The sequence below is a fragment of the Allobosea sp. P4_C6 genome (assembly GCF_056402015.1).
Genome location: NZ_JBFUIF010000009.1, coordinates 110,166 through 165,176, shown reverse-complemented (window position 1 = coordinate 165,176; position 55,011 = coordinate 110,166). Strand labels below are relative to the sequence as shown.

The following is a 55,011-nucleotide window of genomic DNA, read 5'->3' as shown; positions in this document are numbered from 1 at the left end:
GTGCTGGCGCTGGCCTTCTCCGCCACGCTCAACGCGGAGATTCCCGAGACGAAGTTCGGCGTGTTCCGGATGTGATGAGGGCGCGCGCTGCCTCCGTCATGCTCGGGTCAAGCCCGAGCATGACGGCAAGTCCTACCGCAGCTCGATCCTCGTGACCTCGTAGACGGCGCGCGCGCCGCGCTTGTCGCCGGCCGCGACGAGGCGCCAGCCGCCATCCAGCGGCTTGCCATCGACTTCGGCGACGAGGATGAGGGGCATGTTGCCGAAGTCGGGATGGATTTCCCCGACCGAGAAGGCGATCTGGTAGCCGTCCTTCGCGCTCGCGATGAACGTCTTCCTGAGCTGGTCACCGGGCTTGAGGCCGTCGAGGGCCTGGTGCGCCTGCAGGACATCCCACAACAGGACGCCCTTGTAGTGGCGCGTCGCCGGCCCCTTCGAGGTTTCGAAGGTCACGTCGCGCTCGGCGACGGGCAGGCCAGACAGGGATTGCGACGAGAGCCGGATCGTATCGGCTCCGATACCGACGATCTCGATCGCGGGCTCCTGCGCGCGCAGGATCGGGGCCGTCGCCAGCATGACGATCAGAACCAGCAGGGAGCGCAGCAAGGCGATGATCTCCCTTGGATGTCCGACGATAGCATGTCGTCGTTTCTCCGGTGGCTTGGATGATGCGCGTACTTCGTCTGCCCGGGTTGAAGCAGGGGCGGTTCAAAGCGCGGGGGCCTGAGACCTGACCGGGCTCCGAAGTTGTCTGTTTTCGGCCTAGGCGGATGGGGCAGAGGACAGTTTCGCGGCAGCCGCCGTTCGCACGGCCTCGGTCAGACGGTCGAGCAACCGAGCGGCCAATCTGGTGCGCTGCCAGTAGAGCGTGACGGCGATCCGCGTGTGCGGCGGCAGCTCGACCAGTCGGCCGGCCTCCAGATGTGGCGCGGCGAGCGACAGGGGCGCCATCGACCAGCCCAGCCCGGCGAGGGTCATGTCCAGCATGCCTTGAGTCGACGGCGTCCAATGGGTTGGGGGCGAGATGGATGTTCCCCACGCGGCCTGAGCCCATCGCGCCTGAAGCTCGTCGCGGCGGTCGAACCGCAGCATCGGCACCCTTTGAATGCTTGCGGCATCGACGCCGGCGCGAAAGCAGCGGTTCATGAAGTCGGGATTGGCCACGGCCAGATACTCGATGGCGCCGAGGGGATAGATCCTGCACCCGACGACGGTGGCAGGGTCAGCGGTGACGGCGGCGAGGACCTCTCCGCTGCGGAGACGCTGCGCGGTGTGGGCTTCATCTTCGAGGACGAGATCGAGCATCGCGCCCGTTTCGGCTGCGAACTGTGCCGCTGCCTGCGGAAACCAGGTGCTGACGCTATCGGCGTTCACGGCAACCCTCACCGAGGAGGGGCCGGGCTCCTGACCCGCCAGTCCTGGCAGATTATCGACGACTTCGCTTTCAAGCAGGCGGACCTGCTCGACATGGGCACAGAGCTTGGCGCCGGCTTCGGTAGGGCGGCATGGCGCGCCTCTGGTGAGCAGGATCGCCCCGAGCCGTTCCTCGATCCCCTTCACGCGCTGGGACACTGCCGAGGGCGTGACGCCCAAGCTCGCCGCCGCCTTCTCGAAACTGCCCTCGCGGGCGACCGCGGCCACCGCCGCCAAAGATAGATAATCCAACATTAGCCCGCCTAATTCAGGGTAAGCAGGTTTAGTTAGACTACATCTGCGGCGCCCGTCATCAAGGCCCCATGACCAGCACCCTTCTTCCTGCCTTCGCCAAGGGCTTTGCGCTTTCCGCCGGCCTCATCGTCGCCATCGGCGCGCAGAATATGTTCGTCCTCCGGCAGGGCCTCAAACGCGAGCATGTCTGGCCAGTCGTCCTGTTTTGCGCTGCGGCGGATGCGGCGCTCATCATTGCCGGGGTCAGCGGCCTGGGTGGCATGCTCGCTCTCGTCCCGGGGCTGTCGCTCCTTCTCGGCCTGGGTGGTGCGGCCTTCCTCAGCTGGTACGGCGCTCTCGCCTTGCGGCGGGCCGCCAATCCGTCGGCGCTCATCTTGGACCATCAGGCCAGCATGACGCTCGGGGCGGCGCTGGCAGGAACCGCCGCCTTCACCTTCCTCAACCCTCACGTCTACATCGACACGGTGATGCTCATGGGGGCGGTCGGGGCGAGCCTTCCGCCTGTGGAACGGCCTCTCTTCATGGCGGGGGCGGCGAGCGCGAGCTTTGCCTGGTTCGCCTCGCTCGGCTTTGGCGCTCGGTTCCTTGCTCCGATTTTTACGCGCCCGGTGGCCTGGCGCATCCTCGACCTCGGCATCGGCCTCATGATGCTGGCGCTTGCCGTGAGCCTTCTCCGCGGCGCGCTGATCGATTGATCGCCACGCTTCAGGGTGCGACGTAAAAGGATCGGCTGCTTGATCGCCCATCGCGAACGGAGATTTTCATGACTGCTGGTTCGGTTTTCAGCGGGTTGTCCGCATTTCCGCTGACCCCCGCCGATGCGGATGGAGTGGTCGATACCGAAGCCTTTGCCGCAATGCTCGAGCGGCTCGTCGCCGCCGGGGTCGATTCCATCGCCGTGCTCGGGAGTACCGGCACCTATGCCTATCTGGAACGCACCGAGCGGGCGCGTGCGCTGCGCGCCGCCGTGGAAACGATTGCCGGTCGCGTTCCGCTGATCGCGGGTATCGGATCCCTGCGAACCTCGTGGTCGACCGAGCTTGCCAGAGATGCCGAGCGGGCCGGGGCCGATGCGCTGCTTCTGGCACCGGTCTCATACACGCCGCTGACCGAGGCAGAAGTGTTCGCGCACTTCCAAGCCGTCGCGAGTTCATCCGGCCTGCCGCTGTGCATCTACAACAATCCCAGCACGACCCATTTCACGTTCTCGGCGGAACTGATCGCTCGGCTCTCGCTGATACGGAACATCGCGGCAGTCAAAATGCCGCTGCCCGGCAGTGGCGACTTTGCAGGCGAGATCGGCCGATTGCGCCCGGCCTGCCGTGGAGGATTCACGGTCGGCTATAGCGGCGACTGGGGAGCGGCTGCGGCGCTTCTCGCGGGCGCCGACGCCTGGTACAGCGTCGTCGCCGGTCTCTTGCCGGCGGCTGCACTGCGCCTGACGCGCGCGGCGAGGGCCGGCGATCGCGACGCGGCGCTGGCTGCCGATGCCGCCTTGGAACCTCTGTGGTCGCTGTTCCGGGCGCATGGAAGCCTGCGCGTGATGTATCTGATCGCAACGCGCCTTGGCCTACGGCCGGGCTTGCCGCCGCTGCCCATCCAGCCGCTCGATGCCTCCGTCGAACACGCCGTCGCCGAAGCACTGGAGGCCGTCAGGCAGTAAGCGCCCTTGCAGAAGCCCCGAGGGTTCTCACGCCAGCGTGAACGCCTCGTGCACCGCGCTCTGGACGCCGCCGCCCATGATCGGACCGCCACCTGCGACGTGGATCGCGTCACCGACGAGCGCGGCGCCGAGGCCGTGGCGGGGTGTGACCATCGGCGCATATTGCTCCCAGCCATCGGCCGCCGGGTCGTAGGCCTCCATCTGGCCGAAGACGCGGTTGGTGCCTTCCCCGCCCATCACGAAGACCTTGCCGCGATAGAGCACGGCGCCGTGGCCGGAGCGGCCCGTCGGAGCCGGCGCGCGCATCGTCCACTTGTCCGCTGCCGGGTCGTAGGAATGGTGCAGGTTCGAGTTGGTGTGGAAGGAATCGACCCGGCCGCCGATGACGTGGATCAGCGGGCCGATAGCGAGCGTGCCGGTGTGGTCGCGCGCGGTCGGGAGGGGTGAGCGTTCGCTCCAGCGATCGGTCTTGGGGTCGTAGACCAGATGCCAGTCGACCGAGCGCTTGCTCTCGGTGGTCTCGCCGATCGCGCCGCCGATGACATGCAGCACGCCCCCTAGCCCGACCACGGCGGTCGAGCCGGCCGGGCGGGGCAGGGCGGCGATCTCGGCCCAGCGATCGGCCTTGGGATCATAGACGAAGCAGCGCGGATGCGGCTTGCGGTTCTGCTCGAGGAAGCCGCCGATGGCGTAGAGCCTGCCGTCGAGGAAGGCGACGCCGACATGGTTGGCGCCCTGAGGCAGCGGCGCGCCATCATCCCATTTGTCGGCCTTGGGATCGTAGACATGGTGATAGGCCCGGTCGGTGCGCTGCTCGCCATAGCCTCCGACGACATGCATCCTGTCTTCGAAAGCCGTCGCCCAGGCCATCTCCGAGCGCGGCAGCGGCAAGGGCGCCTTGGCGGTCCAGCGGCCGGGCGTGGCGGCCTTCGGCGCGGGTGAGTCGAAGACGTTCTGGGTCGTCGCAAGCTCAGGCTTGCCGATCCGCCCCGGTTGGCTAAGCCGCTCATATTGCGGGCCGTGATGCTCGTGCCCCGGCTGCTGGGCGAGCGCCGGGCCGGCGAGCGTGGCGGCGCCGGCAGCGAGCAGGTGGCGGCGGTTCAGGCTGGTCATCGCGTCGTCCTCCCGACTACAACGATAAGGCAGAGGCGACGGGCGGCAAGCGCATGAATTGTCGATGGTTGCGCTGTTTCCCCGCGCGGTCTCGCCCGCTATGGTCGGTTGCCATCTCAAACGATTTAGGCTGCAGGAAACACGGGGAAACGCATGTCTGGGCATAACAAGGTCGCGATCATCACCGGTGCCGGTTCGGGCGTGGGCCGGTCGGTCGCCATCGCCTTCCTGAAGGACGGCTACCGCACCGTGCTGGCCGGACGCCGGGCCGATGCGCTGGAGGAGACGATCGCTCTCTCCGGCGCCGACAAGGGCCGGGCTCTCGCGGTCTCGACGGATGTCACCGACAAGGCCTCGGTCGAGGCGCTGTTCGCGAAGACGAAGGAAGCCTTCGGCCGGGTCGACGTTCTCTTCAACAATGCCGGCGTCAACGCGCCGGGCGGCGTGCTGCTGGAGGATCTCTCGCTGGAGGACTGGCAGAAGGTCGTCGACACCAACCTGACCGGTCCGTTCCTCTGCACCCAGGCGGCCTTCAAGGCGATGAAGACGCAGGAGCCGCGCGGCGGGCGCATCATCAACAACGGCTCGATCTCGGCGCAGGCGCCGCGGCCGAACTCCGCCGCCTACACCGCGACCAAGCACGCCATCTCCGGCCTGACCAAGACCGCCTCGCTGGACGGGCGCAAATACGACATCGCCGTCGGCCAGGTCGATATCGGCAACGCGCTCACCGACATGGCCAAGAAGATGACGACCGGCGTGCCGCAGGCTGATGGTTCGGTGAAGGTCGAGCCGGTGATGGATGTCGACCACGTCGCGAGCACGGTGCTGCACATGGCCGGGCTGCCGCTGGAGGCCAACATCCTCTTCGTCACGGTGATGGCGACCAAGGCCCCGCTCGTCGGGCGCGGGTGAGGCTACCCCTCTTCCGTCATGCCCGGGCTTGACCCGGGCATCTCGTCCAGATGGATGATGAGATTCTCGGGTCTCCGCTGCGCTGCGCCCGAGAATGACGGGAGGTTGCATGGCCGCGATTGACAACGGTTCTGATGCCGCCTCGGGCCCGGCCACCCACCCCGACGTCGCCCGCGCCTATACGCTGACGATCTGGGGCATCGCGCTGGGCATCCTCATCCAGGCGGCGGCGACCGTCGTCTGGGCGCTCGCCATCGGCAATGCCCAGCTCTTCAAGGACGGAGTCGACTGGGTCTACGACGTCGCGCTCTACGGCATCGCCGCCATCGTCTTCGGCCGCGATGCGCGGGCCGAGCGGCTGGCGGCGGTCGCGATCGGCGCGGTGATGGCCGTCGCCGGCCTGCATTCACTCTACGATCTCTGGGACAAGATCGTCCGGCCGCGGCCGATCGAAGTGTGGACGCTCGGTTTCGCGGCCGCGAGCGCCATCGTCATAGCGCTCATCGTCATCGGCGTGCTCTGGCGCTTCCGCCGCGAGGACAATCCGGTGATCAAGGCGACCTGGCTGTCGAGCCGCAATGACGCGATCTCGACGACCGGCTTCGCGCTGGTCGGGCTCGCCGCGCGTGTCGCGCCGGTGCGCTGGCCGGAATACCTGTTCGACCTCATCGTCGCCGGGATCTGCTTCCAGGCGACATGGGCGATCTGGCGCTCGCTGCGGCGGGGCGCGGATTCGGAAGCGGCCCAGCCGGGTTTGCGCAACAAGGCGCAGACAGACGCGGCGGGCGGGCTATAAAGGCGGCAACCCTTTCGAGGACGCCGCCGCCATGACGATCGCCGCCAAGCTGCCTTCTATCCTGATCGCCAATCGCGGCGAGATCGCCTGCCGCGTGATCCGTACCGCCAAGCGGCTCGGGCTGCGCACCATAGCGGTCTATTCGGATGCCGACGCGGAGGCGCTCTTCGTGCAGATGGCCGACGAGGCCTACCATATCGGGCCCGCCCCGGCCCGCGAGAGCTATCTCGATGCCGGCAAGATCCTGGCCGTCGCCAAGGAGGCGGGCGCGGCCTGCATCCATCCGGGCTACGGCTTCCTCTCCGAGAATGCCGACTTCGCCGATGCCTGCGCCAAGGCCGGGATCGTCTTCGTCGGCCCGCCCGCCTCGGCGATTCGGGCGATGGGTTTGAAGGATGCCGCCAAGGCGCTGGTCGAGAAGGCTGATGTGCCGGTGGTGCCGGGTTATCACGGCGCCGAGCAGGGCGTCGGTTTCCTGAGCCGGGAGGCCGAGCGCATCGGCTATCCCGTGCTGATCAAGGCGGTCGCCGGCGGCGGCGGCAAGGGCATGAAGAAGGTCGAGCGGCCCGAGGAGTTCGCGGACGCCCTAACCAGCGCCCAGCGCGAGGGGCAGAATGCCTTCGGTGACGCCCGCGTCCTCGTCGAGAAATACGTGCTCTCGCCCCGCCATGTCGAAATCCAGGTCTTCGGCGACAGCCACGGCAATGTCGTCCATCTCTACGAGCGCGACTGCTCGCTGCAGCGGCGCCACCAGAAGGTTATCGAGGAGGCGCCGGCACCGGGCATGAGCGCGGAAGTCCGCGCCGCCATGGGCAAGGCCGCGACCGAGGCAGCGAAGGCGGTCGGCTATGTCGGGGCCGGCACGGTCGAGTTCATCGCCGATGGGCGCGATGGTCTCAGGGCCGATCGTTTCTACTTCATGGAGATGAATACGCGGCTCCAGGTCGAGCATCCGGTGACGGAGGCGATCACCGGTCTCGATCTCGTCGAATTGCAGTTGAAGGTCGCGGCTGGCGAGCCGCTCGGATTCACGCAGGCCGAGGTGAAGGCAAACGGCCATGCGGTCGAGGCGCGGCTCTATGCCGAGGACCCGGAGAAGGGCTTCCTGCCTTCGACCGGCAAGCTCTGGGCGCTGCAATTCCCGGAGGGCGAGGGCATCCGCATCGATACCGGCGTCGAGGCCGGCGACACGGTGACGCCGTTCTACGACCCGATGATCGCCAAGGTGATCGCCCATGGCGCGACGCGCGACGAGGCGCTCGACCGGCTGGGCGCGGCGCTGGGCGAGACCATCGTCGCCGGCCCCCGCACCAATCTTGCCTTCCTGAAGAAATTGACCGAGGCGGAGGGCTTCCGAAAGGGGCCGTTCGACACCGGTTTCATCGATCGCAACATCAGCGCGCTCGGCGCCGAGCCGCAGCCGCTCGACGCAGCAGCCGTGGCGGCGGCGGCCCTGCAGCTCGAAGAGGAGCGGCAGGCGGCCGGGATGATCGCGGCTGCGGGCCGGGCGGAAGGCGAAGCGCGCTCACCCTGGCTCGATCCCGACGCGTTCTCGCTGATGCCGCGCCAGCCGCTCGGCCTGCCGCTCACGGTCGATGGCGAGCGCATCGAGGCGCGGATCGAATGGCATGGCGAGGATGCGCGCGTCAGCCTGCCCGGCCACGAGATCGGCGAGGGCGAGCATGAGATCGCTCTGGCCGAGGGTGAGGGCGGCATCTGGTTCGCGCTGCATCGCGGCCGGCAGACCGCCGTGTCGCTGTTCGACCCCTTCGCGGTCGATCTCGATGCGGCCGCGGGCTCCGGCGGGGTGATCAAGGCGCCGATGCACGGCAAGCTCGTCGCGGTCTTCGTCGCGCCGGGCGAGACGGTGCTGAAGGGCCAGAGGCTCGCCATCGTCGAGGCGATGAAGATGGAGCATGTGCTGACCGCCCCGCGTGACGGCACGGTGAGCGAGGTTGTGGGCGAGCCGGGAGCGCAGGTCGCCGAAGGGGCGAAGGTCGTGGTGCTCGGCGAATAGGTGAATCGGTGGAATCGCTTGCGGGCGATGGTTGAGGTTTTGATTCAGGGCTCTGCCGTCATGCTCGGGCTTGACCCGAGCATCTCGGAAACAGGCACATTCTTGTCCTGAGATTCTCGGATCTCCGCTTCGCTTCGTCCGAGAATGACGAGGGTTGAGGAAGCGGAAGCCTCATTCGCCCAGCGCTGCCGCCGCATTCTCCAGAATCATCAGGTTGACCTCCGCCAGCGGGTCGTTATCGCCCAGGAACCAGGCGGCCGACAGGCCGCACCAGGCGATGATCCAGCGCAGCAGGCGGAGGCGCTCCAGCCCCGATTTTGCCAGCACGATCGCCAGTCGCCGCTCGAAGGTGCCCGGCACGATCGCGGCGGGCGGTTCGGGGTCGGCGAGGTCGGGGTCGCAGAACAGGATGGTAGATTCGAAGGCGCGATCGCCGATGACGCCTTTCGGGTCGATGGCGAGCCAGCCGCGCTCCTCGAAATCGAGCACGTTGTCGTGGTGGCAATCGGCATGGAGCGGCAGGATCTCCCGCTGCGCCACCAGCAATTCGCTCGCTACCGCTGCCGAGCGCGCCAGCAATCCGCCGTGCTCCGCCGCCATCGGGAAGAGATCCTTGAACCAGGTCTCGAGCGGGATCAGCCCGGCCGGTGCCGGGCCGCGCGGCTTCTGCAAGGCGGTGATGGCGTCGCAGAGAATCGCGGTCGCCTCGTCGTCGGCGCCGTTTCGGGCCATCGCGGCGAGCGACCGGCGGCCCGTGGCGCGCTCGATCAGCATCGCGCCGCCCTCGTCGCCCTGCGCCAGCAGGCGTGCGGCACCGTCGCCGCCCCAATAGTCCAGCAGGCGATAGCCGAGGCGCTCGTCCTCGACCTCGGGCAGCTTGAGCATGGCGGGGGCGCCATCTTGCCTGACCGGCAGCAGGCGGCTGGCATGCGTCCCGATGGGCTGGCCGTCGGGAACCAGATGCCAGCGCGACAGCCAGGGCTCGAAGTCGGCCCGGGAAAGACCGCTCATCCGCGGCCGATGAGGGGGAACTGCTCGGCCTCGTAGATCTGGCCGGAGACGGGCGCGCTGTCGTCCGAGAGCCAGAAGGCCGTGTGGGCGGCGATCTCCTCCGGCTGCATGATACGCCCTGTCGGGGCGTGGCGGAGCGGCACATGGTTCTGCCAGCCCGGCGGCTGGCCCTCGCGCTGCTGCGTCGCGTCTTCGTTGGCGGTCCAGGTCCAGCCGACATTGAGCTGGTTGGCGCGGATGCGCTCGGGGCCCAACGTATTGGCGAGGTTGCGCGTCATCGTCATCAGCGCGCCCTTCGACATCGAATAGACGGTGAGGTTGGAGAGCCCGCAATAGGCGTTGATCGAGCCGACGGTGACGATGGCGCCGCCCGACTTCTGGGCGCGGAAGGCGCGGATCGCGGCCTCGGCGCAGAGCAGCGGCGCGCGGGTGTTGATCGCGAACATATGGTCGAAGAAGGCGGCGGTGGTCTCAGCCAGGATGCCGCGCGGATAGATCCCGGCATTGTTGACGAGGCCGTCGATGTGGCCGAAGGCGGAAACCGTGGCGTCGACGATGGCCTGTGCCGTCGCGGGATCGGCGAGATCGCCGGTTGTCCCCTGGGTGGAGGAGCCGAGGCGGGCGACGGCGGCATCGACCTCTGTGGGATCACGGCCATGGATCAGCACTTTCGCACCCTCGGCGATCAGCCGCTCGGCCATCGCATGGCCGATGCCGGTCGAGGAGCCGGTGACGAGAATGACCTTGCCTGCTAGTCCGCGCATGGGGAGCGTCCGTGTCTCAATCGGGAGGTCGGGATGACTGTGAAGCGCATCGTGGCCAACATGGCAACCGGGGAACCGGGGCTGGCACGCGCATTCTACGGCGGCATTTTTGACATGCACCCCGTCATGAACCACGGCTGGATCCAAACTCTCGCCGCGGATGGCGAGCGGGCCGGGCCGCAACTCAGCTTCGCCAGCGAGGGCGGCTCGGGCGCGCCGGTGCCCGATCTGTCGATCGAGGTCGACGATCTCGACGCCGTGCTGCGCAAGGCCGAGGCGGCGGGCCTCGCGATAGAATACGGGCCGGTTGACGAGCCCTGGGCCGTGCGGCGCTTCTTCCTGCGCGACCCGTTCGGGCGGCTTGTCAACGTGCTGGCGCACCGCGCCTGAACCAGCTCTGTGGAGAAACCTTCGAAAGGCTGGCCGACCGGTCTGGCCGAGCCTATTTTACCCGCCATGTCGCTTCATATTCTCAAGCTCTGCGTCGGCGCGGAATCGATCGTCGATCTCGAGGAATGGATCGAGGAGCGCATGGCGCTGGAGCGTCGCCTTGGACGGCCGCAAGAGCAGACGCATACCACGCGCATGGTGCCGAAGAGGATCGAGGAGATTCTCGATGGCGGCTCGCTTTACTGGGTGATCAAGGGGCAGGTTTCGGCCCGCCAGCGCCTCACCGATATCCGCCCCTTCACCGATACGGACGGCATCGGCCGCTGCCATCTGGTGATGGAGCCGGTGGTGATCCCGGTCGAGCCGCGTCCGTTCCGCCCCTTCCAGGGCTGGCGCTATCTGCAGGCGAAGGACGCGCCGCGCGATCTGGCCGAGCATGGCGGCGATGTCGGCGAGATGCCGGAGGCGTTGAGGCGGGAGCTGGCGGGGCTCGGGCTGCTGTAGTTGCAGGCATGGTCGGGATTGACCCGACCATCTTGGAAACCAGCGTCTTTCGTCGGCACCGGGTCTTTACTTCGCTTCGCCCGAGAATGACGCCAACTCACACCGCGATATTGTCGATCAGCCGTGTGCTGCCGATGCGGGCCGCGAGGATCAGGCGCACCGGGCCATCGGCCAGCGAGGTGAGCGGTGCCAGCGTCTCGGCGTGGCGCGCTTCCAGATAGTCGAGCTCGAATCCGGCAGTGATGATCGCGTTCTGCGCTTCGGCGACAGCCTTGAACAGGTCGTCGCGGTTGCGGATGCGCGCGGCGAGGTCCTGCATCACGCGGTGAAGCGCAGGCGCCAGCGCCCGGTGCTCGGCCGAGAGGTAGCGATTGCGCGAGGACATGGCGAGGCCGTCCGCCTCGCGGATCGTCGCGAGCGGAACGACGGTGATGCCGAGGTCGAGATCACCAGCCATGCGGGTGACGACCTTGAGCTGCTGGTAGTCCTTCTCGCCGAAGATCGCGAAATCGGCGCGCGATTGCGTGAAGAGCTTGCAGCAGACCGTGGCCACGCCCTCGAAATGCGTCGGGCGGAAGCGATCCTCCAAACCGACGGCAGCCGGGCCGAGCAGCAGCACGCGGGTGGCAAAGCCGGCCGGATACATCTCCTCGACCGAGGGGAAGAACACCGCATCCGCACCGGCCGCGACGAGCTTGGCGCAGTCGTCGTCGAAGGTGCGCGGATATTTCTTGAAGTCCTCATGCGGCGCGAACTGCGTCGGGTTGACGAAGATCGAGACGATGACGCGCCGCGCATGGCGCTGGCCCTCAGTGACCAGGGCGATGTGGCCCTCGTGCAGTGCGCCCATGGTTGGCACCAGCGCGACCTTCTCGCCGGCCGCATGCCAGCCGGCGACGGCCTCGCGCATCGCGGCGACCGTCTCGAAAATCGTGATCCCAGCCATGGCCTTCTCTTTCTCGTCTGCGTCGATCTTCTCGGCCTGCATCGTGAGGGGCCGCATGGCAGCGTCTCGTCGGGTGCTTCAGGAGGTTCGGAAACCATCTGAAACAGCCTTCGAGACGCGGACTTCGTCCGCTCCTCAGGATGAGGGCTGAGAGGAACAGGCCAACCCCTGTCCGGGACGGGTAGCAAATGCGGCGGCGATGGCCAATATCAGGAGGATGAGAACGATTCAGCCGGATCGAAGGGATTGATGAGCGACAGGAACGAGCGTGCCGTCGGCAAGGCTGCTGCGACCGCGCCAGGCGAACATTCGCAGCCGGGCGAGATCGACCGTTTTCTCGGCGCGGCGAAGCGGCTGGCGCCGTTGGCGACGGGGCAGGCGGGTCGGCTCGTCTTCGCCCTCGACGCCACGATGAGCCGCCAACCGAGCTGGGACCTCGCCTGCTCGCTACAGGCGCGCATGTTCGAAGTGACCGGGCAGAGTGGCGGTCTCGCGGTGCAACTCGTCTATTTCCGGGGCATCGGCGAGTGCCGGGCTTCCGGCTGGGTCGGCGAGCCCGAGCGGCTGACCGGGCTGATGCGCAGGATCGCCTGCGAAGGCGGGCAGACGCAGATCGCGCGCGTCCTGCGCCATGTCCGCGACGAAGCGAAGAGCGTGCCGCTACGCGCCTTCGTCTTCGTCGGCGACGCGATGGAGGAAGATGTCGATGCCCTCGCGGCTCTGGCCGGCGAGCTTGGCCTGCGCGGCATCCGCGGCTTCGTCTTTCAGGAAGGGCAGGAGCCGGCGGCAAGCGCGGCCTTCGCGACGATCGCGCGACTGACGGGCGGGGCGCATGCGCGCTTCGACGTCGACGCGCCGGCCTCGCTGCTCGAGCTTCTGCGCGGAGCGGCCGCCTATGCCACCGGGGGGCGCGAGGCGATGCTGCGGCTAGCCGGGTCGAGCCCCGCGGTGAAGGGGCTGATCGCGGCGATGGATGGAGGCCGGCGGTGAGCCTGCTCTACGGCGTTGCCGTCCTGATCCTGATCTGGTGGCTGGTGAAGCTGTTCGCCGGCGCCAACCCCAAGGTCGTGGCGCGGCTGGCGAAGACGGTCGGAGGCGTGGCCTCGCTCGGCGTCGCCGGGCTCCTGATGGTGCGCGGCCGGCTGGACATGGCGATCTTTCTCGGTGGTGTCGGCGCCTGGCTGCTCGGCTGGAGCGCGACGGGACCGGGGGGCATCCGCTTCCCCTGGGCCGATCGGAGCGGCCCGACGGCGGGTACGACCTCGCAAGTGCAGTCCGCGCTGCTGGATATGGAGCTCGACCACGACAGCGGCGCGATGACGGGCCGGGTCAAGGCCGGCGCCTATGCCGGCCGCGACCTCGACGGCCTGGGCATGGCCGATATCAGCGCGCTGCTGCGTGAATGCCTGGCGCGCGACCCGGATGGAGCGCGCCTGCTAGAGGCATATCTCGACCGCCGGTCGCCCGGCTGGCGTGAAGACACTCAGCGTGACGGCGACACGGGGCAGGGCGGCGCGCCGGGCACGGGCGCGATGACGCAGCAGGAGGCCTACGAGATCCTGGGGCTTCAGCCGGGGGCGGGCGAGGAGGCGATCCGCGAAGCCCACCGGGCTCTGATGAAGCGCATCCACCCGGACGCCGGGGGCACCAGCGGTCTTGCCGCTCGCGTCAACCAGGCCAAGGACGTCCTTGTGAAGCAGCGATAGCGAGGGGTTCGGGAAGTGCGTCTGCGACATGGCGGGAACTCCTTTCCCTGACCGATCAGCTGCGGGTTGCGAAGCAGGAGAAGCCGCCGCGCTTCAGCTGCGTGCAGGCGTTCTGCGCGTCCTTCGAGTCGTCGAAGCCGGCGAAGCGGGCACGGAAGAGCGTGGAGCCGCCCTTCTCGACCTTCTCGGTGAAGGGCGAGGCGCTGGCGAGCGAGCCGGTGGCCTTGGCCCGGGCACGGGCCAGGATTTCCTTCGCCTTGCCCTCGTCATCGGTGGCGCCGAGCTGGATCACCCATTTGCCGGAGGAGACGACGGCGGCCTGGTGGGACATTGCAGGGGCGGGCTCGGGAGCCTGCGCCTTGGCCGGGGCGGCCTCTGCCTTGCGGGCGACGCTGCTGGCGGGCATCTCGACCTTGGCCTCGGCAACCTTGACCGGCTCGGCGACGGGTTCCGGCGCCCTGGCGATCGAGGAGGTGACGTCGACATTCGCCGGCGGACGCAGGACCTTGGCATCGGCCGGCTGGGCGCCGATCGACCAGCGCATGGCTGATGGCGTCGTGGTCGCGGCGACCGGCCGCATGCCGGAGAGCTGGACCGGCTGGCCGGCGGTAGCGACCGGACGCGGCGGGGCGATCGGAGTCGTCGTCGGCATCGGCGCATAGGCGCGGGCGGCGGCCGGCAGGGGCTGCTGCTCCTCGACCTGCTGGCGCGGACGCGGCACCGGGACCGGCATCGGCTCGGCGACGGCGGCCTGCTGAACCGCTACGGCGCGTGGACGCTCTTCCATGCGCGGGCGCTCTTCCGGCTCGGGCGCCTCGGCGACCATCACGGAGGAACGGCCGCTGGTCGTGGCGCGCGGCAGGCTGGCCAGCACGAGATCGGTCATGATCTTGTCGCGGGAGGCGCCGGAGCGGCCGCCGAGCACGACCGAGACGATGTGGCGGCCTTCCGCCTTCGCCGATGTCATCAGGTTGAAGCCGGAGGCGCGGGTATAGCCGGTCTTGATGCCGTCGACGCCCTCGACCTTGCCGAGCAGGCGGTTATGGCCGCGGATGGTGCGGCTGCCGTACTGGAAGGCGCGCATCGAAAACAGCGGATAGTATTTCGGGAAGCGCTCCTGGAGGGCGCGGGCGAGGATGGTGAGATCGCGCGCCGTGGTCAGGTTGGGCGGGGAATGCGGCAGGCCGTGCGGGTTGTAGAACCGCGTCGAGCCCATTCCGAGCGCGCGTGCCCTGCGCGTCATCTGATCGGCGAAGGCCTCCTCGGAGCCGGCGATGTTCTCGGCGACGACGACGGAGGAGTCGTTGGCGGAGAGCGTGATCATGCTCTTGATCGCGTCCTCGACCGAGATGGTCGAACCGGCGCGCAGGCCGAGCTTGGTCGGCGGCTGCGAGGCCGCATAGGACGAGACCTTGAGCTCGGAATCCATCGAGAAGCGGCCGCGCTCCATCTGCTCGAACAGCATGTAGAGCGTCATGACCTTGGTGAGCGAGGCCGGGATGCGGGCGGCATCCTCGTTGACCGCGTGCAAGGTCCTGCCGCTCCTGGCGTCGACCACCATCGCGGCATAGGGCGGCGTGTAGCCGCCGCCTCCTGCGTGATGACGGCGCTTGCGCGCCTCGGCAGGAGAGGTCGCGATCGTCGCCGCCACAGCGGCGATGCCGATCAGCCCGACGACGGCCCGCAGACGCGGCCGCTGAAACCCAACGCAACCCAGAACCATGAACTCGCCTCGAACTCGTACTGTTTGGTTCTGCCCCGCTGCCGGCTCCATCGTGGCGCGCAGGACACAGTAGAAGGAGGTTAGGTGGATGCGGTTACGGAGCCGTTAAAACTTGAACGGTTGCGATCGGAACGATCTGCGTTTGGTGCATTGCAGCGTTCTCTTGACATTCATGTTGCAATGCACAATATACGGGCAGTCCCCGGTGATGATCTCTTCATACGACCTTGGGGCGATACATCCGGCCGTATGGCCCATTCACCTAATGTGGCACCTCAGGTGCTCAGGAGACGACCCATGATCCAGCAGTTCGACACCATCCAGAAGGCTTCCAAAGAGAACGTCGATGCCGCTCTGAAGGCTTTCGGCGCCACCTCCAAGGGCGTGCAGACGATCGCCGTCGAGGCAACCGACTACGCCAAGAAGTCCTTCGAGGCTGGCACCGCCGCGCTCGAGAAGCTCGCCGGCGTGAAGACCTTCGACAAGGCGCTCGAGATCCAGGCCGACTATGTCAAGACCTCGTTCGAGGGCGCCGTCGCCCAGCTCACCAAGATGGGCGAGCTCTACACCGCTCTGGCCAAGGACGCCTACAAGCCGTTCGAGGGCATCGTCTCGAAGGCTGTCCCGGCCGTGAAGGCGTGATGCCTGCCGGCCGCCGAAAGGCGGCCGAGACCGAGTGAGTTCAGTTGCGTTTGAAAACCCCGGCCCCCAAGGCCGGGGTTTTTCATTGGCTGGAGTGGCTCCTCGTGTCCAAATGTCCGCCACTGCAGGTTTCGGATATTCCCGCGCGGCGCGGCCTGGTTGCGCGTAGACGGTATCCCATGCACTGATTGGGCTTCGTCGGGAGGCCAGCATGGTAATTCGATCGCAGATTTCCGCTTTAGCGCTATGCATTTTCATGGTCGGCGCGGCCCACGCCCAGACGCCAACCTCCAAGGCCGAAGGCATCCCGGTGACGCCGGACAATTTCGTGCGCGCCGAGACGGATATGTACTTCGGCAATTTCGTGAAGGATGGGGCCCTCGGGAAATTCATTCATACGCGTGAACCGGCGTCGATCGACAACCAGACCGTGATCCGGATGAACCGCGACACGCTCTATTCGTTTGCTGCTTTCGATCTCGATGCCGGTCCCGTCACCGTCACGCTTCCGGATGCAGGCAAGCGTTTTCGCTCGGTGCAGGTCGTCGATCAGGATCAATTCACCCCGCGCGTGATCTACAAGTCCGGCACCTATACCTTCACGCGAAAGGAAATCGGCACGCGCTACATGGCGCTGCTGATGCGCACGCTGGTTGATCCGGCCGATCCGGAGGACGTGAAGAAGGTCCACGTCCTGCAAGACGGGGTGCGCGTGACTCAAAACGGGCCGGGCAAGTTCGAGGTGCCGAATTGGGATCAGGCAAGCCAGAAGAAGGTGCGCGAAGCGCTGCTGGTGCTGGCGTCCACGATGAAAGACTTCAAGGGCTCGTTCGGTCCGAAGGGAGCGGTCGATCCGGTCCATCGGCTGATTGGCGCGGCAGCCGGCTGGGGCGGAAATCCGGACAAGGATGCGACTTATGTCGGCCTGACGCCTGAGAAGAACGACGGCAAGACGATCTACAAGCTGAATGTGAAGGACGTGCCCGTCGACGCGTTCTGGTCGATCAGCGTCTACAATGCGCAGGGTTATTTCGAGAAGAACCCGCAGAACGCCTACACGATCAACAATATCACCGCGAAGCGAGAGCTCGATGGCTCGGTCAATGTCCAGTTCGGCGGCTGCGACGGCAAGATCGTCAATTGCTTGCCCATCACGAACGGCTGGAACTACCTTGTTCGGCTTTACCGCCCGCGCGCAGAAATCCTGAGCGGCAAGTGGACGTTTCCGGAGGCCAAACCAGCCAACTAAGCCTTCCGGCTTTGGGGTGATCTACGGGGCCGCGACGGGTCGAAAGCCGGCCAAAGGGCAAGCCGCCGGCTTTCTGCTTCATCAGACTGCGCATGGCCGTTTTCTCTTTTGAACCGATTGAAAACGCGGCTCGATGAGCGCATTTCTATGAGGACGCGCTTTTTTCGCGCCCAGAGGTTTCCGGTCCCGCCATGCTCGACAAATCAGTGCCGCCCCGCACGCTCAAGCTCAACGCCGCCGACAATGTCGTCGTCGCGGTCGATCCGGTCGATCTCGGTGTGAGTGCCGCCGGTGTCGAGGCGCTGAAGCGTATTCCGCGCGGGCACAAGATGGCGATCAGCCCGATCGCCAAGGACGAGCCGATCCGCAAGTTCGGCCAGATCATCGGCTTCGCCACCGTCGATATCCCGCCGGGCGAATGGGTCCACGAGCACAATACCGGCTTCCATGCCTTCGATCGCGACTACGCCTTCAGCGCCGAGGCCAAGCCCGAATTCGTCCTGCCGGTCGAGCAGCAGGCGACCTTCGAGGGCTTCCGCCGTGCGGGCGGCAAGGCCGGTACGCGCAACTATGTCGGCATCCTGACCTCGGTGAACTGCTCGGCCTCCGCCGCGCGCTTCATGGCCGAGGAGGTGAAGCGCTCCGGCCTGCTCGACGATTATCCGAATGTCGACGGCGTCATCGCGCTCACCCACGGCACCGGCTGCGGCATCGACTACAATGGCGAGAGCTTCGAGGTGCTGAAGCGCACCACCTGGGGCTATGCCTGCAATCCGAACATGGCGGCGGTGCTGGTCGTCGGCCTCGGCTGCGAGGGCTTCCAGATCAGCCGCATGAAGGAAGCCTATGGCATCAGCGAGAGCGACGTCTTCCGCACGCTGACGATCCAGGAGACCGGCGGGACGAAGAAAGCGGTTGCCGCCGGTATCGACGCGCTCAAGGTCATGCTGCCGATCGCCAACCAGGCGAAGCGCGAGACGGTGCCGGCCTCGGAACTGATGCTCGCCCTGCAATGCGGCGGCTCGGACGGCTATTCCGGCATCACAGCCAACCCGGCGCTCGGTGCGGCCGTCGACATCCTGGTCGAGCATGGCGGCACGGCGATTCTCTCCGAGACGCCAGAGATTTATGGCGCCGAGCATTTGCTGACCCGCCGCGCCGCGACACGCGAGGTCGGCGAGAAGCTCGTCGGCATCATCAAGTGGTGGGAGGATTATACCGCCCGCGCCCGGATGGACATGAACAACAACCCCTCGCCGGGCAACAAGGCGGGCGGGCTGACCACCATCCTGGAAAAGTCGCTGGGCGCAGCCGCCAAGGGCGGCACCAAGACGCTGGCGGCCGTCTACCACTATGCCGAGCCGGTGAAGGACAAGGGCTTCGTCTATATGGACACGCCTGGCTACGACCCGGTCGCGGCGACCGGACAGGTGGCGGGCGGCGCCAATATCCTCGCCTTCACCACCGGGCGCGGCTCAGCCTATGGCTGCAAGCCGACGCCCTCGATGAAACTTGCGACCAATACGCCGATCTACGAGCGGATGATCGACGACATGGACATCAATTGCGGCGACGTGCTCGACGGCGTTTCGCTGGAGCAGAAGGGCCGCGAGATCTTCGAGAAGCTGCTCAAGGTCGCCTCCGGCGAGAAGACCAAATCCGAGCAGCTCGGCTATGGCGACGCCGAATTCGTGCCCTGGCAGATCGGCGCGACGATGTGACATCGGGCTTGGTCGATCCCGGGCCCATTGAACCCGACCGAAGTCTGGCGCGACCTATGCACAGGGGCCGGAACCGCTGCGAAGCGGGCCGGCCCTCTCATTGTCGGTTGGGGTTACCATGAAGACCATTCTGCTCGTCACCATCCCGCGTATCCTGCTCGGGCTGCTTTTCCTCGTCAGCGCCATCGACGGCTTCTGGTGGCTGGCGACCGGGACCAATTTCATCCACCCGCCGACCAGCGAGCGCGGGCTCGCTTTCGAGGCGGCCTTGCAGAATTCGGGCTTCATCTGGCCGATGATCAAGGTGGTGAACCTCATCGGTGGCCTTAGCCTGCTGTTCAACGTGGTGCCGGCCTTCGGCCTGGCGCTGATCGCGCCGATCATGACGGTGATCGTGTTCTTCCACCTCGTGCTGAATCCGCAGGGCCTGCCGGTCGCGGCCATTCTCGTCGTGCTGGGGCTGCTGCTGGTCTGGGCCTATCGGGATCGCTACGCGGCGCTGTTCCGATAAGCTTGCGCGTCATTCTCGGGCGAAGCGGAGCTTCGATCCGAGAATCTCGTTCAGGAAGAGGCTCGGGAACCTCTGCTTACATGAGATGCCCGGGTCAGGCCCGGGCATGACGGCTTCCTGTTAAAGCGAAAACCCCTTCAGCCGCTCGCCGAGCAAGCCGATCCGCTCGGCGGCGACATTGGCGATGGCGATGCGCAGATGGTTCTCCTGCCCGGGGCCGAAATAGGGACCGGGCAGGGCGAGCACGCCGCGCTGCTGGACCAGCCGGCGGACGACATCGGCGGCCGGCGCGCCCGCGAAGGGATGCGCGACATAGGCGAAATAGGCGCCGGCCGAGAGCACCCGCCAGTCATTCAACGGTGCCATCGCCGCACGGAAGAGCGCGGCGCGGTCGTTGATCTCGGCGCGATTGCGCTCGCGCCATTCGCGGATGCCGTCGATGCCCCAGGTCACAGCTGCCTGACCGGCGCGGACCGGGCTGATCTGGACGCAGTCGAGCACCTTGCCGATCTGCGCGATGACCGGCTCGCCGGCGGTGATGGCGCCGAGCCTCCAGCCCGGAACGGCATAGGCCTTGGAGAAGCTGTAGAGGCCGATCACGGAATCCCGCCAGTTGCTTGCGGCAAAGACTTCGTGTGGCCCGGCAACCGTTGCCGGCAGGAAATCACGATAGGTCTCATCGAGCACGAGCCAGATGCCACGCCGGGCGCAGAGCGCGGCAAAGGCCGCGATGGTTTCGGGCGGATAGACCGCCCCGGTCGGGTTGTTGGGCGTGACCAGCACGATCGCGCGGGTGCGGGCGTCGATCAGCGCCTCGGCCGTCGCGACATCCGGCACGAAGCCGGCCTCCGGCGCGCAGGGCAGGGGCCGGGCCTCGACGCCGAGCATGGTCAGCGTCATCTCGTGGTTGAAGTACCAAGGCGTCGGCAGCAGGACGTTGTCGCCGGCACGGCCGAGCGCCATCATCGTCACGACATAGGCTTGGTTGCAGCCCGAGGTGATGGCGACCTCGCCGGGCGTGAAAGAAGCGCCGTAAACCCGCGATATCTCGGCCGCATAGGCCTCGCGCAGGCTGGCGTCGCCGGTGATGCCGCCATAGCGCGTGGCGGCGGGGTCGGCGGCGGCTTCCGCGAGCTTGTCGAGCAGCTCCTGCGGCGGTGGCGAACCGGGCACCGCCTGCGAAAGATCGATCAGCGGGCCGAAGCGGCCGTCATAGGCTCGCGCCCAGCCCTGCGCCTCCGGGATCGGCGGCGTGCCGGTGTCGATGAGGTCGGGGTTGAGCGGGGCGTGGGTGGTCGTCGACATGGTTCGTCTGCTTTGCGGCGCGCATCGGTTTCCGTCAATCGCCTTGGAAGCGTCGCAGGTCCGGTCCATATCTGGAAGGCTTCCAGTTCAACCACGGGGCCGGCCCATGCAGGACGAGACCGAGGACGCGATCGCCGAGCTCCATGCGATGCTCCAGCGAGCCGACAGCATCGTCAGCTTCACCGGCGCGGGCATCTCGACGGAATCGGGCGTGCCGGATTTCCGTACGCCCGGCTCGCCCTGGATGGTCAACAAGCCGATCCCCTTCGAGGCCTTCGTAAAGAGCCCGGAGGCGCGGATCGAAGCCTGGCGCCGCAAGTTCGCGATGGACGACCATTATCGCGATGCGCGACCGAACATCGGTCACCAGGCGCTCGCGCGGCTGGTGACGGAGGGGCGTTCGCCCGCGATCGTCACCCAGAACATCGACGGGCTGCACCAGGCCTCGGGCGTGCCGGACGAGCAGGTGGTCGAACTGCACGGCAACGGCACCTACGCGACCTGTCTGAACTGCGGCTGGCGACACGAGCTCGACGCGATCCGCCCAGTCTTCGAGGCGACAGGAGAGCCGCCGAACTGCATCATGTGCGCCGCGCCGGTGAAGTCGGCGACGATCTCCTTCGGCCAGGCGATGCCGCAGGAGGCGATGATGCGTGCGCAGGCGCTGGCGCTGGAGTGCGACCTGTTCCTGGTCGTCGGTTCCTCGCTCGTCGTCTACCCGGCGGCGACGCTGCCGGTGATCGCCAGGCGGCAGGGGGCGAAGCTCGTCATCCTCAACCGCGAGCCGACCGAACTGGACGAGATCGCCGATCTGGTGGTGCGGGCCGAGATCGGGGCGGTGCTGGGGCGGTTGGCGGGATAGGTTTTTCTAGTGGTGCCATTGCCAACCATGCCGACTGATCTCAGCTACCCGCAGCAGACAGAGAGCCATTTTAGCCCACATCAGTCTTACGCGCTTCGAAGGTCTGACCGTCCCGATATCATTCAACGGTCTGCACGCCCGGTGCCTCAAGTGCGGCCCTAATGGCGCCTGCCGGCTCACCGCGCGCGATGAGTGCGGCTGCACGCTGCCCGTGACGCGCGAGGGCGTGCCGGCTCTTGTCCGTGGCAGAAAGCAGGACATGCTGCGGCTCGAATCCGGCCGCCTGCAACCGGCGCACATAGGTCAATTGGCTCGCATAGGGCACGATCCGATCCTCCCGATCCGTCAAGACGAAAATCAGCGGTTTGGGATCGGTGCGGATGCGGCTGAGATAGTCGATGGGATCATGAAGTGCCTGGATATTGGCGCTTTGAACCGTACGCCGCTTATCCCACTGCTCAGTGACCTCACGCACGGACAACAATGCCGATGACAGGACCACAGCCGACACATCGCGACGCCGGTTGAGCAGGGATGCGGCAATGTGGCCGCCGCCCGATTGGCCGGCCAGAATGAACGCCGAGACGCGATGGCGGCGTTTGATCGCATCGAGCGCGCGTTCCGTCAGCATCACCTCGCGCAGCTCGCGGCGCTGGTTGTGATCGCCCGATGAACCGTACATTCCGGGACGCGCCAGGAAAATTGCCGGCTGACCCGCCTGCTCCGACCAACGCGCCATGTCGCGCTTGATCGCGTCGGGAGAGCGCCGTTCATAGCCCGGCGACACAAAGCGAACGCCTGCTTTGGTCTTCAGCATGACGTCGCCGCTGAAATATACCAGAACCTTGGGATTATCGACCTCATTCAGGCCTTGCGCATACGAGCGCAAGCAGTCGCCCTTGCCGTCGACCTCGATCCAAAGACCGCCGGGGACGACTGCGCAATGGACGGGCGAACTAAAGGATCCGTGCAATGCCTCGTAAGGATCGAAGCGCTCGCTTGCGTGCGGTACTGCGAGCTCTCTCGGCGCAGTCGGGGCGATTGCCGACAACTCCATCCTTTGGGCCAAAGCCGCATGCGCCGGCCAGGTAGTCATAATAGCAATGACCAACCAGCGAAGCAGCCGTTGCATGATTCCAGCCTCACCTTCCAAGCGGCAGCGCGTTGCCGGCACTGTAAAGCATAGCGGGCGCGCAAATTGGATCGAGTGCCGCCAGCATGATCGCAGAAGYGCCGTTACCAAATCGCCCCCTTCCCGCGATGGTGATCGAACCGCGCCCCATCCGAAGCGCTGTCCTTGCCTTCTCGTCACTCCCGCGACGCCACAGCCAGCCTCACCGCCAGCGCCCCGAACACCGCGCCCATCAGCTTCTGCGGCAGGCGCGCGAGATGTGGGCGGGAGGCGAGCGCGCGGCCAAGCCGGCTCGCGGTCAGAATGACGAGGCCGTTGGTGACTAGGCCCATCGCGTTGAGGATCGTCGCGAGGACCATGACCTGTAGCGCGATGGAGCCGGCTTCCGGCTTCAGGAACTGCGGCAGCAGCGCCAGCATGAAGAGCGCCATCTTGGGGTTGAGCAGGTTGGTCCAGAGCCCCTGCAGGAATATCCTTCGCAAGGAGACAGCCGGCACACGGCCCGGCGCGAAGAGCAGCGCCTGCGAGCGCAGGGTCGTCCAGGCAAGATAGGCGAGATAGGCTGCACCCAGCCAGCGCAGCACGTCATAGGCCGTCGGTACGAGGATGAAGAGCTGCGACAGGCCGAACGCCGCGGCGAAGGCCTGCAGATAGCTGCCGACCGCAATGCCGGCATAGGTGAGGAAGCCGGCCGCCCGCCCCTGGCCGAGACTGCGCGACGCGATGAGCAGCATGTCCGGCCCCGGCGTTGCCGTGAGCACCGCCGCCGCAGCGGTGAAGAGCGCGAGCGTGGACAGGTCGAGCATGGGGCCTCGGCGGGATGTATCGGGCGCTGGCGGCAGGCTAGCACGCAGCCGGCGATTCGATCAGCGTTGCACGCGCAGCGGGCCGATGCGTTGATGTGGACGACCTGATGCGGGCTGTAGCCCGAAACCACAGCGGTGTTATCTTGATGGCGCGAATCAAGCGTTGCGCATGGGGGTGAGCGGTACATGTCCGACGAATTCGGTGAGAGCGGGCGGCCACCGATGGGTCCCATCCAATCACTCAATCGTGTCGTAAGGCTCGATGGGCCGAGCAGCCAAGCGGCGGAAATCGCCGTCGAGGTCGCCGGCTACGTCAAATGGTTCGACGTCTCAAAGGGCTACGGCTTCGTGGTTCCCGAGGCTGGCGGCACGGATATCCTGCTGCATGTCACGATCCTGAAGCGCGATGGATTCAACACCATAGCCGAGGGTGCTCGCATCGTGCTCGAAGTGATCGATAAGGCGCGGGGCCGCCAGGCCGTGCGCGTGCTCTCGATCGACACCTCGGCCGGGCGGCATCCTTCCGAAATGCCGATGGCCCGCACCAATGTCGCGGTGACGCCGACGAGCGGGCTCGAGCGCATGGTGGTGAAGTGGTTCAACCGGCTGCGCGGCTTCGGCTTCGTCTCGAAGGGTGAAGGCGCGCCGGACATCTTCGTCCATATGGAGACGCTGCGGCGCTACGGTCTCGTCGAGCTGATCCCGGGGCAGGCCGTGCTGGTGCGCTACGGGCCCGGCCCCAAGGGACTGATGGCAGCCGAGATCCGGTTGGAGCAGGGCGGCCCCGCTGCTTCGCATTGACGAACGGCTAAGCATAATCTCGCGATCGGACGTTTCGCCGGCCTGCTGGCGCCGATTTTTCGGCGATTAGGCGAAGTGGCGCCGTAGCTTTTACGGTTCCTCAATTGGCACGGCTATGATGGGGCCTCTTCGGAGGCCCTCATCATTTTCCTCGTCAGCGATCACGATGGCCGGCGCCAGTCGCTGCAGCGCACGCTCTCCCTCTGGGGATCGTGCCGGCCATGCGATCTGAGCGAACTCGCGGGCACGGGCTCTCAACCGGGCCGCCTGCTCGTCGCTGATCTCGATCTGTCGAGGCGGGAAACCATCGAAGCGGCGCGTCTTGCGCTTACACCCTATAGGCAGGCAGGAACGCCCTGCCTCTTCCTGTTGAGGGATATGTCGCCGCGCTGCCAGACGCAGGCGAATGCGCTTGGCGCGACGGCGATCCTGCCGGCCGAAACTCCGCGCGCCGTCCTGCTCGACAAGGTCGATGCGATGCTGGGTCCGGGCGCGGCGAACGCGCCCGCCGGGCTGCACCGCCGTTTCATCGCCGCCTCCGCTGCTCTCGGCGACCTGCTCGATTCCGCTGCGAGCGGCGGTCATTTGCCGGCCTCGGCGATCGACGACAGCGTCGAGGCCCTCAACCGGGCGGCCGAAGGCGGCGATCTCGACGCCTGGCTCGATCTCGTATGGCAGCATGACGATGCAACCTACCAGCATTGCCTGCTGGTCTCAGGCCTGGCTGCCGCCTTCGCACATCGCCTTGGCTTCGGCGAGGCCGACCGAAGGCTGATCACGGGCGCGGCGGTGCTGCACGATATCGGAAAGGCTCGGATCCCGCTGGATATCCTGCGCAAGCCGGGCAAGCTGAGCGCTGAAGAACACGAGATCATCCGGCAGCACCCGCGCATCGGGCACGAGATGCTGACGGCGCAGGGGGGATTTGCCCCGATGGTGCTGGCTGCGGTGCTCTCGCACCACGAATATCTCGACGGCACCGGCTATCCGCAGGGGCTGCGAGCGGATCAGATTCCCGACCCGGTGCGGATCATCACGATCTGCGACATCTATGCCGCCCTGATCGAGCGGCGACCCTACAGGGCTCCCAAACCTCCTGAAGAGGCCTATGCCATTCTGGTCGGGATGGCGGAGAAGCTCGATCTCGATCTGGTGCGGGTTTTCGGAGAGGTGATCGTGGCGGCCTCCGCAGCCCGGCTGGGCCGGCAGGCCGAAGCCACGACGGCTTCAGGCCGTCGAACCGGGACCGCCGCCTAGACGGCGAAGGAGGTTCCGCAGCCGCAGGAGCTCGTCGCGTTCGGGTTGGTGATGCGGAAGGACTGGCCGATCAGGTCGTCGACGAAGTCGATGGTGCAACCTTCGAGCAGATCGAGGGAAGTCTCGTCGATCAGCACAGTCGCGCCGTCGCGCTCGATGACGAGATCGTCCGGGGCCTGCTCGCGATCGACGTCGAAGATATACTGGAAGCCGGAGCAGCCGCCGCCGGCGACGCTGACGCGCAGCATCGAGCCCGGTGGCTCCTTGGCCATCACCGAGAGAATCCGCTTGGCGGCGTTCGCGGTCACCGCGATGCCGCGCGGTTTGACCGCAAGATCGGTCGACATGATCAGGCTCCTGGGGCAGATGCTCCTTGCACCCTGCTTGCCCGCAAAGGTAATGGCCCCGGAGCGCCTCTACAAGCACGGGGGCGCGACGGGGCAGCCATGCCGCATCCACAGAGCCCGCCTTCCGGCTTTTCTCCTGCGCCCGGCGCCGAACCCGGCGAGCGCTGGCGCGCGCCCTATGCCTGCCGCTCCACCACGAGCCGCGGGCGCCTCGTCGCCGAGCCGGCTTCCGCGACGCGCGGCGAGTTCCAGCGCGACCGCGACCGCATCATCCACTCGACCGCCTTCCGGCGGCTGAAGCACAAGACGCAGGTCTTCGTCTCGCATGAGGGCGACCATTACCGCACGCGCCTGACCCATACGATCGAGGTGGCGCAGATCGCCCGTGCGCTCGCCCGCGCGCTCGGCCTCGACGAGGATCTGGCCGAGGCGCTGGCGCTGGCGCACGACCTCGGCCACACGCCCTTCGGCCATACCGGCGAGGATGCGCTGGAAGAGTGCATGGCCGGCTTCGGCGGGTTCGACCATAACGCGCAGACGCTGCGGATCGTGACGCGGCTGGAGCGGCGCTATGCCGATTTCGACGGGCTCAACCTGAGCTGGGAGACGCTGGAAGGGCTGGTCAAGCATAACGGTCCGCTGCTCGATGCCCATGGGCAGCCGACCGCGCGCTATGCGAAGGCCGGCATCCCGGTCGCGATTGTCGAGTATCAGCAGCGCCAGGATCTCTGGCTCGACAGCTATGCCTCGGCGGAGGCGCAGGCGGCCGCGCTGGCCGATGACATCGCCTATAACGCGCACGACATCGATGACGGCCTGCGGGCCGGGCTGTTCGGCCATGCCGAACTGCGGGCCGTGCCGTTCCTGGCGGATCTGCTGGACGAGATCGAGCGGCTGCATCCGGGGCTGGAGCGGGCGCGTGCCACCAACGAACTGGTCCGGAGGGTCATCACGCGCTTTGTCGAAGACGTGATCGGTGAATCGCAAAAGCGCCTGACGGTGCTGGCGCCTGTGGATGCCGACGCGATACGGCGGGCTGACGGGCCGGTCGTCGCCTTCTCGCCGGCGATCGAAGCCGCCGACCGCGACATCAAGGGCTTCCTCTATCCCAATATGTACCGCCACCCGCGCATCGCGCCGATCCGCACGCAGGCCGCGCAGGTGGTGCGGGACCTGTTCGCGCGCTTCAGCGCCGACCCTGACGCGATGCCGGCGGAATGGGCGGCAGGCTGCGACCCCCTCGACGAGCACCGTCGCGCGCGGCGGATCGCCGACTATATCGCCGGCATGACCGACTGGTACGCGCTGGACGAGCACCGGCGCCTGTTTGACGCCACCCCCTCGCTGCGATAGGGCCGGGCGGCTTTCCTTCCGCAACCGTGGCCGCAATGAACCTGTTCGAGATCTATTCCGCCCGTCTTCACGCCGCGCTTTCGGCTCTGGCCGAACGAGGCGCGATCCCGGCCGGCCTCAATCTCGCACGCGTCGTGGTCGAGCCGACCAAGGACACGGCCCATGGTGACCTCGCCACCAATGCGGCGATGGTGCTGGCCAAGGATGCCGGCACGAACCCGCGCGCACTGGCGACGCTGCTGGTCGAGGAGCTTGCGAAGGACCCGGAGATCACCAAGGCCGAGATCGCCGGCCCCGGTTTTATCAACCTGACGCTGCAGCCTGCGGTGTTCACGGCGGTGCTCAAGACAGCGATCGAAGCGGGGCTGGATTACGGCCGCGGCACGCCGAAGCCCGAGCCCAGGGTCAATGTCGAGTACGTCTCGGCCAACCCGACCGGGCCGATGCATGTCGGCCATGGCCGCGGCGCGGTGTTCGGCGATGCGTTGGCGAGCCTGCTCGCCTTCGCCGGGCATGACGTCACCCGCGAATACTACATCAACGATGCCGGCGCGCAGGTCGACGTGCTCGCCCGCTCCGCCTTCCTGCGCTACCGCGAGGCTCTGGGCGAGGATATCGGCGCCATTCCGGAAGGGCTGTATCCGGGCGATTATCTGAAGTCGGTCGGCGAGGCGCTGGCCAAGGCGCATGGCCCGGCGCTGAAGGACAAGCCGGAGGCCGAGTGGCTGACGCTGGTCCGCAAGGCCGCCATCGACGGAATGATGGCGATGATCCGCGACGATCTCGCGGCGCTCGGTGTCGTCCACGAGATCTTCTTCTCGGAGCGCTCCCTGCAGAAGATCGACGGCAACAAGGATGCGGTCGCCGAGACGATCGAGGACCTGCGCTCGCGCGACCTCGTGTATGAGGGCCGCCTGCCGCCGCCGAAGGGCCAGAAGGACGAGGATTGGGAAGATCGCGAGCAGACGCTGTTCCGCGCCACCGCGTTCGGCGACGATGTCGACCGGCCGCTGCTGAAGTCCGACGGCAGCTACACCTATTTCGCCAACGACATCGCCTATCACCGCTCCAAGTTCGTCCGCGGCTTCCCCGAGATGATCGACGTCTGGGGCGCCGACCATGGCGGCTACGTCAAGCGCATGCAGGCGGCTGTGAAGGCAGTGACCAACGGGCAGGGTGCGCTCGACGTCAAGCTCTGCCAGCTCGTGCGGCTGCTGCGCAATGGCGAGCAGGTGCGCATGTCCAAGCGCTCCGGCGATTTCGTGACGCTGCGCGAAGTCATCGACGAGGTCGGTCGCGATGCGGTGCGCTTCATGATGATCTTCCGCAAGAACGACGCGACCTTGGACTTCGATCTTGCGAAGGTGGTCGAGCAGTCGAAGGACAACCCGGTCTTCTACGTCCAGTATGCGCATGCGCGCTGCGCCTCGATCTTCCGGCAGGCGCGCGAGGTCTATCCCGATCTCGACGTTACGCCGGAGGCCCTGGCGCAGGCCGACCTCTCGATCCTGACCGACGAGGCCGAGGTCGGCATCGTCAAGTCGCTCGCGGCCTATCCGCGAATCATCGAAGCCGCTGCGGCGGCACATGAGCCGCACCGCGTGGCATTCTTCGTGCACGAACTGGCGAGCGCTTTCCACTCCTTGTGGAACAAGGGCAAAGACTCGCCGCAATTACGGTTCGTTAATCAAACTGATCGAAAGTCGACCTTGGCAAGATTGGCGTTTGTGCATGCAGTGCGCAGCGTCCTTGCTTCCGGTCTGGCTGTCGCCGGAGTTGCGGCGCCGGAAGAGATGCGCTGACGGACGCTTTCCGGCGGCGCGCACAAGGTCAGGTTGACCGCGCGGGTTATCGCTTTCTCCGTAGGGGAGGCGGCTTGTGCTGGAATGGATCGTACCATGAGTGAGCCCGCTAGGAATCGTTTCGCGCTCGATCTCGAAGATCTTGAGCGCCAGCTTCGTGGAGCCGGGCAGGCGCCGCGTCCCGGCCAGTCGCCCGATCCGCTGGCGGAGCTGACCCGCATCGTCGGCCAGGACGATCCGCTGAAGGACATCTTCGCCGAGCGCCGCGCGCAAGCACCGCGTCCGGCGATGCGTCACGAGCCGAGCTTCGAGGTCGTGCCGCAGGCGCCGGCCCCGGACGTCCCCGAGCCGGCAGCTCCGCCGGCCGAACTGCGCGGCGCGCTCGACGAGTTCGAGGCTTTGCTGCGCCGCACGGAGCCGAAGCGCCCCGAGGCCGCTCCAGCGGTGCAGCAGCAAGCCTACATCGCGCCGCAGTACGATGATTACGATCAGCCCGAGCCCGTGCCTTATGCGCGGCCGGTGCCGATGCAGGGCGCTGCTCCGGTCCGCGACCTCGACGAGGAGGCCCGGGCGCATGCGATGCCGGCCGCCTATGACGATGAGCCTGTCCATCATCAGTATGCGCAGGCCCAGTACGGCGCCCCGGTCCATGAATATGCCGAGGACGACCTGCCGGACCTGGAGCCGCGCCGCTCGCGCAAGGGGCTCTGGGCTGCTGCGGCCGTCATCGCCGTCGGCCTCATCGGTGTCGGCGCGACCTTCGCGTTGCGCGGCGGCGGTTCCGCGGCCAACAACGGCCAGCCGCCGGTGATCGCGGCCGATCGCGGCCCGGTCAAGGTCGAGCCGGCCAATCCCGGCGGAGCCGAGATCCCCAACCAGAACAAGCAGATCTACGAGCGCAGTGCCGAGGCCCCGCAGGGCCAGAGCAAGATGGTCAACAACGAGGAGCAGCCGGTCGACGTCCAGCAGGCTGCCCGCTCGATGCCGCCCCGCGTCGTCATGCCGGGGCCCGGCTCCGCCCTGGCGGCTGCCCCGACTGCACCCGATCGCAGCATCACGCCGGCCGAGCCCGGCCTGACCCCGATGCCGCCGGTTCCGGGGCTCGGCGAGCCGCGCAGGGTCCGCACGGTCGCGATCCGCCCCGACGGCACGCCGGCCGGGAACCCCGTGGCGGTCGACCAACCGATCGCGACCGGCTCGGCGCCGACCCGTTCGATCGGCAACGCGCCTTCGAGCACGCTGCCCGCGGCACAGCGCCCGACCACGGCGGCAGCACCCGCCGCTCCGGCCGCCCCCAAGGTCCAGGAGCGCGCGACGACACCGCCGGCCGCGACGACGCCGGCCGCTCCGCTGCGGCTCGCCAGCGCGGCTCCGGCACCTGCCGCTGCCCCGCCGGCTCCGGCGACGGCGACCGTCCGGGCCGGCACGGGCGACTTCGTGGTCCAACTCGGCGCGCCGGGCAGCGAGTCCGAAGCGCGTGCGACCTTTGCTGCGCTCCAGCGCAAATATCCGCAGCAGCTGGGCGGGCAGGCGCCGATCGTTCGCAAGACCGATCTGGCTGGCGGCAAGACCGTCTATCGCCTGCGCGTCGGCCCTTATTCCCGCGAGGATGCCTCCTCGATGTGCACGGCGCTGCAGGCTGCCGGCGGACAGTGCTTCATCGCGAAGAACTGACGCCGCGCGAAACGACTTGGAAAAAGGGCGGCGGCATCCGGCAGGGTGCCGCCGTTCTGCTTTGAATCCGACGCATGGCACGATGCGGGGCCGTGCTTGTTTCGCCGGCCGGCCCATGCGAGTAGCCTCCCAACAACAGAAGCCGCTCCGCTCGTCGGGCGCTCGTCTTTAAAGCTGGAGGTTACCCATGGATCGCCGTCGTTTCGTCAAGGTCGCGGGCGCCGGCGTGGCCGGCAGCGCGGCCATCGCCGCTCCCGCTATCGCCCAGTCACAGCCCAAGGTCTCCTGGCGCCTGACCTCGAGCTATCCGAAGAGCCTCGACACGCTTTACGGCATCTCGACCCATGTCGCGAAGCGCGTGGCCGAAGCCACCGACAACAATTTCCAGATCCAGGTTTTCGCGCCGGGCGAGATCGTGCCAGCGCTGCAGGCGCTCGATGCCGTGCAGAACGGCACCGTAGAGTGCAGCCACACGCTCGCGAGCTTCTATATCGGCAAGGACCCGGCCTTCGCTTTCGAGACCTCGCTGCCCTTCGGCTTCAACGCCCGCCAGCAGAACGCCTGGCTCTATCAGGGCGGCGGCCTCGAACTCTGCCGCGCCTTCATGAAGGGCTACAACGTCTACACCATCCCGTCGGGCAACACCGGCGCGCAGATGGGCGGCTGGTTCCGCAAGGAGATCAAGTCGCTGGAGGATTTGAAGGGCCTGAAGTTCCGCATCGCCGGCCTCGGCGGGCGGATCATGGCGCGCCTCGGCGTCGTGCCGCAGACCATCGGCGGCGCCGACATCTACCCGGCGCTTGAGCGCGGCACGCTCGATGCCGTCGAGTTCTCCGGCCCCTATGACGACGAGAAGCTCGGCTTCGTGAAGGTCGCGAAGTATTACTACTATCCGGGCTTCTGGGAGGGGAACGCCAATGTCAGCTTCCTCGCCAACCAGGACAAGTGGAACGAGCTGCCCGCATCCTACAGGGCGATCGTCGAAGCGGCCTGCGCCGAGGCCAACGCGCTCTGCCTCGCGAAATACGACCATCACAATCCCGATGCGCTGATTCGCCTGGCCGGCACCGGCGCCGAGCTGCGGCCCTTCCCGCAGGAGGTGATGGCGGCGGCGTTCAAGGAAGCCTATGCGATGTATGGCGAGCTCGCGGCCAGCAACCCGAACTTCAAGACCTTCTACGATTCCTTCCTGCCGTACTGGAAGAAGGAGCAGCTCTGGTTCCGCATCGCCGAGCTGCCGTTCGACGCGTTCAACGCGCAGAACTACCAGCAGGTGAAGTGAGGGCGCGCTTCCGTCCCATCACATGTCGTCCCGGGCGACCGCAGGTCGACCCGGGTTTCATGCCTGAACTTTCGTCGGGAGCGCTCCGGCATGGATCCCGGATCGGCGCCGCCGAAGGCGGCTTGTCCGGGATGACGGGGATGATGCGAAGGCCGTGCTCGACCGCGCCATTGCCTTGCGACGCATCGACGTTATCCGAAAACCGCATTCCCCTTTTCGGGCCGATGCCCTAACCCGGTGCCATGACCTCGCGCGCCTTCATCGCCGGCTGTCTCGGCACGAGCCTCACCCCGGATGAGCGGGCCTTCTTCCGCGACGCCCGGCCCTGGGGCTTCATCCTGTTCAGGCGCAACACGCAGACGCCCGAGCAAGTCGCGGCGCTGACGGCGGAAATGCGCGAGACCGTGGGCTGGCACGCCCCGATCCTGATCGACCAGGAGGGCGGGCGCGTGCAGCGCATGGCACCGCCGAACTGGCCGAAATACCCGCCGGCGCGCGCCTTCCTCGCCATCAACGACCCCATCCGCCAGCGTGAGATCGTCCGGCTCTCGGCGCGCCTGATGGCGCACGACCTGAAAAGCGTCGGCATCGATGTCGACTGCCTGCCGGTGCTCGACGTGCCGGTCGCCGGCAGCCACGATGTGATCGGCGACCGCGCCTATGCCCATGACCCCGACCAGGTCGCTCGGCTAGGCCGGGCGGCTGCGGAGGGGCTGATCGCCGGCGGCGTGCTGCCGGTCGTCAAGCACATGCCCGGCCATGGCCGGGCGCGGGCCGACAGCCACCACGACCTGCCGGTCGTCGATGCGACGCTCGACGAACTCAGGGCGCATGATTTCCGCCCGTTCCGGCACCTCGCCGACATGCCGCTCGCGATGACGGCGCATGTGGTGTTCACGGCGCTCGACCCGAAGCATGCGGCCACGGTTTCGCGGACAATCGTGCGCGAGATCATGCGCGGCGAGATCGGCTTCGACGGGCTGATCATGACCGACGACATCTCGATGAAGGCGCTTTCAGGCTCGTTCGAGGCCAAGGCCCGAGCCGCCATCCGCGCCGGCGTCGACGTGGTCCTGCACTGCCACGGCATCATGGACGAGATGGTCGCGATCGCGGGCGCCGTCCCGGAGATGACCGGGGCACGGGCGCGCCGCGCCGCAGCCGCGCTCGGGCGCATCCGGCACGAGCCGGAGCCGGTCGACCTGGCGGCCGCGCGTGCGGAGCTGGTCAGCGCCCTTGCGCTGGACGCCTGAACGGCGGAACCTGCATCCTCGGGGATGACAGGCGGGGCAGGGCCTCAGATGACGGCCGAATTGCCATTCGAGGAGGATAACGGCCGGCGCGCGGGCGAGCCCTCGCTCGTCGTCGATGTCGATGGCTATGAAGGGCCGCTCGATCTGCTGCTCGATCTCGCACGGCGCCAGAAGGTCGACCTCCATCGCATCTCGATCCTGGCGCTAGCGGAGCAGTACCTCGCCTTCGTCGAGGAGGCGCGGGCGCTGAGGCTCGAACTCGCGGCCGACTATCTCGTGATGGCGGCCTGGCTCGCCTATCTGAAGTCGCGTCTGCTGCTGCCGGAGCCGCCGAAGGGCGAGGAACCGAGCGCGGCGGACCTCGCGACCGCGCTGGCGCTGCGCCTGCGCCGGCTGGAGGCGATCCGCGCCGCCGCCCGCAAGCTCGCCGCGCGCGAGCGGCTGGGGCAGGACGTGTTCGCCCGCGGCGCGCCCGAGGACATCGTTGCGGGCGCGCGGCCGGTTTGGGAGGCCGAGCTCTACGATCTGCTCGCGGCCTATGCACAGCAGCGTCAGAAGCGGGTGCAGGGGCATATCTCGGTCGGCCATCGCGTCGTCTGGTCGCTGGTCGAGGCGCGTGAGGCGCTGCAGCGCCTGATCGGCGAGGCCGGGGACTGGACCGAGCTCGACGGCTATCTGACGCATTACATGGCGGCGCAGGGCCTGCCGGTGCGGGAGATGCGGGCGACGGTGCGCGCCTCGGCCCTGTCGGCGATGCTCGAAATGGTCAGGGAAAGGGTGCTCGACCTGCGGCAGGACGAGGCCTTCGCGCCGATCCAGGTGCGCCGCCGCTCGGAGCGGCCGGCGATCCTGCCTTTCGCCGGCCGGGATGCGTCATGACGCGTGCGACGGCCGAGACCATCGAGGAGGAGGATGGCGGCGGGGCGGAGGCTTTCGCCCAGGCGCTGCGCATCGTCGAGGCGCTGCTCTTCGCCTCGGCATTGCCATTGTCGGCGGAAGTGCTGGCCCGATCGGTCCCGGCCGGCATCGTGGTCGAGCAGGTGATGGCCCGGCTCGCGGAGGCCTATGCCACGCGCGGCGTCAATCTGCGGCAGGTCGCGGGCGGCTGGGCCTTCCGTACGGCGCCGGACCTCGGCTACCTGCTCGCGGCCGAGGCCGAGCCGCCACGCAGACTCTCCCGCGCCGCGCTCGAGGTGCTCTCGATCATCGCCTATCATCAGCCGGTGACACGCGCCGAGATCGAGGAGATACGGGGCGTGGCCACCGCCAAGGGCACGCTCGACATCCTGCTGGAAGCCGGCTGGGTGCGTCTGCGCGGGCGCCGCCGTTCGCCGGGGCGCCCGGTCACCTACGGCACGACGCCGGGCTTCCTCGACCATTTCGGGCTGGATCGCATCGACGATCTGCCGGGGCTTGAGGAGTTGAAGGGCACGGGCTTCATCGAGGGCCAGCTGACGCGGGACCTCACCGTGCCCGTGCCGGACGATGATCCTGGCTTGCGCGACGACGAGGACCCGCTCGGCGATCTGTTCAGCCCGCTTGACGATGGCGAGGGCGGACCGCAACAGGACGGTTGAGCAAGCGCGGAGAGCTTTCCGCATTGGCCGTCATCCCGGACAGCGGCGAAGCCCCGCCGATTCGGGGTTACCGCAGGACTCCGGAGCTCAGCGATGGATCCCGGATCTCCGCTTCGCTGTGTCCGGGATGACGGCGCGGTTTGTGAAAGGTGGGACAGGGATTGGCGCGCAGCGACATCAAAGCGGGATGGCTCGGCTGGGGCCGGCGCGGAACGGCCGGTGCGGCGATTCCGATGGCACTCGGCTTCGAGGGCGTGACGCAGCGCTTCGGCGCGGTGACGGCGCTCTCCGATGTCTCGCTTGCCGTCAAACCCGGTGAGATCGTCGCGCTGCTCGGCCAGTCGGGCTGCGGCAAGACGACGCTGCTGAGGCTTGCAGCCGGTGTCGAACGGCCGAGCGCGGGAAGGGTGCTGCTGGAGGGGCGGGACGTTTCGGCGCCCGCGAATTTCGTCGAGCCGGAGCATCGCGGCGTCGGCTTCGTCTTTCAGGACTATGCGCTGTTCCCGCATCTGACAGTGGGCGAGAATGTCCGCTTCGGCCTCCGCGGCCAGGGCACTGCGGCGGCGGAGGCCACGGCCCTGAGGGCGCTCGAGCGCGTCGGACTCGCCGATTTCTACGGGGCCTATCCGCATATGCTGTCCGGCGGCGAGCAGCAGCGCGTGGCGCTGGCGCGCGCCATCGCGCCGCGGCCGGGCGTGCTGCTGATGGACGAGCCCTTCTCCAATCTCGACCGGCGCCTGCGCGACGTGGTGCGCGACGAGACCGCGGCGCTGCTGGAGGAAACCGGCGCCACCTCGATCATCGTGACGCATGATCCCGAGGATGCGATGCGCATTGCCGACCGGATCGTGCTGATGCGGGCCGGGCGCATCGTCCAGGTCGGCACGGGCGAGGAGCTCTACCGGAGGCCCGGCAGCCTCTTTGCCGCCCGATTTTTCTGCGATTTTACCGAAATCGAGGGCCGCGTTTCCGGCGGGGCGGTCGATACGGCGTTCGGCCGCTTTGCGGCGCCCGGGCTGGCTGATGGCGAGGAGGCGATCGTCTGCATCCGGCCGCACCGGGTCCGGATCGTGCCGAAGGGCTATTATCTGCCGGGCCGGCTGGTGGCGCGGCGCTTCCTCGGCGAGGTCGATCACCTGCTGGTTGCGATCGAAGGCTTCGACCGGGCACTTTCGGTGCGCGCGCCGCTGTCGGACGAGATCGAGGTGGGCGACGAGGTCGGGGTCGAGATTCCGTCGGACGAAGTCCTTGTGTTTCCCGCGGCGGATCAATAGGTTCCGCCGCCGAGCAATCGACCGGGTCAGGACTTGGTTGGGGACGGCCCCCGGTCGGAGCAATTTCGGAGGAGTTCGCCATGGGTGGCGTGAGCATTTGGCATTGGATCGTCGTCGGCGTCATCGTGATGCTGCTCTTCGGGCGCGGCAAGGTGTCCGAGCTGATGGGCGATGTCGCCAAGGGCATCAAATCGTTCAAGAAGGGCATGGCGGAGGATGACGAGCCGGCGCCGAGCGCGACCAATGTCGATCCCAAGGTGATCGACCACACGCAGGCCAGCAACGCGGCCGCGCAGACTCAGGCGAAGGCCGAGAACAAGGCCTGATGCCGCTGCGCTGCAACGGCGTAGCCTGAGAGGACGAGCCGTCGATGTTCGACATCGCCTGGAGCGAAATGGTGCTGATCGGCGCAGTCGCGCTCGTCGTGATCGGCCCCAAGGATCTGCCCAAAGCCCTGCGCACGGTCGGCCAGACGATCGGCCGGGTCCGGCGCATGGCGTCGGAGTTCCAGGGGCAGTTCAACGAGGCGATGCGCGAGGCCGAGCTCGCCGATCTGAAGAAGCAGGTCGAGGATGTCGGCGGATCTGTGTCGAGCGCGCTGAACAACGACTTCAAGCCGATCGATCCGATCAAGGATTTCGAGGCTTCGAAAACCGATGCCGCGAAGCCGGACGATGCCGCCCTGAAGGAGGCCGAGGCCAAGCTCGCTTCGCTGCCCCCGCCGGGTCCGCTGCCGCCGGTCGAGATTGCCCCGGAAACGCAGAAGCCGAAGCGGGCGCGCAAGGCCAAGGTGGAGGCTGCGCCTGTCGCTGAGGAGCTACCCGCGCCTGCTCCCGTGGTCGAGCCCGCTCCTGCCCAGCCGGTTGCCGCCAAGCCGATTGTCGCCAAGCCTGCCCGCACCCGTTCCGCCAAGGCCTCCGCGCCGGTCGAAAGCTCCGTCGCTGCCGAGCCGGTCAAGGTGGCCAAGCCGGCGCGCAAGCCCAAGGCCGCGAGCGCTGTTGTGGCGCCGGCTGAGCCTGTCGTCGAGGCCGCCAAGCCTGCCCGCAAGCGCAAGACCGCCAAGGGCGAGGAGACTTCTGCATGAGCGTCGCCAATCCTCGCGATGGCGAAGACGAGATCGAGGCCTCGCGCGCACCGCTCATCGAGCATTTGATCGAGCTGCGCTCGCGGCTGATCAAGTCGCTGATTGCTTTCCTGATCATGTTCTTCATCTGCTTCGGCTTCTCGACGCAGATCTACAACATCCTCGTGCTGCCCTATGTCTGGGCCGCCGGCAGCGCCGCCAACGCGCAGCTGATCTATACCGGCCCGCTCGAGCTGCTCTTCACGCACATCAAGGTCGCGGCCTTCGGTGCCGGTTTCTTCGCCTTCCCGGTGATCGCGACGCAGGTCTACAAATTCGTGGCGCCCGGCCTCTACAAGAACGAGAAATCGGCCTTCGCGCCCTATCTCGTGGCGACGCCGGTGTTCTTCACGCTCGGTGCGGCGCTGGTGTTCTTCTTCGCCATGCCGGTGCTGATGAAGTTCTCGCTCGGCATGCAGCAGGCCGCGACCGAGACGCAGGCCGGCATCGCCCTCCTGCCGAAGGTCAGCGAATATCTTTCGCTGATCATGACGCTGATCTTCGCCTTCGGCGTCGCCTTCCAGCTGCCGGTGATCCTGACGCTGCTGGGGCAGGCGGGCATCATCGATTCGCAGTTCCTCAAGGACAAGCGGCGCTACGCCATCGTCTTCGTCTTCGTCGTGGCGGCGGTGCTGACCCCGCCGGACGTGATCTCGCAGCTCATGCTGGCCGTGCCGATGCTGCTGCTCTACGAGCTTTCGATCTTCTCGGTGCGCCGGGTGGAGAAGAAGAGCGCGGCGGTGAAGGCCGAAGACGAGGCAGCGGAATAGGGCGCTCTTGTCATGCTCGCCCTCGTGGCGAGCATCCATGTCTTGAGCGCTGCTCGTCAGCGACGAATACGTGGATGGTCGGGACAAGCCCGACCATGACGGGAGAACCGTACGCAACGCCGACGAGAGTGGTTCCCTCGCGCGTCGTCCCGGTCTAGAGCATCCTGCGCTGTATTCCGCAGCGATGCATGGCCGGACGACGATGTACGACATCAGATGGATTCGCGAGAACGCTGCGGCGTTCGATGGAGGCTTGACGCGACGGGGCCTGGAGCCGCTGTCGTCGTCGCTGCTCGCGCTCGACGATGTCCGCCGCTCGGCCATCGCGAAGGCTCAAGGCGTGCAGGAACGCCGCAACGCGCTCTCCAAGGAGATCGGCAAGGCGATGGGCGCGAAGGATGTCGCGCTCGCCGACCAGCTCAAGGCCGAGGTCGCGGCGCTCAAGGAAGAGCAGCCGGCACTCGAAGCCGAGGAGAAGGCAGCCAAGGAGGCGCTCGACGAGACGCTCGCGGCGATTCCGAATGTGCCTTTCGACGATGTGCCGGATGGTGCCGACGAGCACGGCAACGTCRTGTCGCATGTCCATGGCGTGAAGCCGGAGGAGCGCGGGCTGCTCAGGGGCATCAACGATCCCAAGCAGCATTTCGAGCTCGGCGAAGCGCTCGGCCAGATGGATTTCGAGAAGGCGGCGAAGCTTTCCGGCTCGCGCTTCGTGGTGCTGCAGAACCAGATCGCGCGGCTCTCGCGCGCGATCGGGCAGTTCATGCTGGATGTGCACACCGAGGAGCACGGCTATACCGAGGTGAATCCGCCGCTGCTCGTCCGTGACGATGCCATGTTCGGCACGGCGCAACTGCCGAAGTTTCGCGAGGACCAGTTCCGCGCCGGTGATGAGCATTGGCTGATCCCGACCGCCGAGGTGCCGCTGACCAATCTGGCAAGGGAATCAATCCTTTCGGAGGAAGAGCTGCCGCTTCGATTCACCGCGCTCACACCCTGCTTCCGGTCGGAAGCAGGTTCGGCCGGCCGCGATACGCGCGGCATGCTGCGCCAGCACCAGTTCGAGAAGGTCGAGCTCGTCTCGATCACGGCGCCGGAGAAGTCGCGGGAGGAGCATGAGCGCATGCTCGCCTGTGCCGAGGCGGTGCTGAAGAAGCTCGACCTGCATTATCGCGTGATGACGCTGTGCACCGGCGATATGGGCTTCGCCTCGCAGAAGACCTGGGACATCGAGGCCTGGCTGCCCGGGCAGAAGACCTATCGCGAGATCTCGTCCTGCTCGGTCTGCGGCGATTTCCAGGCGCGGCGGATGAATGCCCGCTACAAGACCAAGGACGGCAAGGGGCCGTTCTTCGTGCACACCCTCAACGGTTCGGGCACGGCGGTTGGCCGCGCGCTGATCGCGGTGATGGAGAATTACCAGAACGCCGACGGCTCGATCACCGTGCCCGACGTGCTGGTGCCTTATATGCGCGGCGTGACGAAGATCGAGAAGGCTGCCTGATATGCGTATCCTTGTGACCAACGACGACGGCATTCATGCCGAAGGCCTCGAGGTGCTGGAGCGGATCGCGCGCCAGCTCTCGGATGACGTCTGGGTCGTGGCGCCGGAAAGCGACCAGTCCGGCGTTGCGCATTCGCTGTCGCTGTCGAACCCGCTCAGGCTGCGCCAGATCAGCGACAGGCGCTTCGCCGTGGCGGGCACGCCGACCGATTGCGTCATCATGGCCGCGCGCTCGATCCTGGCCGAGGCGAAGCCCGATCTCGTGCTCTCGGGCGTCAACCGCGGCTCGAACGTCGCCGAGGACGTGACCTATTCCGGCACGATCGCTGCGGCGATGGAGGGCACTCTGCTCGGCATTCCCTCGATTGCGATCAGCCAGGCCTATATGCCGGGCAATCGCGACGTGATCCATTGGGACTGCGCCGAGCACCACGCGCCCGGCATCATCCGCCGGCTGCTGGAGGAAGGCATTCCGGAGGACGTGCTCTTCAACCTGAACTTCCCGAATGTCGGGCCGGGCGAAGTGAAGGGCGTCTCCGTCACGGTGCAGGGCCGGCGCGACCAGGAACTGGTCAAGCTCGAACCCCGCAAGGACGGGCGCGGCAATCCCTATTACTGGATCGCCTTCCAGCGCTCCCGCAAGGAGCCGGCGAACGGCACCGACCTGCGCGCCATGGCCGAGAACCGCATCTCGATCACTCCGCTCGAACTCGACCTGACGCATGAGCCGACGCTGACGCGCTTCGCTCAAGTCTTCGCCTGAGAGGCGGCGGGGAGGGGACATGAGCGAAGAGGCGCCGGCCAGCGAGGGCGAGCGCACCGTTGCCTTCCTGCTGTCGCTCAGGGCGCGGGGCGTGCGCGATCTGCCCCTGCTGCGCGCGATGGAGCGGGTGCCGCGCGATCGTTTCGCCCCCGCGCGCTTCGCCGATCTGGCGCGCGAGGACGTTTCGGTGCCGCTGCCCTGCGGACAGACGATGACGGCGCCCTACACCGTCGCGAATCTGCTCGGCGCGCTCGACATGCAGACGGGCGCGCGCGTCCTCGAAGTCGGCACCGGCTCCGGCTATGTCTCGGCGCTGCTCGCGGCACTGGGCGGCGAGGTGGTTTCGCTGGAACGCTATCGCTCGCTCGCGCTTGCCGCGCATGAGCGCGTCAGTGCGAGCGGCTTCGGCAAGATGATCGATCTGCGCCATGCCGACGGCTTCCAGCCCGACCGCACGCTCGGCCGCTTCGACCGCATCCTCGTCAACGGCGTTACCCATGCGGTGCCGGAGGCGCTGCTGATGCGGCTGTCCAATGGCGGGCGGCTCGTCGGCGCCTTGCGCATCGAGGGCGTGGCGCGGCGCGTCGTGGTCACGCGGCTCGATGACGGGCAATTCGACCACGCGACCGGGCCGGTTCTGCGCCTGCCGCCGCTGACGCCGGGGATTTCCCGCGCGCTTTGAGGTTCTGCCGGGCAACCGAGCTGCCTTGCAGGAGCATGATGGGCGCCGGTGGCTTCCGCCGGAAAATCCAAAAAAGTGAAGACGGCTTCGCGAGCGAAACGCTTTCGTAACCTCAACGGGACTTTAATGGCTCCCATCGAGTTGCGTCGTTCGCGAGTACTCTGTTCATGCGTAGCCAAGCCGAATCGATCAATCATCGCGCATTCCGCCGCCTGTCGACGGTCTGCCTGCTTGCCGTCGGTGTCAGCGCCTGTTCCTCGGACACGATGCGCTTCACCGAAACCCCCTTCGACAATCCGTTCAGGACGGCGCAGGCGCCTGCTCCGGCACGCGACCCGGCGACCACCGGCTCGATCGGCCGGTCCGCCAGCGCGCCGCTGCAGCCGGTCGCGTCTTCGCCGGTCGTGAGGGCGCAGCCCCTGCCGCCCCCGCAATCGGCCGTCGCGCTGAGCGCCGCGCCGCCGCAGGCAGTCTCCGGCAGCGCTGCCGGCTGGTCGGCGCAGGGCGGTACGCCGATCGTGCTCGCCCAGGGCGAAAGCCTCGACATGATCTCGTCGCGCTACGGCGTGCCCCGTGCGGCGATCATGTCCGCAAACGGGCTCAGCAGCGCCAATGTCACGCCCGGCACCCGCATCATGATCCCGGTCTACAATGCCGGCGGTGGCTCGGCTTCGGCTGCGCCTTCCGCGCCGGCTCCCCAGGTTGCGCAGGCTCCGGCCACGTCGCAGCGCTTCGTCGCCGGGCCGGCCCCGTCCCGCCAGCCCGCTCCGGCCGTCGATCCGAAGGCTCAGGCCAAGGCCGCTGCCGAGGCGAAGGCCGCTGCCGCCACTGAGGCCAAGACCAAGGCGGCCGCCGATGCCCAGGCGATGCGCGAATCGCGTGCCCGTTTCGCTGCCGAGGCGAAGGCCAAGGCCGACGCCCGCAAGGCCAGCCCTGCGGTGCCCGCCACCAAGCCCGTCGCCGAGGCAAAGCCTGCTCCCGTCCAGCAGCCGGTGAAGACCGCTGCGCCTGCGCCGGTTAAGCCGACCGTGGTGGCGAGCGCGCCTGCCACCGAGCCGAAGCCGGCCGCGATCCCGCGGGCGGAGCCTGTGGCCGAGCCCAAGACCACCGCCAGCCTGCCGAAGCAGGAAGAGGAGGCGGGTTCCTCCGCCGACAAGGCGGATTTCCGCTGGCCGGCGCGCGGCCGCGTGATCTCGGGCTATACCAAGGGCGGCAATGAGGGCATCAACATCGCGGTTCCCGAGGGCACGCCGGTCAAGGCGGCCGAGGGCGGCACCGTCGCCTATGCCGGCAGCGAGCTGAAGGGCTACGGCAACCTCGTGCTGATCCGCCACCCGAACGGCTACGTCTCGGCCTATGCCCATAACGGCGAGCTGAAAGTGAAGCGCGGCGACACCGTCAAGCGCGGCCAGGTGGTGGCGAATTCCGGCCAGACCGGCAACGTCTCCTCGCCGCAGCTGCATTTCGAACTGCGCAAGGGCTCGAGCCCGGTCGATCCGACGCCTTATCTGAACAACTGAGCCGGATTCGAAGCGACCAGAGTTTCAAATTTCGATCGGTTCGCGAGACCCTCCCGATCGAAAAAGGAACGGGGCGGCCCCAGAAAGGGCCGCCCCGTTCTTGTTCTTTGCGCCACCGTCATGCTCGGGCTCGATCCGAGCATCTCCTGATCGAGTTTCTTGGAGCGCGCTGCATCTTCATAGAGGCGCTGGTGATCCCTGACGCAGCGAAGCGGAGATCCCGGACCATGCCTGAACCTCGTTCGGACAGGCTCTGGCATGGATCCCGGGTCAAGCCCGGGATGACGGCGTAGCTCCGCGAAAAATCAGCATGCCGTAGGGCTCTGCCGTTGGTTCCGTCCGGGAATGCGCGGAAGGCGTCGACCAGCGGCTAAGACCTCACGGGGGGCTCAGCCCTCCAGCTTCCGACCCAGCCGGCCGGCGAGGTCCTGGATGTATTGCCAGGCGGTGCGGCCGGAGCGCGAGCCGCGGGTCGTCGCCCATTCGAGCGCGTCGCGGCGCAGTTCTTCGGGCGCGACGTCGAGCCCGAAATGGCCGGCATAGCCGTTGATCATCTCCAGATACTCGTCCTGGCTGCATTTGTGGAAGCCGAGCCAGAGCCCGAAGCGGTCCGAGAGCGAGACCTTCTCCTCGATCGCCTCGCCGGGATTGATCGAGGTCGAGCGCTCGTTGTCCATCATGTCGCGCGGCAGCAGGTGGCGGCGATTCGAGGTCGCATAGAACACGACGTTCTCCGGGCGCCCCTCGACGCCACCGTCGAGCACCGCCTTCAGCGACTTGTAGGACGTGTCGTCGCTGTCGAAGGACAGATCGTCGCAGAAGACGATGGCGCGATGGGCATCGGCACGCAGCTGCCCCATCAGCGCCGGCAGGCTCTCGATGTCCTCGCGGTGGATCTCGATCAGCTTCAGCGGCAGCTCGCTCTTGGCGAGGTGAAGGTTGGTGTCGGCGTGGACTGCCTTGACCAGGGAGGACTTGCCCATGCCGCGCGCGCCCCAGAGCAGCACATTGTTGGCCGGCAGGCCCTTGGCGAAGCGCTCGGTGTTCTCGGCCAGCGTGTCGCGCACGCGGTCGACGCCGCGCAGCAGCGAGAGCGCGACGCGGTTGACCTTCGGCACCGGGACGAGCTCGGAGCCCGCTGCGTGCCAGACGAAGGCATCGGCGGCCTTGAGATCGGCGGCCTTGCGCGGCGGCGGGGCGATGCGCTCCAGCGCATCGGCGATCCTTAGCAGCGTCGTCAGGGTCTGGTCGGGGGCGGATAGGGTCGTATCGGTCATGGCACTGGCGCCTTCGCTTCGTCGCTTCCAACCGTACCGTAACGTCCGGTACGGTTACTGTGGCTAGCTAAACCGCGTCGTGGATCGAGCGCAAGGGGCATTGCGCGAATGGCGGCAAGCCCATAGGTGAGGAGCCGTGTCTGGGAGACTGGGTACGTCCGATTGATTTCACAGCGTCGCTGGCTATAGTCCGCGCGATTTTCCGGCCAGACGATGCTTTTGCCGTGTCTTGCGGCCGGCGGCGTGCTGCGTCGTCGTTCCAGAGGAGTCCTTCAGTGATTACCCCCGCTTTCGCCCAGGCGACAGGAGCCGGTGGCGGCACCGACATGCTGATCCAGCTCGTGCCGTTCCTCCTCATCTTCGTCATCATGTGGTTCCTGATCATCCGGCCGCAGCAGCGCCGGGCCAAGACCCATCAGGAGATGATCAAGAACGTGCGCCGCGGCGACACGATCGTGACCTCCGGCGGCTTGATCGCGAAAGTGTCGAAAGTGGTCGACGATGGCGAGCTCGAAGCCGAGATCGCCGACGGCGTGCGCGTGCGCATCGTCCGGAGCATGATCCAGGACGTCCGCTCCAAGAGCGAGCCGGTCAAGAGCTGAGAGTACGACGGCCGGGCCCCGCGAGGGGCCTGGCGCACATTTTCGTTCGGCTGTCGGCAGGACGAGAAAATCCGCGCAGGATCAAAAACCGAGCATGGTCTCACCGCAGAAGTGGTTTCCACTTTTGCGGAACATGCTCCAAGGCACGACAACAAGGCTGTTCACGCAGATGCTTCGTCTCCAGGCCCGCAAGGTCATTCTCGTCCTGCTCGTGCTGATCGTCGGCTGCGGGCTCGCCGTGCCGAACCTGTTCTCGGCGGAGACGCGCAAGGCCATCGCCGACAACGCGCCGGCCTGGATTCCGCGCGCCTTCCTGCCGATCCATGCGGTGGTGCTCGGGCTCGATCTGCAGGGCGGCTCGCACGTCCTGCTGGAAATCGATCGTGCGGAACTGGTGCGCAGCCAGGTGACGCAGCTGCGCGACGATGTCCGCCGCATCCTGCGCGAGGAGCGCGCCAGCTTCCAGGGCGGCATCCAGACGACGACGCGCGGCGTGCAGGTCCGTATCCCCGACGCCGCCGAGCGGGCCCGCGTGCTGCCGAAGCTGCGCGAGCTCGCCCAGCCGGTCGGCACGCTCGGTGCCTTCGGGCCGTCGGGCAACCAGTCGATCGCCATCACCGAGCAGCCTGACGGGCTGGTCCAGCTCACCGTGACGGAAGCCGGCTCGAACGAGCGCATCCGCCGCGCGGTCGAGCAAGCGATGGAGGTTCTGCGCCGGCGCGTCGACGCGCTCGGCACGACGGAGCCGAACATCCAGCGCCAGGGCCTCGACCGCATCCTGGTGCAGGTGCCGGGCCTGCAGGACCCGCAGCGCCTGAAGCAAATCCTCGGCGATACCGCCAAGCTCGAATTCCGGCTCGTCGGCGAAGCGAGCAGCAGCGATGTCGACATGCTGCCGTCGCAGGATGCCGGCGGCCAGCCCGTCCCGGTGCTGCGCCAGCCCTCGGTCGACGGCGCCGACCTGATCGATGCGCAGCCGGCCTTCGATTCGCGCTCCGGTACGCCGATCGTGAACTTCCGCTTCAACATCCGCGGCGCCCAGCGCTTCGGCCAGATCACCACCGAGAATCTCGGCCGCCCGCTGGCGATCGTGCTCGACAACAAGGTGATCTCCTCGCCCGTGATCCAGTCGCCGATCACCGGCGGCTCCGGCCAGATCTCCGGCAACTTCACGGTCGAGCAGGTCAACAACCTCGCGATCCTGCTGCGCGCCGGCGCGCTGCCCGCCAAGATGACGATCGTGGAAGAGCGGACCGTCGGCCCTGGCCTCGGCGCCGACTCGATCCAGGCCGGCAAGATGGCGACGCTGATCGCGACCGTGCTGGTAGTGATCTACATGCTCGCGACCTACGGCATCTTCGGCATGATCGCGAGCATCGCGCTGGTCGTCCATGTCGGCCTGATCTTCGGCCTGATGTCGTTCCTCGGCGCGACGATGACGCTGCCCGGCATCGCCGGCATCGTGCTGACCATCGGCACGGCCGTCGACTCCAACGTGCTGATCTACGAGCGCATGCGTGAGGAGGAGCATCAGGGCCGCAGCCTGGTCTCGGCGCTCGAAGCCGGCTTCCAGCGCGCTTTCGCGACGATCATCGACTCCAATGTCACCATGCTGATCGCAGCGGTGGCGCTGTTCTCGCTCGGCTCCGGCCCGGTGCGCGGCTTCGCGGTCGTGTTCATCCTCGGCATCCTCACCACCGTCATCACGGCGGTGACGCTGACGCGGATGCTGATCGCGCTCTGGTATCGCTGGGCCAAGCCCAAGCACCTTCCGTTCTGACGCTGCCAACCCCTCAGGAGATTGGCCATGCGCATGCGCCTGCTTCGTATCGTCCCCGACAACACCCGCTTCAAATTCGTCTGGTTCCGCCGCTTCAGCTATCCGCTCTCGGCCGCCTATTCGATCCTGGTGATCACGCTGTTCCTGACAGTCGGCCTGAATTTCGGCATCGACTTCAAGGGCGGCACGCTGATCGAGATGCAGTCGAAGGCGGGCGCCATCGACATCGCGCAAATCCGCCACACCGCCAACGGGCTCGGCTTCGGCGAGGCGGAGGTGCAGGAGTTCGGCGCCGCCGGCGAAGTCTCGATGCGCTTCGGCATGCAGCCGGGCGGCGAGACCGCGCAGCAGGCGGTCGTCGTCAAGGCGCGCGAGGCCTTCGCCTCGAACTATGATTTCCGCCGTGTCGAGACCGTCGGCCCGCGCGTCTCGGGCGAGCTGGTACAGGCCGGCACGCTCGGTGTCGTGCTCGCGATCGTCGGCGTCCTGATCTATCTCTGGTTCCGCTTCGAGATGCCGCTGGCGATCGGCGCGATCCTCGGCACGCTGCACGACATCGTGCTGACCATCGGCTTCTTCCTGATCACGCAGCTCGAATTCAACCTGACCTCGATCGCGGCGATCCTGACCATCGTCGGCTACTCGCTGAACGAGACGGTCGTGGTGTTCGACCGCACGCGCGAATTGCTGCGCCGCTACAAGACGATGCCGATCGCCGAACTGCTCGACCTCTCGGTCAACTCGACGCTGTCGCGCACGGCGATGACGGCGACGACGACCTTCCTGTCGCTGCTGGCGCTGGTGCTGTTCGGCGGCTCGGCGATCGAGGGCTTCGCGCTGGTCATGCTGTTCGGCGTCGTGGTCTGCACCTATTCGGCGATGTTCATCTCGACGCCGGTGCTGCTCTACATGGACGTCCGCTCGGCCGGCGCCCGTGAGGAGGCGCAGGAGGCCGCGCGCACGAAGGCTGCGGCCGCCAAGGCCAAGGCCTGATCGCGGCCGATGCCGCGCTTCGACGGCTTCGTTCCCGGCCGCTTTCCGCTCGACGCGATCGGGGCCGGCGGCTTCCGCTTCGCGGAGATGAGCCACAAGGGCTCGATCATCGCGACGCCGGCCGGCATCCGCATCTGGCCGGTGACGCGCTTTTCGGAGGTGACGGTCGAGAGCCTGCAGTCGGTGCTGGACGAGGCTGATGGCATCGACTTCCTGCTGATCGGGACAGGCGCCGACATCGCCTTCATTCCGCCCGCTCTGCGTGATCCGCTGAAGCAGGCCGGGATCACGGTCGAGGGTATGGCGACGGGCGCGGCGGCGCGGACCTACAATGTCCTGGTCGGCGAGGACCGGCGTGTCGCCGCGGCGCTGATCGCGGTCGACTAGTACGACCTGCCGGCAATCTTGTAAGCCAGCCATGTAAGTGGTGCGTAGCGGCGATGCCGTGCTTGGCCTAAACTGGGTGAGGGCCGGGGGCGAGTGATGACGGGCCGAGGCGGGACCATGCCGCAGACCGAGACCGACGACCGCAGGGAAACCGCGCCGGCGCGCCTGCCGGAGGCCTATGCCCATTGCGCCGCGCTGGTGCGCGAGCAGGATCAGGATCGCTATATCGCCGGCCTCTACGCGCCGGAGGATCGGCGGGCGGCGCTGTTCGCGCTTTACGCCTTCAGCCTCGAGATTGCGCGGGTGCGGGCGCTGGTCAGCGAGCCGCTGCCGGGCGAGGTCAGGCTGCAATGGTGGCGCGATGTGCTCGAGGGCGAGCCGGCCGGCGAGTCGCAGGCGCATCCGGTAGCCGCGGCGCTGCTCGACACCGTCAAGCGCTACCGCCTGCCGATTGCGCCGCTGACGGCGCTGATCGATGCGCGCATCTTCGACATCTACGACGACCCGATGCCTTCGCTGCGAGACCTGGAAGGTTATGCGGGGGAGACCGCGAGCGCGTTGTTTCGACTTGCCAGCATCATCCTGGCGGGCGGGCGCGATCCGGGCGGGGCGACGGCCTGCGGCCATGCCGGCGTCGCCTATGCGCTGACCGGGCTGATGCGCGCCTTCCCCTGGCATGCGGCGGAGGGGCAGGTCTATCTGCCGGCCGACATCCTGACCCGCAACGGCGTGACGCGCGACGACATCGTGCGCGGGCGTGGCGGGCCGGGCGTGCTCTACACGCTCAAGGAATTGCGCGAGATCGCCCGCGGCCACCTCAAGAAGCTCACCAGCCTGCGCGAGACGATTCCGCCGGCGCTGAAGCCGGCCTTCCTGCCCGTCGCGCTGGTGGAACCCTATCTCAAGCGGATGGAAGCCGGGGGGTACGATCCCTACCGCACCATCATAACCCTGCCGGCCTGGCGCCGGCAGTGGGTGCTTTGGCGGGCGGCGCGGTCGCGCTGACCGCACCGCCTGTCTTGTCGCTTATTCGTGGACCGAGCGGTGCTGGATCGTCAGCACGGCGATGATCGTCAGCGCGCAGCAAGCCATCAGATAGGCCGCGACATAGATCGGCTTGCCGTCGGCGGCAGCGACCAGCGTTGCGGCGATGAACGGCGTCGGGCCGGCGACGAGGACGCCGTTCAGTTCACGCGACATCGCCAGCCCCGAGAAGCGGTAGCGCGTCGGGAACAGGTTCGCGAGGAACGCGCCCTGCGCGCCGGCCATGGCGCCGAAGCCGATGCCGTAGCCAAGGCTGATGCCGACCGCCGACCAGAACAGGCTGCCGGTGTCGAGCATCAGGAACAGCGGATAGGCCAGCAGCAGCACGAAGAGCGCGCCGCCCATATAGACCTTGGCGCTGCCGATCCTATCCGCGAGCGTGCCGAGGAAGGGCACGCCGATGATGCCGAAGAGCGAGCCGATGGTGACGGCGATCAGGCCGTCCGAGCGAGCCATGCCGACCGTGTTCGTCATGTAGCTCAGCGAGAAGGTCGAGAGGATATAGGCGTTGGCGTTGTGGCCGGTGACCGACAGGAAGCCGAACAGCACTTCCTTCGGGCTTTCGCGGAAGAGCTGGCCGATCGGGACCTGCTGCTCGTGCTTGCGCTCCTCGGCGCGGGCCATGGCCTCGACATATTCGGGCGTCTCGTCGAGATGCTTGCGGATATAGAGCGCGACGAGGAAGAGCACGCCCGAAAGCAGGAAGGGCACGCGCCAGGCCCAGCCCAGCAGCGTCTCTTCCGGCAGGTAGGAGATGAAGAGGAAGGACAGCGTGGCCAGCATGATGCCGACCAGCGTCGCGGCGTTGGGCAGGCCGGTATAGAAGGCACGCCGGTTCGGCGGGGCGTATTCGGCGACGAGCACGATCGCGCCCGCCAGCTCCGCGCCGGCACCGAAGCCCTGGATCAGCCGCATCAGCACGAGCAGGACCGGCGCCAACGCGCCGATTTGCCCATAGGTCGGCAGCAGGCCCATGCCGACGGTGGCGAGGCCCATCAGGGCGATGGTCAGGATCAGCGCCGGCTTGCGACCGAATTTGTCGCCGATATGGGCGATGACGATGCCACCGACCGGGCGGGCGAAATAGCCGACCGCGAAGGTGGCGAAGGCGGCGAGCACGCCGGCGACCGGCGACAGGTTGGGAAAGAACAGCTTGTTGATGATCAGGCCCGAGGCCGCGCCGTAGAGCGCGTAATCGTACCACTCGATCACGGTACCGACCGTCGCCGCGGTCACCGCCTTGCGGATGCTGGCCGGGCTCGCGCTCGCGCGGCCGGCCGTCGTTGTCGTTACCATCGTCTCAGGGCCTCCAGATATTCTTGGAGACCTGTTAGTCGACAATTCCGGAGCGACCCATGCCGGGAGGGCGTGGCGCCCATGCGGAACCTTTTGCGCCATCCGCTGGGCGCATGGCGTGACTCAGGCCGCGGCTGATTCCGTCAGGCTGGAAACCCAGCGTTCCATCTCGGTCTTGGCCCGCGCCGTCAGCGCCTGCTTGCGCGCGAGGCTCTTGGCCGGGCCCTTCAGGCGCTTGCCGTCCAGGCCGGTTTTGGCAACGCCCTCGATATGCGGGAACAGCCCGAAATTGATGTTCATCGGCTGGAAGGAGCGCGGCCCCTCGTCGATCGTGACGATGTGGCCGCCCGTGATGTGGTTGACGAGCGCGCCCAGCGCCGTCGTGGCAGGCGGCAGCGGCAGTTCGCGGCCGAGCCGTTCCGCCGCCGCCATCCGGCCTGCGAGCAGGCCGGTCGCCGCGCTCTCGACATAGCCCTCGCAGCCGGTGATCTGGCCGGCGAAGCGCAGGCGCGGATCGGCCTTCAGGCGCAGCGCCGCATCGAGCAGCTTCGGCGAGTTGAGATAGGTGTTGCGGTGAATGCCGCCCAGCCGCGCGAACTCGGCGTTCTGCAGACCGGGAATCATCCGGAAGATCGCGGCCTGCTCGCCATATTTCAGCTTGGTCTGGAAGCCGGTCATGTTGAAGAGCGTGCCGAGCGCATTGTCTTGCCGGAGCTGCACCACGGCATAGGCCTTCACTGTCGGGTTGTGCTTGTTGGTCAGGCCGACCGGCTTCATCGGACCCCAGCGCAGCGTCTCGCGGCCGCGCTCGGCCATCACTTCGATCGGCAGGCAGCCGTCGAAATAGGGCGTGCCCTCCCACTCCTTGAACTCGGTCTTCTCGGCGGCGAGCAGCGCGTCGATGAAGGCCTCGTACTGGTCGCGGTCGAGCGGGCAGTTGATGTAGTCGGCGCCGGTGCCGCCGGGCCCGGCCTTGTCGTAGCGCGACTGGAACCAGGCCTGGTCCATGTCGACCGACTCGAAATGGACGATCGGCGCGATCGCATCGAAGAAGGCGAGCGAGTCCTCCGATGTCAGCGACTGGAGGCCCTGTGCGAGCGCGGGCGAGGTGAGCGGGCCGGTGGCGACGATCACATTGCTCCAGTCGGCCGGCGGCAGCCCGGAGATCTCGCCGCGCGCGATGGTGACGAGCGGGTGCGCCTCCAGCGCGACCGTGACGGCCTGGGAGAAGCCGTCACGGTCGACGGCGAGCGCGCCGCCCGCGGGTACCTGATGGGCGTCGCCCTTGGCCATGATCAGGGAGCCGAGCCGGCGCATCTCCCAATGAAGCTGGCCGACGGCATTGCTCGACGAATCGTCGGAGCGGAAGGAGTTGGAGCAGACGAGCTCGGCCAGTCCTTCAGTCTTGTGGGCGTCGGTGCCGCGCACGGGGCGCATCTCGTGGATGACGACCGGGACGCCGGCCTCTGCGACCTGCCAGGCGGCTTCGGAGCCGGCGAGCCCGCCGCCGATGATGTGTACGGGTTCCATGGCTGGGATGTGTCCGCAGCCGGGCTCCAGGTCAAGGGAAAGGCAGCCGGAAATGCAAAATGCCCGCCGTGAGGCGGGCATTCGCTCTTCGACCGAAGCTCGAGGGGAGGGGAAACACGAGCCTCAGGAGAAACTACTCGGAACGCACCGCGCCCTGTGCGCGGCTGTTCTCATTCAGAGACTTCAGGCCGCAGCGTGCGAGCGGGCGATGAAGTTGATCTCCGAGCGCGACAGGCCGAGATCATCGAGCTCGCGGTCGGTCAGGCGGGACAGCTCGCGGACGGTCTCGCGATAGCGGAGATAGGCGCGAATCTTGGCAGCAATCATGGTGACGAACATGGCGATATTCCTTGCGGTTTCCGGAGCGGGACGGTGCCCACAGCGATAATTTCGTTGTGCACTGCATATAAGTCAGACGGAGTGCCTCAAATAGGGGCTGCCAATCAGCTCTGTTATGCTCCATGCGCATGGCGAATTAAGTTTTCGGTCATTTTCGTGAGATCGACCTGCGCTGGTGTAACGCTTGCGGCCAAAATGTGGTTGCCGGGCAGCTTAATAAGTAGGCAATCGACGAAATTCACTCGGCGTGACGCTGTTGCTGATTATCTGTTGAGCATGTTGCAGGTGCTAAATCGCGCATCGGTGCGCGCAGGCAATTTTGCGTTGCAAAAGACAGGGCATCGCCCCGGCGGAAGGCGTTGTCGGGCGCCGTCATGAGCCAATCCGTCGCAGGCTCGCATGCCGTGCCGGATCATGTTTGCCGGGCAGAAATTGCCGGATTCTCCCTGTGGGCCGGGTTCCGCCAGGCGGCGGTCTCGGCAAGATATTGAATTGTATTGCTATTCTGAATTGCGAGGCTCGGCCTGGAGCTTGCCTGTGCGCTTGACGCAAAACAGGAGCACGCGATGTCGATCTCGTTCTCGACCTCGAACTGGCCGACCAATCTGCCGGTCACCAACCCGATCAAGCCGACCGCAAAGGACGAAGCGAAGCAGGATGCGACCGCTTCCGCCTCGGCTTCTTCCTCACCCTCCGCCGATTCGATTCAGGCCGAGTTCCTCAAGTTCGCCCGGATGACGCCCGAGGAGCGGGTTCAGAAGGCGATCCTGGACAAGCTCGGCATGACCGAGGAGCAGTTCAACAAGCTCGATTCGAAGGCCAAGGCGGATGTGATGGCCAAGGTCCGCGACGAGATGCTGAAGCAGATGGAAGAGAAGGGCGAGCAGCGCACCGGCGCGCTGGCCGACATCACGGTCTGAGTCGCGCGCGAGGCCGGGCTTGGCGCCCGGCCTCGCAGTTCGTTTTGACGACCCTGCCGCTCAGCCGGTCTTGCTGGCGTCGAAGCGCAGGAGCCGCAGCGCATTGGCGGTGACGATCACGGTCGCGCCGGTATCGGCCAGGATCGCGACCCAGAGCCCGGTGTAGCCCAGCACGCTTGTCACGAGGAACACGGCCTTCAGGCCGAGCGCGATCGTGATGTTGGTGTGGATGTTGGCCATCGTCCCGCGCGCCAGCCGGATCAGGGCAGCGACATCGCGGACCCGGCTCTTCAGCACGGCACCATCAGCCGTTTCCAGCGCGACGTCGGTTCCCGAGCCCATGGCGATGCCGACACCCGCGGCCGCGAGGGCAGGGGCGTCGTTGATGCCGTCGCCGACCATCATCACCGAAGTCTCGGCGGCGAAGGCCTTGATCGCCGCGACCTTATCGTCGGGCATCAGCTCGGCCTTGTGCTCCATGCCGAGGCTGCCGGCGATGGCGGCGCCGGTGCGGGCATTGTCGCCGGTCAGCATGGTCGAGCGGATGCCCATAGCCTTGAGCTCGGCAATGGCCGCGGCGGCGTCCTCGCGCGGTTCGTCGCGCAGGGCGATGAGGCCTGCGAGCGCGCCGTCGACCACGACGGCCGCGACGGTCTTGCCGGACGCTTCCAGCTCGTTCGCGGCAGCCTGCGCCCGTCCGTCGAACGGCGCGCGCGCGCTGGCATGGCGGGGGGCGCCGACGAAGACGGCGCGGCCATCGACCTTGCCGGTGACGCCCTGGCCGGCGATCGCCGCGGCCTCGGCTGCCGGCACATAGGCGATGCCGTCGGTGCGGGTGCGTTCGAGCACGGCTTCGGCGAGCGGGTGGGCGGAGCCGTGCTCGACGGCAGCCGCGAGAGCCAGCACCTCCGCTTCGCTGCCGGCGAGCGCCACGACATCGGTGACGCGCGGCTTGCCCTGGGTCAGCGTCCCCGTTTTGTCGAAGGCGACGAGACCGGTCTTCGCGGCGGTCTCGATGACGACGCCGCCCTTCATCAGCAGGCCCTGGCGCGCGCCGGCCGAGAGCGCGGCGGCGATCGAGGCCGGCACGGAGATGACGAGCGCGCAGGGGCAGCCGATCAGCAGCAGGGCCAGCGCCCGATAGATCCAGACCGACCATTCGCCGCCGAGCAGGAGCGGGGGCACCAGCGCGACCAGCAGCGCGAGGCCGACGATCGCCGGCATGTACCAGCGCGAAAAGCGGTCGATGAAGCGCTCGGTCGGGGCCCGCGCCTCCTGCGCCTCCTCGACGAGGCGGATGATGCGGGCGATGGTGTTGTCCTCGGCCGCCTTGTCGACGCGCACGCGCAGCGCCGCCTCGCGGTTGACCGAGCCGGCATAGACGGGGTCGCCGATGCCCTTGGTCTTCGGTATGGATTCGCCGGTGACCGGGCTTTCGTCGATGCCCGAGGTGCCGTCGGTGATCTCGCCATCGGCCGGGATGCGGTCACCGGGGCGAACCAGCACGATCTGGCCGATCGCGAGGCTGGCAGCATCGACCTGACGGGTCGTGCCGCTCTCCTCGACCAGCGCCGTCTTGGGTACGAGATTGCCCAACGCCCGGATCGAGGCGCGGGCACGATCGGCCGCGACGCCTTCCAGAACCTCGCCGACCGCGAAGAGGAAGACGACCAGCGCCGCTTCCTCCGCCGCGCCGATGAAGAGCGCGCCGATGGCGGCGATCGTCATCAGCATCTCGATGGTGAAGGGGATGCCGGCGCGGGCCGCCGCCAAGGCGCGCTTCGCCACCGGCAGCACGCCGATGACGCAGGCCAGAATGAAGGCCCAGTGGCCGATGCCGGGCCAGATCAGGCCGGCGGCATAGGCGGCGCCGAGCAGCAGGCCGGTCGCGAGGACGAGGCGGCCCTTGCCAGTCTGGTACCAGCTCGCACCATCGGGCGTGCTCTCGTGGACATGGCCGGGCAGGCCGTGGCCGTGATCGCTCCCGGTCGCGGCCGGCTTCGTGCTCCCAGCGCCGTGGTCGTGACCGGCGTGATCGTGTCCATGCTTGTGATCATGGGCGTGCGCATGATCCGAGCAGCAGGCGTCGCCATGCTGATGATTGCCGTGGTCGTGTGCGCGCTCGTCATGGTCGTGCGCGTGATGATCGTGGTCGTGCCCGCCGCAGCACGCATCCTTTGCTGCCGGCTTGGCGGCAGGTGCCGTCGCAAGCGCGGCCGTGGTGTAACCTAGGCCGTTGACGCGCTTCTCGACCGCTTCGGGTGTTGTCCGTGCCGCATCGAGCGAGAGCGTCAGCGTCTCCGACATGACCGAGAGCTTCACGTCGCTGACGCCGGGCAAGCGCTCCACCGCACCGCGAATCTTGGTTGCGCAGCTCGCGCAATCCATGCCGCCGACCTTCCAGGACAGGGTCTCGG

55 protein-coding genes (2 of these 55 running past the window's edge) are annotated in these 55,011 nt (G+C 67.2%); 38 read left to right on the top strand and 17 right to left on the bottom strand.

What is annotated here, in order from left to right:
- Positions 1–75, top strand: partial view of a carboxyl transferase domain-containing protein gene (locus AC1DVA_RS09435; RefSeq protein ID WP_476805720.1) — the 3' portion only. Its footprint begins 1,533 nt before the window's first position; the window shows 75 of its 1,608 coding nt (coding positions 1,534–1,608); its start codon lies beyond the left edge, outside the window; its stop codon occupies positions 73–75.
- A gap of 57 nt (positions 76–132) precedes the next feature.
- Here the strand turns inward: AC1DVA_RS09435 and AC1DVA_RS09430 are convergent, their stop codons facing one another.
- Positions 133–606 carry a hypothetical protein gene (locus AC1DVA_RS09430; protein ID WP_476805719.1) on the bottom strand — a complete coding sequence of 158 codons (474 nt, stop codon included), beginning with the start codon at positions 604–606 and terminating at the stop codon, positions 133–135.
- Between the two features lie 156 nt (positions 607–762).
- On the bottom strand, positions 763–1,668 hold the full coding sequence (locus tag AC1DVA_RS09425) for a LysR family transcriptional regulator ArgP (RefSeq protein WP_476805718.1): 906 nt from the start codon (positions 1,666–1,668) through the stop codon (positions 763–765).
- A 68-nt stretch (positions 1,669–1,736) separates the two neighbouring features.
- On the opposite strand from AC1DVA_RS09425, the gene AC1DVA_RS09420 reads away from it, so the two are divergent.
- Both AC1DVA_RS09420 and AC1DVA_RS09415 read left to right on the top strand, forming a co-directional pair.
- The gene (locus tag AC1DVA_RS09420) at positions 1,737–2,363 is read left to right on the top strand and encodes a LysE/ArgO family amino acid transporter (RefSeq protein WP_476805717.1); all 627 of its coding nucleotides are present in this window, start codon (positions 1,737–1,739) and stop codon (positions 2,361–2,363) included.
- A 68-nt stretch (positions 2,364–2,431) separates the two neighbouring features.
- Positions 2,432–3,331 carry a dihydrodipicolinate synthase family protein gene (locus AC1DVA_RS09415; protein ID WP_476805716.1) on the top strand — a complete coding sequence of 300 codons (900 nt, stop codon included), beginning with the start codon at positions 2,432–2,434 and terminating at the stop codon, positions 3,329–3,331.
- Between the two features lie 27 nt (positions 3,332–3,358).
- On the opposite strand, the gene AC1DVA_RS09410 is transcribed toward AC1DVA_RS09415, so the two are convergent.
- Positions 3,359–4,444 (bottom strand): Kelch repeat-containing protein, encoded by a 1,086-nt coding sequence (locus tag AC1DVA_RS09410; protein ID WP_476805715.1) that lies wholly within the window; start codon positions 4,442–4,444, stop codon positions 3,359–3,361.
- A 153-nt stretch (positions 4,445–4,597) separates the two neighbouring features.
- On the opposite strand from AC1DVA_RS09410, the gene AC1DVA_RS09405 reads away from it, so the two are divergent.
- The 3 genes from AC1DVA_RS09405 to AC1DVA_RS09395 all read left to right on the top strand — a co-directional run bounded on the left by AC1DVA_RS09405 (position 4,598) and on the right by AC1DVA_RS09395 (position 8,172).
- On the top strand, positions 4,598–5,359 hold the full coding sequence (locus AC1DVA_RS09405; protein WP_476805714.1) for an SDR family oxidoreductase: 762 nt from the start codon (positions 4,598–4,600) through the stop codon (positions 5,357–5,359).
- A 109-nt stretch (positions 5,360–5,468) separates the two neighbouring features.
- Positions 5,469–6,155 carry a cation efflux transmembrane domain-containing protein gene (locus AC1DVA_RS09400; RefSeq protein ID WP_476805713.1) on the top strand — a complete coding sequence of 229 codons (687 nt, stop codon included), beginning with the start codon at positions 5,469–5,471 and terminating at the stop codon, positions 6,153–6,155.
- Positions 6,156–6,186: 31 nt separating this feature from the next.
- Positions 6,187–8,172 carry an acetyl/propionyl/methylcrotonyl-CoA carboxylase subunit alpha gene (locus AC1DVA_RS09395; RefSeq protein WP_476805712.1) on the top strand — a complete coding sequence of 662 codons (1,986 nt, stop codon included), beginning with the start codon at positions 6,187–6,189 and terminating at the stop codon, positions 8,170–8,172.
- Between the two features lie 171 nt (positions 8,173–8,343).
- Here AC1DVA_RS09395 and AC1DVA_RS09390 read toward each other — a convergent pair whose 3' ends face one another.
- Both AC1DVA_RS09390 and AC1DVA_RS09385 read right to left on the bottom strand, forming a co-directional pair.
- On the bottom strand, positions 8,344–9,183 hold the full coding sequence (locus AC1DVA_RS09390; protein WP_476805711.1) for an aminoglycoside phosphotransferase family protein: 840 nt from the start codon (positions 9,181–9,183) through the stop codon (positions 8,344–8,346).
- Entirely contained in the window at positions 9,180–9,947 is a 768-nt protein-coding gene (locus tag AC1DVA_RS09385) for an SDR family NAD(P)-dependent oxidoreductase (RefSeq protein ID WP_476805710.1), read from the bottom strand. Before AC1DVA_RS09385 ends, AC1DVA_RS09390 begins: the two co-directional genes overlap by 4 nt.
- Positions 9,948–9,980: 33 nt before the next feature.
- Between AC1DVA_RS09385 and AC1DVA_RS09380 the strand changes: the two genes are divergently transcribed.
- Complete coding sequence (locus AC1DVA_RS09380) at positions 9,981–10,337, top strand: VOC family protein (protein ID WP_476805709.1); 357 nt, start codon at positions 9,981–9,983, stop codon at positions 10,335–10,337.
- Positions 10,338–10,403: 66 nt separating this feature from the next.
- Positions 10,404–10,841, top strand: a complete 438-nt coding sequence (locus tag AC1DVA_RS09375) for a DUF1489 family protein (protein ID WP_265053707.1) — start codon at positions 10,404–10,406, stop codon at positions 10,839–10,841.
- Between the two features lie 97 nt (positions 10,842–10,938).
- Here the strand turns inward: AC1DVA_RS09375 and panC are convergent, their stop codons facing one another.
- The gene (gene panC, locus AC1DVA_RS09370; protein ID WP_476805729.1) at positions 10,939–11,787 is read right to left on the bottom strand and encodes a pantoate--beta-alanine ligase; all 849 of its coding nucleotides are present in this window, start codon (positions 11,785–11,787) and stop codon (positions 10,939–10,941) included.
- Positions 11,788–12,036: 249 nt separating this feature from the next.
- On the opposite strand from panC, the gene AC1DVA_RS09365 reads away from it, so the two are divergent.
- Positions 12,037–12,777, top strand: a complete 741-nt coding sequence (locus AC1DVA_RS09365; protein ID WP_476805708.1) for a VWA domain-containing protein — start codon at positions 12,037–12,039, stop codon at positions 12,775–12,777.
- On the top strand, positions 12,774–13,493 hold the full coding sequence (locus AC1DVA_RS09360; RefSeq protein ID WP_476805707.1) for a DnaJ domain-containing protein: 720 nt from the start codon (positions 12,774–12,776) through the stop codon (positions 13,491–13,493). The genes AC1DVA_RS09365 and AC1DVA_RS09360 overlap by 4 nt, the downstream gene beginning before the upstream one ends.
- Before the next feature lie 55 nt (positions 13,494–13,548).
- Here AC1DVA_RS09360 and AC1DVA_RS09355 read toward each other — a convergent pair whose 3' ends face one another.
- Positions 13,549–15,216, bottom strand: a complete 1,668-nt coding sequence (locus tag AC1DVA_RS09355) for an SPOR domain-containing protein (protein WP_476805706.1) — start codon at positions 15,214–15,216, stop codon at positions 13,549–13,551.
- A gap of 297 nt (positions 15,217–15,513) precedes the next feature.
- Between AC1DVA_RS09355 and AC1DVA_RS09350 the strand changes: the two genes are divergently transcribed.
- The 4 genes from AC1DVA_RS09350 to AC1DVA_RS09335 all read left to right on the top strand — a co-directional run bounded on the left by AC1DVA_RS09350 (position 15,514) and on the right by AC1DVA_RS09335 (position 19,339).
- Complete coding sequence (locus AC1DVA_RS09350) at positions 15,514–15,858, top strand: phasin family protein (RefSeq protein ID WP_265053702.1); 345 nt, start codon at positions 15,514–15,516, stop codon at positions 15,856–15,858.
- A gap of 256 nt (positions 15,859–16,114) precedes the next feature.
- On the top strand, positions 16,115–17,107 hold the full coding sequence (locus AC1DVA_RS09345) for a DUF1254 domain-containing protein (RefSeq protein ID WP_476805705.1): 993 nt from the start codon (positions 16,115–16,117) through the stop codon (positions 17,105–17,107).
- Between the two features lie 191 nt (positions 17,108–17,298).
- On the top strand, positions 17,299–18,828 hold the full coding sequence (locus tag AC1DVA_RS09340; RefSeq protein ID WP_476805704.1) for a UxaA family hydrolase: 1,530 nt from the start codon (positions 17,299–17,301) through the stop codon (positions 18,826–18,828).
- Positions 18,829–18,946: 118 nt separating this feature from the next.
- A complete protein-coding gene (locus tag AC1DVA_RS09335; RefSeq protein WP_476805703.1) occupies positions 18,947–19,339 on the top strand; it encodes a hypothetical protein in 393 nt (130 codons plus the stop codon).
- Positions 19,340–19,459: 120 nt separating this feature from the next.
- On the opposite strand, the gene AC1DVA_RS09330 is transcribed toward AC1DVA_RS09335, so the two are convergent.
- Complete coding sequence (locus tag AC1DVA_RS09330; protein WP_476805702.1) at positions 19,460–20,644, bottom strand: aminotransferase; 1,185 nt, start codon at positions 20,642–20,644, stop codon at positions 19,460–19,462.
- 106 nt (positions 20,645–20,750) lie between these two features.
- On the opposite strand from AC1DVA_RS09330, the gene AC1DVA_RS09325 reads away from it, so the two are divergent.
- A complete protein-coding gene (locus AC1DVA_RS09325; protein WP_476805701.1) occupies positions 20,751–21,506 on the top strand; it encodes an SIR2 family NAD-dependent protein deacylase in 756 nt (251 codons plus the stop codon).
- A gap of 118 nt (positions 21,507–21,624) precedes the next feature.
- Here AC1DVA_RS09325 and AC1DVA_RS09320 read toward each other — a convergent pair whose 3' ends face one another.
- On the bottom strand, positions 21,625–22,638 hold the full coding sequence (locus AC1DVA_RS09320) for an alpha/beta hydrolase family protein (RefSeq protein WP_476805700.1): 1,014 nt from the start codon (positions 22,636–22,638) through the stop codon (positions 21,625–21,627).
- A 176-nt stretch (positions 22,639–22,814) separates the two neighbouring features.
- Positions 22,815–23,444 (bottom strand): LysE family translocator, encoded by a 630-nt coding sequence (locus tag AC1DVA_RS09315; protein WP_265053695.1) that lies wholly within the window; start codon positions 23,442–23,444, stop codon positions 22,815–22,817.
- A gap of 186 nt (positions 23,445–23,630) precedes the next feature.
- Here AC1DVA_RS09315 and AC1DVA_RS09310 point away from each other — a divergent pair, with 186 nt between their 5' ends.
- A complete protein-coding gene (locus AC1DVA_RS09310) occupies positions 23,631–24,245 on the top strand; it encodes a cold-shock protein (RefSeq protein WP_476805699.1) in 615 nt (204 codons plus the stop codon).
- A gap of 378 nt (positions 24,246–24,623) precedes the next feature.
- A complete protein-coding gene (locus AC1DVA_RS09305; RefSeq protein ID WP_476805698.1) occupies positions 24,624–25,502 on the top strand; it encodes an HD-GYP domain-containing protein in 879 nt (292 codons plus the stop codon).
- Here AC1DVA_RS09305 and AC1DVA_RS09300 read toward each other — a convergent pair.
- Positions 25,499–25,849, bottom strand: a complete 351-nt coding sequence (locus tag AC1DVA_RS09300) for a HesB/IscA family protein (RefSeq protein WP_476805697.1) — start codon at positions 25,847–25,849, stop codon at positions 25,499–25,501. The genes AC1DVA_RS09305 and AC1DVA_RS09300 overlap by 4 nt on opposite strands.
- 99 nt (positions 25,850–25,948) lie before the next feature.
- Here AC1DVA_RS09300 and AC1DVA_RS09295 point away from each other — a divergent pair, with 99 nt between their 5' ends.
- The 15 genes from AC1DVA_RS09295 (at position 25,949) to AC1DVA_RS09225 (ending at position 42,426) form a co-directional block, all read left to right on the top strand.
- Positions 25,949–27,202: a deoxyguanosinetriphosphate triphosphohydrolase gene (locus AC1DVA_RS09295; RefSeq protein ID WP_476805696.1), complete on the top strand. Its 1,254-nt coding sequence runs from the start codon at positions 25,949–25,951 to the stop codon at positions 27,200–27,202.
- 35 nt (positions 27,203–27,237) lie between these two features.
- Positions 27,238–29,004 (top strand): arginine--tRNA ligase, encoded by a 1,767-nt coding sequence (argS, locus tag AC1DVA_RS09290; protein ID WP_476805695.1) that lies wholly within the window; start codon positions 27,238–27,240, stop codon positions 29,002–29,004.
- A gap of 96 nt (positions 29,005–29,100) precedes the next feature.
- Positions 29,101–30,678, top strand: coding sequence for an SPOR domain-containing protein (locus tag AC1DVA_RS09285; protein WP_476805694.1), 1,578 nt, complete (start codon positions 29,101–29,103; stop codon positions 30,676–30,678).
- Positions 30,679–30,865: 187 nt separating this feature from the next.
- A complete protein-coding gene (locus tag AC1DVA_RS09280) occupies positions 30,866–31,960 on the top strand; it encodes a TRAP transporter substrate-binding protein (RefSeq protein ID WP_265053689.1) in 1,095 nt (364 codons plus the stop codon).
- 242 nt (positions 31,961–32,202) lie between these two features.
- Entirely contained in the window at positions 32,203–33,213 is a 1,011-nt protein-coding gene (gene nagZ / locus AC1DVA_RS09275; protein WP_476805693.1) for a beta-N-acetylhexosaminidase, read from the top strand.
- A gap of 48 nt (positions 33,214–33,261) precedes the next feature.
- Complete coding sequence (locus tag AC1DVA_RS09270; RefSeq protein WP_476805692.1) at positions 33,262–34,092, top strand: segregation and condensation protein A; 831 nt, start codon at positions 33,262–33,264, stop codon at positions 34,090–34,092.
- Positions 34,089–34,790, top strand: a complete 702-nt coding sequence (gene scpB, locus AC1DVA_RS09265) for an SMC-Scp complex subunit ScpB (protein ID WP_476805691.1) — start codon at positions 34,089–34,091, stop codon at positions 34,788–34,790. The genes AC1DVA_RS09270 and scpB overlap by 4 nt, the downstream gene beginning before the upstream one ends.
- Positions 34,791–35,023: 233 nt before the next feature.
- Entirely contained in the window at positions 35,024–36,064 is a 1,041-nt protein-coding gene (locus AC1DVA_RS09260) for an ABC transporter ATP-binding protein (RefSeq protein ID WP_476805728.1), read from the top strand.
- Between the two features lie 80 nt (positions 36,065–36,144).
- Positions 36,145–36,390 carry a twin-arginine translocase TatA/TatE family subunit gene (locus tag AC1DVA_RS09255; protein WP_476805690.1) on the top strand — a complete coding sequence of 82 codons (246 nt, stop codon included), beginning with the start codon at positions 36,145–36,147 and terminating at the stop codon, positions 36,388–36,390.
- Between the two features lie 44 nt (positions 36,391–36,434).
- Complete coding sequence (tatB, locus tag AC1DVA_RS09250) at positions 36,435–37,148, top strand: Sec-independent protein translocase protein TatB (protein ID WP_476805689.1); 714 nt, start codon at positions 36,435–36,437, stop codon at positions 37,146–37,148.
- Positions 37,145–37,957, top strand: coding sequence for a twin-arginine translocase subunit TatC (gene tatC / locus AC1DVA_RS09245; protein ID WP_265053682.1), 813 nt, complete (start codon positions 37,145–37,147; stop codon positions 37,955–37,957). Before tatB ends, tatC begins: the two co-directional genes overlap by 4 nt.
- A gap of 202 nt (positions 37,958–38,159) precedes the next feature.
- Positions 38,160–39,461, top strand: a complete 1,302-nt coding sequence (gene serS / locus AC1DVA_RS09240) for a serine--tRNA ligase (protein WP_476805688.1) — start codon at positions 38,160–38,162, stop codon at positions 39,459–39,461.
- A gap of 1 nt (position 39,462) precedes the next feature.
- Positions 39,463–40,224 carry a 5'/3'-nucleotidase SurE gene (gene surE / locus AC1DVA_RS09235; protein ID WP_476805687.1) on the top strand — a complete coding sequence of 254 codons (762 nt, stop codon included), beginning with the start codon at positions 39,463–39,465 and terminating at the stop codon, positions 40,222–40,224.
- Positions 40,225–40,243: 19 nt separating this feature from the next.
- A complete protein-coding gene (locus AC1DVA_RS09230) occupies positions 40,244–40,906 on the top strand; it encodes a protein-L-isoaspartate O-methyltransferase family protein (RefSeq protein ID WP_265053679.1) in 663 nt (220 codons plus the stop codon).
- A gap of 167 nt (positions 40,907–41,073) precedes the next feature.
- The gene (locus tag AC1DVA_RS09225) at positions 41,074–42,426 is read left to right on the top strand and encodes a peptidoglycan DD-metalloendopeptidase family protein (protein ID WP_476805686.1); all 1,353 of its coding nucleotides are present in this window, start codon (positions 41,074–41,076) and stop codon (positions 42,424–42,426) included.
- Positions 42,427–42,815: 389 nt separating this feature from the next.
- Here AC1DVA_RS09225 and AC1DVA_RS09220 read toward each other — a convergent pair whose 3' ends face one another.
- Positions 42,816–43,703, bottom strand: coding sequence for an ATP-binding protein (locus tag AC1DVA_RS09220; protein WP_476805685.1), 888 nt, complete (start codon positions 43,701–43,703; stop codon positions 42,816–42,818).
- Positions 43,704–44,029: 326 nt separating this feature from the next.
- Here AC1DVA_RS09220 and yajC point away from each other — a divergent pair, with 326 nt between their 5' ends.
- From yajC to AC1DVA_RS09195, 5 genes are all read left to right on the top strand, one after another.
- On the top strand, positions 44,030–44,305 hold the full coding sequence (gene yajC, locus AC1DVA_RS09215; protein WP_265054837.1) for a preprotein translocase subunit YajC: 276 nt from the start codon (positions 44,030–44,032) through the stop codon (positions 44,303–44,305).
- A 169-nt stretch (positions 44,306–44,474) separates the two neighbouring features.
- On the top strand, positions 44,475–46,085 hold the full coding sequence (gene secD / locus AC1DVA_RS09210) for a protein translocase subunit SecD (RefSeq protein WP_476805684.1): 1,611 nt from the start codon (positions 44,475–44,477) through the stop codon (positions 46,083–46,085).
- A gap of 33 nt (positions 46,086–46,118) precedes the next feature.
- Entirely contained in the window at positions 46,119–47,078 is a 960-nt protein-coding gene (secF, locus tag AC1DVA_RS09205; RefSeq protein ID WP_476805727.1) for a protein translocase subunit SecF, read from the top strand.
- A gap of 9 nt (positions 47,079–47,087) precedes the next feature.
- Positions 47,088–47,465, top strand: a complete 378-nt coding sequence (locus AC1DVA_RS09200; RefSeq protein ID WP_265053675.1) for an Mth938-like domain-containing protein — start codon at positions 47,088–47,090, stop codon at positions 47,463–47,465.
- 117 nt (positions 47,466–47,582) lie between these two features.
- Complete coding sequence (locus AC1DVA_RS09195; RefSeq protein WP_265053674.1) at positions 47,583–48,470, top strand: phytoene/squalene synthase family protein; 888 nt, start codon at positions 47,583–47,585, stop codon at positions 48,468–48,470.
- A 21-nt stretch (positions 48,471–48,491) separates the two neighbouring features.
- Here AC1DVA_RS09195 and AC1DVA_RS09190 read toward each other — a convergent pair whose 3' ends face one another.
- The 4 genes from AC1DVA_RS09190 to AC1DVA_RS09175 all read right to left on the bottom strand — a co-directional run bounded on the left by AC1DVA_RS09190 (position 48,492) and on the right by AC1DVA_RS09175 (position 52,050).
- Positions 48,492–49,805 carry an MFS transporter gene (locus AC1DVA_RS09190; RefSeq protein ID WP_476805683.1) on the bottom strand — a complete coding sequence of 438 codons (1,314 nt, stop codon included), beginning with the start codon at positions 49,803–49,805 and terminating at the stop codon, positions 48,492–48,494.
- A gap of 123 nt (positions 49,806–49,928) precedes the next feature.
- Positions 49,929–51,335 (bottom strand): methylenetetrahydrofolate--tRNA-(uracil(54)-C(5))-methyltransferase (FADH(2)-oxidizing) TrmFO, encoded by a 1,407-nt coding sequence (trmFO, locus tag AC1DVA_RS09185; RefSeq protein ID WP_476805682.1) that lies wholly within the window; start codon positions 51,333–51,335, stop codon positions 49,929–49,931.
- Between the two features lie 183 nt (positions 51,336–51,518).
- Positions 51,519–51,674, bottom strand: coding sequence for a DUF1127 domain-containing protein (locus AC1DVA_RS09180; protein WP_081925531.1), 156 nt, complete (start codon positions 51,672–51,674; stop codon positions 51,519–51,521).
- A 238-nt stretch (positions 51,675–51,912) separates the two neighbouring features.
- Complete coding sequence (locus AC1DVA_RS09175; protein WP_476805681.1) at positions 51,913–52,050, bottom strand: hypothetical protein; 138 nt, start codon at positions 52,048–52,050, stop codon at positions 51,913–51,915.
- Positions 52,051–52,240: 190 nt separating this feature from the next.
- Here AC1DVA_RS09175 and AC1DVA_RS09170 point away from each other — a divergent pair, with 190 nt between their 5' ends.
- A complete protein-coding gene (locus AC1DVA_RS09170; protein WP_265053671.1) occupies positions 52,241–52,594 on the top strand; it encodes a hypothetical protein in 354 nt (117 codons plus the stop codon).
- Between the two features lie 60 nt (positions 52,595–52,654).
- Here AC1DVA_RS09170 and AC1DVA_RS09165 read toward each other — a convergent pair whose 3' ends face one another.
- Positions 52,655–55,011, bottom strand: the 3' portion of a protein-coding gene (locus tag AC1DVA_RS09165; RefSeq protein WP_476805680.1) for a heavy metal translocating P-type ATPase. Its footprint extends 25 nt past the window's final position; 2,357 of the gene's 2,382 nt are visible here — the last part of the coding sequence; its start codon lies off the right edge, out of view; it ends in the stop codon at positions 52,655–52,657.

Bases quoted from the DNA above. Each gene is read 5' to 3' on its own strand.
- AC1DVA_RS09425 (WP_476805718.1), bottom strand. From the start codon at position 1,668: ATGTTGGATTATCTATCTTTGGCGGCGGTGGCCGCGGTCGCCCGCGAG.
- AC1DVA_RS09420 (WP_476805717.1), top strand. From the start codon at position 1,737: ATGACCAGCACCCTTCTTCCTGCCTTCGCCAAGGGCTTTGCGCTTTCC.
- AC1DVA_RS09415 (WP_476805716.1), top strand. From the start codon at position 2,432: ATGACTGCTGGTTCGGTTTTCAGCGGGTTGTCCGCATTTCCGCTGACC.
- AC1DVA_RS09410 (WP_476805715.1), bottom strand. From the start codon at position 4,444: ATGACCAGCCTGAACCGCCGCCACCTGCTCGCTGCCGGCGCCGCCACG.
- AC1DVA_RS09405 (WP_476805714.1), top strand. From the start codon at position 4,598: ATGTCTGGGCATAACAAGGTCGCGATCATCACCGGTGCCGGTTCGGGC.
- AC1DVA_RS09400 (WP_476805713.1), top strand. From the start codon at position 5,469: ATGGCCGCGATTGACAACGGTTCTGATGCCGCCTCGGGCCCGGCCACC.
- AC1DVA_RS09395 (WP_476805712.1), top strand. From the start codon at position 6,187: ATGACGATCGCCGCCAAGCTGCCTTCTATCCTGATCGCCAATCGCGGC.
- AC1DVA_RS09390 (WP_476805711.1), bottom strand. From the start codon at position 9,183: ATGAGCGGTCTTTCCCGGGCCGACTTCGAGCCCTGGCTGTCGCGCTGG.
- AC1DVA_RS09385 (WP_476805710.1), bottom strand. From the start codon at position 9,947: ATGCGCGGACTAGCAGGCAAGGTCATTCTCGTCACCGGCTCCTCGACC.
- AC1DVA_RS09380 (WP_476805709.1), top strand. From the start codon at position 9,981: ATGACTGTGAAGCGCATCGTGGCCAACATGGCAACCGGGGAACCGGGG.
- AC1DVA_RS09375 (WP_265053707.1), top strand. From the start codon at position 10,404: ATGTCGCTTCATATTCTCAAGCTCTGCGTCGGCGCGGAATCGATCGTC.
- panC (WP_476805729.1), bottom strand. From the start codon at position 11,787: ATGGCTGGGATCACGATTTTCGAGACGGTCGCCGCGATGCGCGAGGCC.
- AC1DVA_RS09365 (WP_476805708.1), top strand. From the start codon at position 12,037: ATGAGCGACAGGAACGAGCGTGCCGTCGGCAAGGCTGCTGCGACCGCG.
- AC1DVA_RS09355 (WP_476805706.1), bottom strand. From the start codon at position 15,216: ATGGTTCTGGGTTGCGTTGGGTTTCAGCGGCCGCGTCTGCGGGCCGTC.
- AC1DVA_RS09350 (WP_265053702.1), top strand. From the start codon at position 15,514: ATGATCCAGCAGTTCGACACCATCCAGAAGGCTTCCAAAGAGAACGTC.
- AC1DVA_RS09345 (WP_476805705.1), top strand. From the start codon at position 16,115: ATGGTCGGCGCGGCCCACGCCCAGACGCCAACCTCCAAGGCCGAAGGC.
- AC1DVA_RS09340 (WP_476805704.1), top strand. From the start codon at position 17,299: ATGCTCGACAAATCAGTGCCGCCCCGCACGCTCAAGCTCAACGCCGCC.
- AC1DVA_RS09335 (WP_476805703.1), top strand. From the start codon at position 18,947: ATGAAGACCATTCTGCTCGTCACCATCCCGCGTATCCTGCTCGGGCTG.
- AC1DVA_RS09330 (WP_476805702.1), bottom strand. From the start codon at position 20,644: ATGTCGACGACCACCCACGCCCCGCTCAACCCCGACCTCATCGACACC.
- AC1DVA_RS09325 (WP_476805701.1), top strand. From the start codon at position 20,751: ATGCAGGACGAGACCGAGGACGCGATCGCCGAGCTCCATGCGATGCTC.
- AC1DVA_RS09320 (WP_476805700.1), bottom strand. From the start codon at position 22,638: ATGCAACGGCTGCTTCGCTGGTTGGTCATTGCTATTATGACTACCTGG.
- AC1DVA_RS09315 (WP_265053695.1), bottom strand. From the start codon at position 23,444: ATGCTCGACCTGTCCACGCTCGCGCTCTTCACCGCTGCGGCGGCGGTG.
- AC1DVA_RS09310 (WP_476805699.1), top strand. From the start codon at position 23,631: ATGTCCGACGAATTCGGTGAGAGCGGGCGGCCACCGATGGGTCCCATC.
- AC1DVA_RS09305 (WP_476805698.1), top strand. From the start codon at position 24,624: ATGTCGCCGCGCTGCCAGACGCAGGCGAATGCGCTTGGCGCGACGGCG.
- AC1DVA_RS09300 (WP_476805697.1), bottom strand. From the start codon at position 25,849: ATGTCGACCGATCTTGCGGTCAAACCGCGCGGCATCGCGGTGACCGCG.
- AC1DVA_RS09295 (WP_476805696.1), top strand. From the start codon at position 25,949: ATGCCGCATCCACAGAGCCCGCCTTCCGGCTTTTCTCCTGCGCCCGGC.
- argS (WP_476805695.1), top strand. From the start codon at position 27,238: ATGAACCTGTTCGAGATCTATTCCGCCCGTCTTCACGCCGCGCTTTCG.
- AC1DVA_RS09285 (WP_476805694.1), top strand. From the start codon at position 29,101: ATGAGTGAGCCCGCTAGGAATCGTTTCGCGCTCGATCTCGAAGATCTT.
- AC1DVA_RS09280 (WP_265053689.1), top strand. From the start codon at position 30,866: ATGGATCGCCGTCGTTTCGTCAAGGTCGCGGGCGCCGGCGTGGCCGGC.
- nagZ (WP_476805693.1), top strand. From the start codon at position 32,203: ATGACCTCGCGCGCCTTCATCGCCGGCTGTCTCGGCACGAGCCTCACC.
- AC1DVA_RS09270 (WP_476805692.1), top strand. From the start codon at position 33,262: ATGACGGCCGAATTGCCATTCGAGGAGGATAACGGCCGGCGCGCGGGC.
- scpB (WP_476805691.1), top strand. From the start codon at position 34,089: ATGACGCGTGCGACGGCCGAGACCATCGAGGAGGAGGATGGCGGCGGG.
- AC1DVA_RS09260 (WP_476805728.1), top strand. From the start codon at position 35,024: ATGGCACTCGGCTTCGAGGGCGTGACGCAGCGCTTCGGCGCGGTGACG.
- AC1DVA_RS09255 (WP_476805690.1), top strand. From the start codon at position 36,145: ATGGGTGGCGTGAGCATTTGGCATTGGATCGTCGTCGGCGTCATCGTG.
- tatB (WP_476805689.1), top strand. From the start codon at position 36,435: ATGTTCGACATCGCCTGGAGCGAAATGGTGCTGATCGGCGCAGTCGCG.
- tatC (WP_265053682.1), top strand. From the start codon at position 37,145: ATGAGCGTCGCCAATCCTCGCGATGGCGAAGACGAGATCGAGGCCTCG.
- surE (WP_476805687.1), top strand. From the start codon at position 39,463: ATGCGTATCCTTGTGACCAACGACGACGGCATTCATGCCGAAGGCCTC.
- AC1DVA_RS09230 (WP_265053679.1), top strand. From the start codon at position 40,244: ATGAGCGAAGAGGCGCCGGCCAGCGAGGGCGAGCGCACCGTTGCCTTC.
- AC1DVA_RS09225 (WP_476805686.1), top strand. From the start codon at position 41,074: ATGCGTAGCCAAGCCGAATCGATCAATCATCGCGCATTCCGCCGCCTG.
- AC1DVA_RS09220 (WP_476805685.1), bottom strand. From the start codon at position 43,703: ATGACCGATACGACCCTATCCGCCCCCGACCAGACCCTGACGACGCTG.
- yajC (WP_265054837.1), top strand. From the start codon at position 44,030: ATGCTGATCCAGCTCGTGCCGTTCCTCCTCATCTTCGTCATCATGTGG.
- secD (WP_476805684.1), top strand. From the start codon at position 44,475: ATGCTTCGTCTCCAGGCCCGCAAGGTCATTCTCGTCCTGCTCGTGCTG.
- secF (WP_476805727.1), top strand. From the start codon at position 46,119: ATGCGCCTGCTTCGTATCGTCCCCGACAACACCCGCTTCAAATTCGTC.
- AC1DVA_RS09200 (WP_265053675.1), top strand. From the start codon at position 47,088: ATGCCGCGCTTCGACGGCTTCGTTCCCGGCCGCTTTCCGCTCGACGCG.
- AC1DVA_RS09195 (WP_265053674.1), top strand. From the start codon at position 47,583: ATGCCGCAGACCGAGACCGACGACCGCAGGGAAACCGCGCCGGCGCGC.
- AC1DVA_RS09190 (WP_476805683.1), bottom strand. From the start codon at position 49,805: ATGGTAACGACAACGACGGCCGGCCGCGCGAGCGCGAGCCCGGCCAGC.
- trmFO (WP_476805682.1), bottom strand. From the start codon at position 51,335: ATGGAACCCGTACACATCATCGGCGGCGGGCTCGCCGGCTCCGAAGCC.
- AC1DVA_RS09180 (WP_081925531.1), bottom strand. From the start codon at position 51,674: ATGTTCGTCACCATGATTGCTGCCAAGATTCGCGCCTATCTCCGCTAT.
- AC1DVA_RS09175 (WP_476805681.1), bottom strand. From the start codon at position 52,050: ATGACGGCGCCCGACAACGCCTTCCGCCGGGGCGATGCCCTGTCTTTT.
- AC1DVA_RS09170 (WP_265053671.1), top strand. From the start codon at position 52,241: ATGTCGATCTCGTTCTCGACCTCGAACTGGCCGACCAATCTGCCGGTC.